This window comes from Microvirga sp. 2MCAF35, assembly GCF_052115545.1.
Classification (GTDB): domain Bacteria; phylum Pseudomonadota; class Alphaproteobacteria; order Rhizobiales; family Beijerinckiaceae; genus Microvirga.
In genome coordinates, this window is sequence record NZ_JBFRGW010000006.1 from 1 (window position 1) to 56890 (window position 56890).

53 protein-coding genes (1 of these 53 cut by a window edge) are annotated in these 56890 nt (G+C 63.7%); 27 read left to right on the forward strand and 26 right to left on the reverse strand.

Features of this window, described 5'->3' with window-relative positions:
• Positions 1-243: 243 nt before the first annotated feature.
• A complete protein-coding gene (locus AB4097_RS04345) occupies positions 244-705 on the reverse strand; it encodes a GNAT family N-acetyltransferase (RefSeq protein ID WP_442037377.1) in 462 nt (153 codons plus the stop codon).
• Entirely contained in the window at positions 702-1343 is a 642-nt protein-coding gene (locus AB4097_RS04350) for a glutathione S-transferase family protein (protein ID WP_442037378.1), read from the reverse strand. The genes AB4097_RS04345 and AB4097_RS04350 overlap by 4 nt, the downstream gene beginning before the upstream one ends.
• A 104-nt stretch (positions 1344-1447) precedes the next feature.
• Between AB4097_RS04350 and AB4097_RS04355 the strand changes: the two genes are divergently transcribed.
• Positions 1448-1858: a DUF4345 domain-containing protein gene (locus AB4097_RS04355; protein WP_442037509.1), complete on the forward strand. Its 411-nt coding sequence runs from the start codon at positions 1448-1450 to the stop codon at positions 1856-1858.
• A gap of 193 nt (positions 1859-2051) precedes the next feature.
• On the opposite strand, the gene AB4097_RS04360 is transcribed toward AB4097_RS04355, so the two are convergent.
• The 4 genes from AB4097_RS04360 to AB4097_RS04375 all read right to left on the reverse strand — a co-directional run bounded on the left by AB4097_RS04360 (position 2052) and on the right by AB4097_RS04375 (position 6542).
• A complete protein-coding gene (locus tag AB4097_RS04360) occupies positions 2052-2768 on the reverse strand; it encodes an amino acid ABC transporter ATP-binding protein (RefSeq protein ID WP_442037510.1) in 717 nt (238 codons plus the stop codon).
• A 78-nt stretch (positions 2769-2846) separates the two neighbouring features.
• Positions 2847-4166: an ABC transporter permease subunit gene (locus tag AB4097_RS04365; protein ID WP_442037379.1), complete on the reverse strand. Its 1320-nt coding sequence runs from the start codon at positions 4164-4166 to the stop codon at positions 2847-2849.
• Positions 4167-4174: 8 nt separating this feature from the next.
• Complete coding sequence (locus AB4097_RS04370) at positions 4175-5386, reverse strand: amino acid ABC transporter permease (protein ID WP_442037380.1); 1212 nt, start codon at positions 5384-5386, stop codon at positions 4175-4177.
• A 136-nt stretch (positions 5387-5522) separates the two neighbouring features.
• Entirely contained in the window at positions 5523-6542 is a 1020-nt protein-coding gene (locus tag AB4097_RS04375; protein ID WP_442037381.1) for an amino acid ABC transporter substrate-binding protein, read from the reverse strand.
• Positions 6543-6772: 230 nt separating this feature from the next.
• Here AB4097_RS04375 and metC point away from each other — a divergent pair, with 230 nt between their 5' ends.
• A complete protein-coding gene (gene metC, locus AB4097_RS04380) occupies positions 6773-7969 on the forward strand; it encodes a cystathionine beta-lyase (RefSeq protein ID WP_442037382.1) in 1197 nt (398 codons plus the stop codon).
• 20 nt (positions 7970-7989) lie between these two features.
• Here the strand turns inward: metC and AB4097_RS04385 are convergent, their stop codons facing one another.
• The 7 genes from AB4097_RS04385 to AB4097_RS04415 all read right to left on the reverse strand — a co-directional run bounded on the left by AB4097_RS04385 (position 7990) and on the right by AB4097_RS04415 (position 14954).
• Positions 7990-8355, reverse strand: coding sequence for a lipid-A-disaccharide synthase N-terminal domain-containing protein (locus tag AB4097_RS04385; RefSeq protein ID WP_442037383.1), 366 nt, complete (start codon positions 8353-8355; stop codon positions 7990-7992).
• Complete coding sequence (locus AB4097_RS04390; RefSeq protein ID WP_442037384.1) at positions 8355-9089, reverse strand: glycosyltransferase family 2 protein; 735 nt, start codon at positions 9087-9089, stop codon at positions 8355-8357. Before AB4097_RS04390 ends, AB4097_RS04385 begins: the two co-directional genes overlap by 1 nt.
• 47 nt (positions 9090-9136) lie before the next feature.
• Complete coding sequence (locus tag AB4097_RS04395) at positions 9137-10846, reverse strand: ArnT family glycosyltransferase (protein ID WP_442037385.1); 1710 nt, start codon at positions 10844-10846, stop codon at positions 9137-9139.
• Positions 10847-11016: 170 nt separating this feature from the next.
• Positions 11017-12426 carry a M10 family metallopeptidase C-terminal domain-containing protein gene (locus tag AB4097_RS04400; RefSeq protein ID WP_442037386.1) on the reverse strand — a complete coding sequence of 470 codons (1410 nt, stop codon included), beginning with the start codon at positions 12424-12426 and terminating at the stop codon, positions 11017-11019.
• A 272-nt stretch (positions 12427-12698) separates the two neighbouring features.
• The gene (locus AB4097_RS04405) at positions 12699-13130 is read right to left on the reverse strand and encodes a hypothetical protein (protein ID WP_442037387.1); all 432 of its coding nucleotides are present in this window, start codon (positions 13128-13130) and stop codon (positions 12699-12701) included.
• A gap of 126 nt (positions 13131-13256) precedes the next feature.
• Positions 13257-14024 (reverse strand): TSUP family transporter, encoded by a 768-nt coding sequence (locus tag AB4097_RS04410; RefSeq protein WP_442037388.1) that lies wholly within the window; start codon positions 14022-14024, stop codon positions 13257-13259.
• Positions 14025-14237: 213 nt separating this feature from the next.
• Positions 14238-14954 (reverse strand): sigma-70 family RNA polymerase sigma factor, encoded by a 717-nt coding sequence (locus AB4097_RS04415; protein ID WP_442037389.1) that lies wholly within the window; start codon positions 14952-14954, stop codon positions 14238-14240.
• Positions 14955-15137: 183 nt separating this feature from the next.
• Here AB4097_RS04415 and xylB point away from each other — a divergent pair, with 183 nt between their 5' ends.
• The 8 genes from xylB (at position 15138) to AB4097_RS04455 (ending at position 25189) form a co-directional block, all read left to right on the forward strand.
• Positions 15138-16607 (forward strand): xylulokinase, encoded by a 1470-nt coding sequence (xylB, locus tag AB4097_RS04420; RefSeq protein WP_442037390.1) that lies wholly within the window; start codon positions 15138-15140, stop codon positions 16605-16607.
• Between the two features lie 247 nt (positions 16608-16854).
• Positions 16855-18384 (forward strand): sugar ABC transporter ATP-binding protein, encoded by a 1530-nt coding sequence (locus tag AB4097_RS04425; RefSeq protein ID WP_442037391.1) that lies wholly within the window; start codon positions 16855-16857, stop codon positions 18382-18384.
• A complete protein-coding gene (locus AB4097_RS04430) occupies positions 18381-19412 on the forward strand; it encodes an ABC transporter permease subunit (protein WP_442037392.1) in 1032 nt (343 codons plus the stop codon). The genes AB4097_RS04425 and AB4097_RS04430 overlap by 4 nt, the downstream gene beginning before the upstream one ends.
• Before the next feature lie 130 nt (positions 19413-19542).
• Positions 19543-20478 (forward strand): ABC transporter substrate-binding protein, encoded by a 936-nt coding sequence (locus AB4097_RS04435; protein ID WP_442037393.1) that lies wholly within the window; start codon positions 19543-19545, stop codon positions 20476-20478.
• 77 nt (positions 20479-20555) lie between these two features.
• Complete coding sequence (locus tag AB4097_RS04440; protein WP_442037394.1) at positions 20556-21251, forward strand: L-ribulose-5-phosphate 4-epimerase; 696 nt, start codon at positions 20556-20558, stop codon at positions 21249-21251.
• 48 nt (positions 21252-21299) lie between these two features.
• On the forward strand, positions 21300-22901 hold the full coding sequence (locus AB4097_RS04445; RefSeq protein WP_442037395.1) for a ribulokinase: 1602 nt from the start codon (positions 21300-21302) through the stop codon (positions 22899-22901).
• Between the two features lie 63 nt (positions 22902-22964).
• Positions 22965-23915, forward strand: coding sequence for a carbohydrate kinase family protein (locus tag AB4097_RS04450; protein WP_442037396.1), 951 nt, complete (start codon positions 22965-22967; stop codon positions 23913-23915).
• A gap of 17 nt (positions 23916-23932) precedes the next feature.
• Positions 23933-25189: an AGE family epimerase/isomerase gene (locus AB4097_RS04455; RefSeq protein ID WP_442037397.1), complete on the forward strand. Its 1257-nt coding sequence runs from the start codon at positions 23933-23935 to the stop codon at positions 25187-25189.
• On the opposite strand, the gene AB4097_RS04460 is transcribed toward AB4097_RS04455, so the two are convergent.
• Complete coding sequence (locus AB4097_RS04460; protein WP_442037398.1) at positions 25180-26115, reverse strand: ribokinase; 936 nt, start codon at positions 26113-26115, stop codon at positions 25180-25182. The genes AB4097_RS04455 and AB4097_RS04460 overlap by 10 nt on opposite strands.
• A gap of 415 nt (positions 26116-26530) precedes the next feature.
• Between AB4097_RS04460 and AB4097_RS04465 the strand changes: the two genes are divergently transcribed.
• Positions 26531-27265: a PhoH family protein gene (locus AB4097_RS04465; protein ID WP_442037399.1), complete on the forward strand. Its 735-nt coding sequence runs from the start codon at positions 26531-26533 to the stop codon at positions 27263-27265.
• Between the two features lie 188 nt (positions 27266-27453).
• On the opposite strand, the gene AB4097_RS04470 is transcribed toward AB4097_RS04465, so the two are convergent.
• Together AB4097_RS04470 and AB4097_RS04475 are read right to left on the reverse strand one after the other, a co-directional pair.
• Entirely contained in the window at positions 27454-28047 is a 594-nt protein-coding gene (locus AB4097_RS04470) for a cold-shock protein (RefSeq protein ID WP_442037400.1), read from the reverse strand.
• Between the two features lie 224 nt (positions 28048-28271).
• The gene (locus tag AB4097_RS04475; protein ID WP_442037401.1) at positions 28272-29426 is read right to left on the reverse strand and encodes a zinc-binding metallopeptidase family protein; all 1155 of its coding nucleotides are present in this window, start codon (positions 29424-29426) and stop codon (positions 28272-28274) included.
• Positions 29427-29629: 203 nt separating this feature from the next.
• Here AB4097_RS04475 and AB4097_RS04480 point away from each other — a divergent pair, with 203 nt between their 5' ends.
• The 3 genes from AB4097_RS04480 (at position 29630) to AB4097_RS04490 (ending at position 31185) form a co-directional block, all read left to right on the forward strand.
• The gene (locus AB4097_RS04480) at positions 29630-29758 is read left to right on the forward strand and encodes a hypothetical protein (protein WP_442037402.1); all 129 of its coding nucleotides are present in this window, start codon (positions 29630-29632) and stop codon (positions 29756-29758) included.
• A 453-nt stretch (positions 29759-30211) separates the two neighbouring features.
• A complete protein-coding gene (locus AB4097_RS04485; RefSeq protein WP_442037403.1) occupies positions 30212-30598 on the forward strand; it encodes a response regulator in 387 nt (128 codons plus the stop codon).
• Positions 30599-30762: 164 nt separating this feature from the next.
• Positions 30763-31185 carry an SET domain-containing protein gene (locus AB4097_RS04490; RefSeq protein WP_442037404.1) on the forward strand — a complete coding sequence of 141 codons (423 nt, stop codon included), beginning with the start codon at positions 30763-30765 and terminating at the stop codon, positions 31183-31185.
• A 179-nt stretch (positions 31186-31364) separates the two neighbouring features.
• Here the strand turns inward: AB4097_RS04490 and AB4097_RS04495 are convergent, their stop codons facing one another.
• From AB4097_RS04495 to uxaC, 6 genes are all read right to left on the reverse strand, one after another.
• Positions 31365-32843 carry a mannitol dehydrogenase family protein gene (locus AB4097_RS04495; protein ID WP_442037405.1) on the reverse strand — a complete coding sequence of 493 codons (1479 nt, stop codon included), beginning with the start codon at positions 32841-32843 and terminating at the stop codon, positions 31365-31367.
• Between the two features lie 193 nt (positions 32844-33036).
• The gene (locus AB4097_RS04500) at positions 33037-33879 is read right to left on the reverse strand and encodes an ABC transporter permease (RefSeq protein WP_442037406.1); all 843 of its coding nucleotides are present in this window, start codon (positions 33877-33879) and stop codon (positions 33037-33039) included.
• Between the two features lie 5 nt (positions 33880-33884).
• A complete protein-coding gene (locus AB4097_RS04505; protein ID WP_442037407.1) occupies positions 33885-34796 on the reverse strand; it encodes an ABC transporter permease in 912 nt (303 codons plus the stop codon).
• Positions 34796-35881 carry an ABC transporter ATP-binding protein gene (locus AB4097_RS04510; protein ID WP_442037408.1) on the reverse strand — a complete coding sequence of 362 codons (1086 nt, stop codon included), beginning with the start codon at positions 35879-35881 and terminating at the stop codon, positions 34796-34798. Before AB4097_RS04510 ends, AB4097_RS04505 begins: the two co-directional genes overlap by 1 nt.
• A gap of 35 nt (positions 35882-35916) precedes the next feature.
• A complete protein-coding gene (locus AB4097_RS04515) occupies positions 35917-37104 on the reverse strand; it encodes an ABC transporter substrate-binding protein (RefSeq protein ID WP_442037409.1) in 1188 nt (395 codons plus the stop codon).
• 53 nt (positions 37105-37157) lie between these two features.
• On the reverse strand, positions 37158-38561 hold the full coding sequence (gene uxaC, locus AB4097_RS04520; protein ID WP_442037410.1) for a glucuronate isomerase: 1404 nt from the start codon (positions 38559-38561) through the stop codon (positions 37158-37160).
• Positions 38562-38685: 124 nt separating this feature from the next.
• On the opposite strand from uxaC, the gene AB4097_RS04525 reads away from it, so the two are divergent.
• On the forward strand, positions 38686-39414 hold the full coding sequence (locus AB4097_RS04525; RefSeq protein WP_442037411.1) for a GntR family transcriptional regulator: 729 nt from the start codon (positions 38686-38688) through the stop codon (positions 39412-39414).
• A 69-nt stretch (positions 39415-39483) separates the two neighbouring features.
• Positions 39484-40680, forward strand: coding sequence for a mannonate dehydratase (uxuA, locus tag AB4097_RS04530; protein WP_442037412.1), 1197 nt, complete (start codon positions 39484-39486; stop codon positions 40678-40680).
• A gap of 228 nt (positions 40681-40908) precedes the next feature.
• On the opposite strand, the gene AB4097_RS04535 is transcribed toward uxuA, so the two are convergent.
• Complete coding sequence (locus AB4097_RS04535; protein ID WP_442037413.1) at positions 40909-42057, reverse strand: amidohydrolase; 1149 nt, start codon at positions 42055-42057, stop codon at positions 40909-40911.
• Between the two features lie 486 nt (positions 42058-42543).
• Between AB4097_RS04535 and AB4097_RS04540 the strand changes: the two genes are divergently transcribed.
• The 11 genes from AB4097_RS04540 to AB4097_RS04590 all read left to right on the forward strand — a co-directional run bounded on the left by AB4097_RS04540 (position 42544) and on the right by AB4097_RS04590 (position 54093).
• The gene (locus tag AB4097_RS04540) at positions 42544-43428 is read left to right on the forward strand and encodes an SDR family oxidoreductase (protein ID WP_442037414.1); all 885 of its coding nucleotides are present in this window, start codon (positions 42544-42546) and stop codon (positions 43426-43428) included.
• Between the two features lie 317 nt (positions 43429-43745).
• A complete protein-coding gene (locus tag AB4097_RS04545; protein ID WP_442037415.1) occupies positions 43746-44513 on the forward strand; it encodes a FadR/GntR family transcriptional regulator in 768 nt (255 codons plus the stop codon).
• Entirely contained in the window at positions 44503-45564 is a 1062-nt protein-coding gene (locus tag AB4097_RS04550; RefSeq protein ID WP_442037416.1) for an ABC transporter ATP-binding protein, read from the forward strand. Before AB4097_RS04545 ends, AB4097_RS04550 begins: the two co-directional genes overlap by 11 nt.
• A 5-nt stretch (positions 45565-45569) precedes the next feature.
• Positions 45570-46661 (forward strand): ABC transporter ATP-binding protein, encoded by a 1092-nt coding sequence (locus AB4097_RS04555; RefSeq protein ID WP_442037417.1) that lies wholly within the window; start codon positions 45570-45572, stop codon positions 46659-46661.
• 41 nt (positions 46662-46702) lie between these two features.
• Complete coding sequence (locus tag AB4097_RS04560) at positions 46703-48202, forward strand: ABC transporter substrate-binding protein (protein WP_442037418.1); 1500 nt, start codon at positions 46703-46705, stop codon at positions 48200-48202.
• Positions 48203-48282: 80 nt separating this feature from the next.
• Positions 48283-49230, forward strand: a complete 948-nt coding sequence (locus AB4097_RS04565) for an ABC transporter permease (RefSeq protein ID WP_442037511.1) — start codon at positions 48283-48285, stop codon at positions 49228-49230.
• Positions 49227-50102, forward strand: coding sequence for an ABC transporter permease (locus AB4097_RS04570; RefSeq protein ID WP_442037419.1), 876 nt, complete (start codon positions 49227-49229; stop codon positions 50100-50102). The genes AB4097_RS04565 and AB4097_RS04570 overlap by 4 nt, the downstream gene beginning before the upstream one ends.
• 27 nt (positions 50103-50129) lie before the next feature.
• Positions 50130-51923 (forward strand): gamma-glutamyltransferase family protein, encoded by a 1794-nt coding sequence (locus tag AB4097_RS04575; RefSeq protein ID WP_442037420.1) that lies wholly within the window; start codon positions 50130-50132, stop codon positions 51921-51923.
• Positions 51924-51933: 10 nt separating this feature from the next.
• Complete coding sequence (locus tag AB4097_RS04580; RefSeq protein WP_442037421.1) at positions 51934-52650, forward strand: DUF1028 domain-containing protein; 717 nt, start codon at positions 51934-51936, stop codon at positions 52648-52650.
• Between the two features lie 74 nt (positions 52651-52724).
• Positions 52725-53576 (forward strand): sulfite exporter TauE/SafE family protein, encoded by an 852-nt coding sequence (locus AB4097_RS04585; RefSeq protein WP_442037422.1) that lies wholly within the window; start codon positions 52725-52727, stop codon positions 53574-53576.
• 46 nt (positions 53577-53622) lie between these two features.
• Positions 53623-54093, forward strand: coding sequence for an opioid growth factor receptor-related protein (locus tag AB4097_RS04590; protein WP_442037423.1), 471 nt, complete (start codon positions 53623-53625; stop codon positions 54091-54093).
• Positions 54094-54239: 146 nt separating this feature from the next.
• On the opposite strand, the gene AB4097_RS04595 is transcribed toward AB4097_RS04590, so the two are convergent.
• The 3 genes in view from AB4097_RS04595 to AB4097_RS04605 are tightly spaced (at most 54 nt apart) and all read right to left on the reverse strand, a layout consistent with a single transcriptional unit that may run on beyond the window.
• The gene (locus tag AB4097_RS04595) at positions 54240-55976 is read right to left on the reverse strand and encodes an ABC transporter ATP-binding protein (RefSeq protein WP_442037424.1); all 1737 of its coding nucleotides are present in this window, start codon (positions 55974-55976) and stop codon (positions 54240-54242) included.
• Positions 55977-56030: 54 nt separating this feature from the next.
• Complete coding sequence (locus AB4097_RS04600; RefSeq protein WP_442037512.1) at positions 56031-56828, reverse strand: ATP-binding cassette domain-containing protein; 798 nt, start codon at positions 56826-56828, stop codon at positions 56031-56033.
• 50 nt (positions 56829-56878) lie between these two features.
• Positions 56879-56890: the end of a TonB-dependent receptor domain-containing protein gene (locus tag AB4097_RS04605; protein ID WP_442037425.1), read on the reverse strand. Its footprint extends 288 nt past the window's final position; the window shows 12 of its 300 coding nt (coding positions 289-300); its start codon lies beyond the right edge, outside the window — the gene reads right to left on this strand; the stop codon is at positions 56879-56881.

Consider the following 56890-nt stretch of genomic DNA (forward strand, 5'->3'; position numbering starts at 1 on the left):
CCCCGGACCCCGGAAGACCACGATCACAAACCGGCCCATCGGCAGGATCCCAAGGATCCCGGCCGCGCCGGCCGCGTCAAGAGCATGAAGCCCGCCCGAACCACACGCCCGGCGGGACGGCGGATATGTCGGTTCCCAAACCGTTTGTCAACCGCCCTCGCGCCAATCCTGGCGAGATCGCCATAGAGCCCCCTGCCCGCTTTCATCGGACATCTGTCTTCAATGGGAATATGGTGGGTAGGCTCAAATCAGTTTCTTCTTGAAGCCCTCATGGCTCCGGGAGAATCCCAGCCGCTCATAGAACCGGTGCGCATCCTTGCGGGTCTTGTTTGAGGTCAGCTCCATCGCGGCCGCCCCATGAGTGCGGGCATGGTCTTCGGCGAAGGCGATCATCTGGGCCCCGATGCCGACCGAGCGACGCGTCGCCTTCACCTTCACGCTCTCCACCTTTACGCGGGTTGCGCCGCGCCCGGTGAGATTGGGAATGAAGGTGAGCTGGAACGTGCCGACGACCTCATCACCATCGAGTGCCACGAAAAGCCTGTTATCGGGGCTCTTCTGGATGGCCATGAAAGCGGCCTCATAGGCCGGCCGCGTCTCGGCCGACCAGACATCGCCGTGCGAGCCGAGTTCGTCCTCCTCGTGGAGGCGGATGATTGCTTCGAGATCGCCGGACTGGGCTTCGCGGATCGACAAGGCGCTCATGCCGCTGCCCGGGATTCCATCGGAAGCAGTTCCTGCCGGGACTTGAAACCGGGCAAAGCTTCGATGCGATCGGTCCATGCGCTCACCTGGGGATAGGCGGCGAGATCGATTCCCGCCTCGCTGGAAAAAGTCACGACCCCGTAGATGTCGATATCGGCAATGCTCACCCCCTCGCCTACGAGCCACGTGCGGCCTGCAAGGTGGTTGTCCAGAACATTCAAGGCGTTCTTGGCAGCGGCAAGGCAATCTTCCAACACTTCGGGAGGAGCCTGACGGAAGCCGATCTTGATCACGCGGGCCTTGTACAATGGTCCGGCGAGGCGATCGAAATCCCAATAGAGCCATTCGCGCACCTGCAGGCGCTCGTCGAGATTGGCGCCGCCGAACCGGCCCGTCATGTCGGCGAGATATTCCAGAATCGCCGCCGACTGACACAGCCTTCGGCCATTGTTGCGGTCGATCAGCAAGGGAACCTGACCATAGCGCTGCCTGGACAGGTGTGGAGGCTGCTTGTGCTCGCCGCCCATCAGGTTCACATGCACGTAATCGAAGGGCTCCTCCAGGAGCGACAGGGCAAGAGCGACCTTGTAGGTGGGGCCTGAGAAGGCGAACCCGTGCAATTCGAACCGCGTCGGCATGATGCATCCCCACATCAGAAAATTCTGTGGCTCGCGACCGTAATCGATTGTCTCGTGCTCGGGAAGGAGCAGAATCTCAAGCCAAGGGGGATGTCATGGCCAGGATGGAACGCGAACGGAAACTGTTGCAGCAGAGCGTGGCCGTCGTCGCCACCATCCCGGTCACCGCAGGGCTTTACGGCGTCCTGTTCGGGCAGGCGCTTACGGGCGATGCGGTGAGCATCTCGGCCGAGAGCCATTTCCGGTTCCTGTCCGGCCTGCTCCTCGGCATAGGTCTCTGCTTCTGGAGCACCCTGCCCTCCATCGAAATCAGGACGGGCCGCTTCCGGCTTCTGACCCTGCTGGTCGTCATCGGAGGCGTTGGCCGCCTGATCGGCCTCGGGCTGACCGGCCTACCCTCCCTCTTCATGGTCGGCGGACTGATCGTCGAACTCGTCATCGCGCCGGTGCTGTGCCTGTGGCAGACGCGGGTGGCCAATCGGTATGCAGAGGAATACGGCGTCGCGGAGGTTTGAGCGACAAGGGCCTGAGCAATCCTAGTGCAGCGGGCGGACCCAGAAGGCCGCGCGCGACGATGTGCTCTTCAATGAGTGGGGTATCGGACGGAATCGCATCGACCACCCCATTTTTCGCTTTGATGCCCCGTATCGGCCCCAACGAAAAGGCCCCGGACATTGCCGGAGCCTCTTGCAATCCTTGCCATTCGCCTCAGTGGAGAATCTGAGACAGGAAGAGCTTCGTGCGCTCGTGCTGCGGGTTCTTGAAGAACTCGTCGGGCGTGTTCATTTCCACGATCTGCCCGTAATCCATGAAGATCACCCGGTCGGCGACCTGGCGGGCGAAGCCCATTTCATGGGTCACGCAGAGCATGGTCATCCCCTCGTCGGCGAGGCCCACCATGGTGTCGAGCACTTCCTTCACCATTTCCGGGTCGAGCGCCGAGGTCGGCTCATCGAACAGCATGATCTTGGGGCTCATGCAGAGCGAACGGGCGATCGCCACACGCTGCTGCTGACCGCCGGACAGCTGGCCCGGATACTTGTTCGCCTGCTCGGGAATCTTAACCCGCTTCAGGTAATGCATCGCGACCTCTTCCGCCTCCTTCTTGGGCATTTTCTTCACCCAGATCGGAGCCAGCGTGCAGTTCTCGAGGATCGTCAGATGCGGGAACAGGTTGAAGTGCTGGAACACCATGCCGACATCGCGGCGCACCTCATCGATGCGCTTGAGATCGTTGGTCAGCTCCGTGCCATCGACGATAATGCGGCCCTTCTGGTGCTCCTCCAGGCGGTTGATGCAGCGGATCATCGTGGACTTGCCGGAGCCGGAGGGCCCGCAGATCACGATGCGCTCACCACGGCGCACGTTCAGGTTGATGTCACGAAGGACATGGAACTCTCCGTACCATTTGTGCACGTCGATCATCTGGACGGCGGACTCGGCCTTGGGATCGATATCGACGGAACGGGCGGTTTGGGATGACATTGTCGTAGCCATGAGTGTTTACCGTTTCTGACCAGCCGCAAGGCGCCGCTCGACTCCGAGCGAATACCGGGACATTCCAAAGCAGAAGATGAAGTAGAACAAAGCCGCAAAGGCATAGCCCGTGATGCCGATGGTGGGAGCCGCCCAGTTCGGATCGATGCGGGAGGCTTCAATGGTCTTCACGAGGTCGAAGATGCCGACGATGGCCACGAGCGAGGTGTCCTTAAACAGCCCGATGAAGGTGTTCACGATGCCCGGAATGACGATCCGCAGCGCCTGCGGCAGGATGATGAAGCTCATCATCTGCGGATAATTCAAGCCCAAGGACATCGCACCTTCATACTGGCCCTTCGGCATGGCCTGGAGACCGCCGCGCACCACCTCGGCCATATAGGCCGAAGCGAAGAGCGCCGTGCCGATGAGGGGCCGCAGGAGACGGTCGACCGTGATGTCGCCGGGAAGGAAGAGCGGCAGCATGGTGTTGGCCATGATCAGCACTGTGATCAGCGGCACACCGCGCACGAACTCGATGAAGATCACCGAGGCCATCCGGATGATGGGAAGCCTGGAGCGCCGCCCGAGGGCCAGCACGATGCCGAAGGGCAGCGACACCACAATGCCCACGGTCGCCACCAGCAGCGTCACGAGGATGCCACCCCACAGGGAGGTTGGCACATGGGCGAGGCCGAAATCGATGTCGACGAGGGCCAAGGTGATGCCGATCACCGCCACGATGCCACCGCTCATGATGAGAGCCGGACGCATGGACGTCTTCAACAGGGCGGCGAAGAAGGCGAAGAGGGCAATCACCAGCGCCCCGAAGATCGCGAAGCTGATCCAGAAACGAACACCGAAATCGGCATTGCCGCCGGTCAGGAGAACGTAGGAGACGACCGGGAAGATCCAGAAGAAATAAACAGCTCCCAAGTCCCGGCGCGGCGCCCTGAGCCACAGCAGCCAGCCGACGCCGATGGCCAGGAGAGCGAAGAAGACGTCGACGCGCCAGCGCTCGGAAATCGTGTAGGAGCCATAGATGAAGTAGTTGATCTTGTCCCAGATGAAGGCCCAGCAGGCTCCGGTCTCACTGCCGCCGGAATCGGCCCGGCAGGCGGCCCGATCGGTGCCGGTCCAGACCGCATCGATGAAGAGGAAGCGCACCAGCGGCGGGATGGTGACATACAGGAGGTAGAACACCACCAGCGTCAGCACGGTGTTGAAGGGGCCGGAAAACAGGTTCTCCCGAATCCAGGCGACGGGGCCGCGGGCCAGATTGGGCGGGGGCAGAGCCTCCACCTGCTTGGCGCGGACGAAACGGGGCATATCGACGGCGGTGCTCATGCGATCTCCTACCGTTCGACGATCGCCACGCGGCGATTGTAGATATTCATAATGAACGACGTCACGAGGCTAATCGTCAGATAGACGCCCATGGTGATGACGACGACCTCGATGGCTTGGCCCGTCTGGTTGAGCACGGTTCCCATGAAGACCTGCACCAGGTCGGGATAGCCGATGGCCACGGCCAGGGAGGAGTTCTTCGTCAGGTTGAGGTATTGGCTGGTCAGCGGCGGGATGATGACGCGCATGGCCTGAGGGATCACGACCAGGCGCAGCGTCTGTCCGGGCGTAAGCCCGAGCGAGCCCGCAGCCTCTGTCTGCCCTTTCGATACGGCGAGGATGCCGGCGCGCACGACCTCTGCGATGAAGGCCGCCGTGTAGGTCACGAGTCCAAGGAGCAGCGCCACGAATTCCGGCAGAATCTGCATGCCGCCGGTCAGGTTGAAGGTTCCCTTTCGCGGCAGCTCGAAGGTGATCGGATTCGCGCCAATGAGGGCGAGAACGATCCACGTCAGGATCGGCAGGCCGAGGACCAGAGCCAGCGTGACCTTTCCGACGGGGTACTGCCGCCCGGTCTGCTCCTGCTGCTTCCTGGCCCAGCGGCGATAGATGAACGTGCCGACGAGACCGACCACGAGAGCGGCGAGGAGAACCGAGATATTGCCGGCCCACACAGGCCTAGCCATGAAGAGGCCGCGGGAGTTCAGATAGAACCCGGCTCCCATCTCAAGGGAATTGCGCGGCTGCGGCAGGGTGCCGAGAACGGCAATATACCAGAACAGCAGCTGCACCAGCAGCGGGATGTTACGCAGGGTCTCGACATAGACCATCGCGACCTTGGCAACCATCCAGTTCTTGGACAGGCGGGCAATGCCGATCAGGAAGCCCAGGATGGTCGTGAAGAAGATGCCGATGGCGGAGACGATCAGCGTATTGAGAAGGCCGACGATGAAGGCGTCGCCGTAGGTGCTGCCGGCGGCGCTGAACTGGATCAGCGTCTGGCTGATGTCGAAGCCGGCAGTGTTGTTGAGGAACCCGAAGCCTGAGGCGATCTTGGCGCGCTGCAGGTTCTCGATGGCGTTGCTCGCGGCCACGTAGAACAGGAATACGATCGCTGCAACCACAACGACCTGGTAGAAAATTCCACGGACCTTCGGATCGTACAGGAACGATTTCGAGGGGGGCGATGTCTGACTGACAACGGTCTGCACTGAGTTCATCCTCTGACGGCTTATTATTTTATACCTGCCGTCCTTCCCTGTTCACGCGGCCAATGCTGTCATGAACGGGCGGCTTTTTGTTGTTCTATGATAGAAGGACGCCCGGATATTCCGGGCGTCCTGGTCTTGAACCGGCTTAGCGAACCGGGATGCCGTATTGCAGGCCGCCCTTGGTCCACTGGGCGTTCTGGCCGCGCTTGATCTTCAGCCTGGAGCCTTCACCGACGTTCTTCTCGAAAACCTCGCCGTAATTGCCCACCTGCTTGATGATGCGCACGGCCCAGTCGTTGGTCAGGCCAGTGGCCTCGCCGAACTTGCCTTCGGTGCCGAGGAGGCGCTTGATCTCCGGGTTGTCGGAGTTCTTCATCTGCTCGACATTGGCCTTGGTCACGCCGAGCTCTTCGGCGTTCAGCATGGCCATGTGCGTCCAGCGGACGATATCGCCCCACTGATTGTCGCCGTGGCGGACTGCCGGGCCAAGCGGCTCCTTGGAGATGATCTCGGGCAGAACGATATGATCGTCCGGAGCCGAAGCGCGCAGGCGCTCGGCATAAAGGCCGGAGGCGTCCGTGGTGAACGCATCGCAGCGGCCGGCGTCATAGGCCTTGAACGTTTCGTCCGAGGTCGCGAAAGCCACCACTTCGTACTTCATGTTGTTGGCACGGAAGTAGTCGGCGAGGTTCAGCTCGGTCGTGGTGCCCTGCTGGGTGCAGATCGAAGCGCCGTTCAGCTCCTTGGCGGAGGAGACGCCGAGCTTCTTGCGGACCATGAAGCCCTGGCCGTCGTAGTAGTTGATGGCCGGGAAGTCGAGGCCGAGCTGCGTGTCGCGCGACATGGTCGCGGTCGAGTTACGGGACAGCACGTCCACTTCGCCGGACTGGAGCGCCGTGAAGCGGTCCTTGGCGGCGAGCGGAATGAAGCGAACCTTGGTCGGATCGTCGAAGATGGCCGCGGCGATGGCGCGGCAGAGGTCGACGTCGAGGCCCGTCCAGTTGCCCTGAGCGTCCGGCTGGCCGAAACCGGCGAGGCCCGTGTTCGAGCCGCAGGTCAGGAAGCCCTTCTGCTTCACGCTGTTGAGTGTCGCCTGTGCCGAAGCGCCCGTTGCGAGCAGGCTGGCCGTCAGGCCGAAGGCAATCGATACGAGAGCCTTTTTCATGTTGGTATCTTCTCCCAATAGTTCGACATGGCTCGGCCGTTTTTGGTTATTACCCCCCAGCCGCGCCCGGATAGACCGTTCCGCGCCGCCTCGGCTGAGACGGCATCGAGATCCATCACATTCCATGATTAATCACTGGTCAAGTCTTGATGAAAGGCATTTCTTGCCTGACTTGACGGCAGAGGCTGCCCGGTCTCTGATCCAGGTCTCCTCAGCAAGCCCTTGAAGCAATGTCAAAACTCCCCCCAAAGCCCCAAAACATCTCCGAACGCACCCGCCTCGTCCATGCCGGCCGGGAGCCGTTCGAGCAGCACGGTTTCGTGAATACGCCCATCTATCGCGGCTCGACCGTCCTCTATCCGACGACGGACGATCTGTTGCACCGGCGCGGGCGCTATTCCTATGGAACGAAAGGGACTCCGACCACGAACTCCCTGGAAACGGCGTGGACGGAACTGGCGGGTGCGGCCGGTACCGTGCTCACCCCTTCGGGCCTCGCCGCCGTCACGGTTGCCCTTATGTCATGCCTGAAGGCGGGCGATCATCTTCTGATGACGGATTCGGTCTACCTTCCGACACGGCAGTTCTGTAACGGGGTCCTCAAAAATTTTGGTGTGGAAACCACCTATTACGACCCGCAGATCGGCGCCGGGATCGAGGCTTTGATCCGCCCGAACACCACGGCCGTGTTCACGGAGGCTCCCGGCTCACAGTCGCTCGAGATGCAGGACATCCCCGCCATCGCCGAGGTGGCGCACCGGCATGGGGCGGTGGTCCTCATGGACAATACCTGGGCGACGCCTCTGCTCTTCCCGCCCCATGAGCGCGGCGTGGACATGGCCATCGAGGCCGGCACGAAATACCTGAGCGGAGGATCGGACCTGCTCCTCGGCCTGGTCTCGGCCAATGAGCGTTGCTTCAAGTGTCTGCGGGAAACCTATGATTCCTTCGCGATGTGCCCTGGACCGGAAGACGTCTTCCTCGGCCTGAGAGGCCTGCGGACCATGGCCCTGCGCCTACGGGAGCACGAAAAGCAGGCTCTTGAAATGGCCCGATGGCTCGAAGCACGGCCCGAGGTCGCGCGGGTGCTGCACCCGGCCCTGGAAACCTATCCCGGTCACGAGATCTGGAAGCGCGACTTCAAGGGCTCGTCCGGCCTGTTCTCGGTCATCCTCAAGCCCTGCTCGGACCAGGCGCTCGCCGCCATGCTCGACGGGCTTTCCCTCTTCGGCATGGGCTATTCCTGGGGCGGGTTCGAAAGCCTCGTGATTCCCTTCAACTGCGCCACGTACCGTACGGCGACCCAATGGAAGCCGGGCGGCCACGCACTCCGTTTCCATATCGGGCTGGAGGATCTGGAGGATCTGAAGCGGGATCTCGATGCCGGCTTCGCGCGGCTCCGCGAGACGGATGCGAAGGCGGCCTGAAGCGAGCAGGGCTTCGGCGGCTACCCTGCCGAAGCTTCGACCTCAGAGCCGGAGACGCCCTGACCCTGGGCCTTCTTTTTGTGCTTCGCGATCAGCATCATGTTGCGGACGTAGATAAAGATCGAGAAGACCTGGGGGAGGATGATGACGATGTCGCGCCGGGCAAGGCCATAGACCATTGTCATCAAGCCACCCACGATCGACAGGATCCAGAACCCGACAGGGATAACGCTCCTTTCCGCCTTCTCGCTGGCGACCCACTGCACGAGGAAGCGCGCGCCGAAGACGAACTGGGCCAGAACGCCGAAGGCCGCCCAGAGGTCGAAGCGGGCGACGACCACATCGTAGAAGAAAAGCCCCAGATCGTGGGAAAGACGCACCAGCATTAGATGATTTCCTGAGCGGCGGGAACGCGGCGCCTGCGGCGGATCAACCACCAGACTCCGGCTAAATCAAGGATGCCGACCCATAGACGGTCGAACATGCCATAATTGGACCGGCCCGCATGCCGGGGGCGGTCGACCACGTCCACATGGGCGATCTGGAAGCCCTCACGCTTGACCAGGGCCGGCATGAAGCGGTGCAGGGCATCGAAATAAGGCAGTCGCAGATAGACATCCCGCCGGAACGCCTTGAGTCCGCAGCCCGTATCCCGCGTCCCGTCCTTCAGGATCCTTCCGCGAACCCCGTTGGCGATCCGGGACTGCCATTTCTTGTAGGCGCCGTCCTTGCGCCCCACCCGCTGCCCGGCCACGAGGGCGACCTTCGGATCGTCGAGAGCCGCCACGAGGCGGGGAATGAAAGCCGGATCGTTCTGCCCGTCCCCGTCGAGTGTGACCACGATGGGGCCGCGAGCGGCGTGAACACCGGTGCGAACGGCCGCGCTTTGGCCGCAGCTCGCCTCATGACGGACGAGGCGCAGCCACGGTCGTGTCGTGCGGGCGTTCAGAGCCTGCTCCACGGTCGTATCCGTGGAACCGTCGTCCACATAGACCACCTCGAAGGGCGCGAGCGGCACGCAGGCACGCTCGATCTCCTCGACCAGGGGGAGGATGTTGAGCGCCTCGTTCTTGACAGGCACCACGACGCTGATGCGGGGGGCCGGGGAAAGTTCAGTCATTCTTTACGGGCCATTCCTGGCCGCCTCTTCGAGAACGGGACGGCGTTTTAGAAGCCCGTCCCATAGACGGCGATATCGACCCGCCGCCCGCTGTTGATATTGAATCCCTGGATCCGGGTCGAGAGTGTGGGCTGCTGTTTCAGGCGCTCATTCTCGGTTCGGAACTCCCCCTCGTACCGCTTTTCCACGAACACGACACGGCACCCCCCTTGCGTCAGGAAAGCCGAGGCCTCTGCTCCCGAATCGATCATCTCAAGGTTCGTGCCAGTCAGGAAGACGAGGCTTGGCTCGCGATAGCCAAGGGTTCCGACTTGCGGTTCCGCACACGGCACATTGTGGGCCGCCTCGGCGAGCCGGCCCGAAACCTTGAGGGAGCGGAGATCGAGCTGGGCGAAGCCGAAAACGCCCAGGGCGAGGAAGACGGCCGACACGAAGCTCGCCCAGAGGGTCGGAACCATGCGGTCTTTCACGAAGAGCCACCAGGCCCAGATCGCGAGAAGCGAGGAAACGACGAGGAACGGAAGTGCCCGGTAAGGAATCATTCCGTCAAACGTCCATCCGGTCGCGGACAGGCCGATCGTCAGCCCCACCGGGATGAACGGGATGAGCAGGGTCGCGAACTTGGCGGCGGGCCGGTGCGGCCCGACGAAATGACGCGCGATGGCCATGACCGTGATGATTGCAACGGCCGGCAGAAGCGGCAGCGTGTAATGCGGGAGCTTGGTCGGAACCGCCTCGAACACGATCCAGGACGGGACGATCCAGGCGAGGGCGAAAGCCACCGGCTCTTCACGGCGGTGGGTCCAGGCGAAAGGCACCGCGATGGCCGCCAGAATGGCTCCGGGCCAGAACGTGGCAAAGAATGCGACCAGGTAGAAGCCGGGTGGGGCCCAATGGACCTTCTGGGCCGTACCGACCTTGCCCAGCATGTCGTGCCCGATGGCTTCCGCGTAGAAGGCGCCCCCGGTGTTGATGGCGATGGCGATGAACCAGGGCAGGACCACGGCGAGCGTGAACGCCAGCCCTTGCCAAGGCTTCAAGGTCATGAGCCAGCGGCCCGACCGCTCCTTGTAGGACAGCACGGCAGCGGCAAGACCTGCGAACATGATGACCAGCGGGCCCTTGATCAGGATCCCTAAGGCGAATCCGGTCCAGAAGAGCCATAAGGCACGTCTCGGCAGGGTCCCTGCCCCACGGCTCAGATAGGCCCTTGCCAGCCCGCCCATGGCGGCTACGGAGCAGGCCGTCAGCATGGCATCCGTCTTGGCCAGACGCGCCTCGACCATCAGGATGACGCAGGTCGCCATGAGCGCTGCGGTCAGAAACGCCCCTCGCCTCCCGAAGAAGGCCAGGGCTGCCCAATAGGTCAGCAGAACCGTGGCGATGGCACCGAACAGGGAGGGAAGCCGGTAGAGAGCGATGGTCGTCCGCGCTTCCGGTACGCCCAGCGCCTGCCCGATGAAAACGGTGGCGCTCTGCATCCAATAGATGCCGACCGGCTTCTTGTTTCTTGCCTCGTCTTGGAAGCGGATGTCGACGAAATCGCCGGTCTCCAGCATCTGCTTGGAGGCCTGGGCATACCGCGGCTCATCCCTGTCCATGGGCTGCAGAGTGGTAAAGCCAGGCAGGAAGCAGGCGAGCGACAGCAGGACGAGAACGGCGCAGAGCCGGGCATGGCTCCGCTCGACGACGCTCGTCAGCTGGGAAACGGAGAGGTGGCGCAGAGACATCCGCTGCTTGGGGACAGAACCGTCCATCAATCACTCCGGGGGCGGGCAATCCTTCGTGCCGACAGGGATTTCCCCTCAGGCACAGGTTCATCAAACCGCGTGATGTCCTCTAAACCCGGCGGGAAGTCAAATTGACGGAAGGTAGCGGCGCTCCCGGAGCATCCGAGAGGCGGGATGACCGGTGCCTAGGCGCTCCCTTAGATGATCCGGAAGTCGCCAGCGGCCATCTTCAGCCCTTTGTCCAGCTGGGCGAATTTGATCTGGCCGCCGTCTCTGGTCCCGTCAGGGTCGTAATAGAGTGCGCCGGTTTTCTTGTCGTAGATGATCCGGTCGGACGGGTCGTGGGCCCTGGAGCCGGTCCAGAATGCCGCAGATGGAAGCTTGCCGGCCCGGCCGAGGTGCGAGAATGCTGCATTCTCTAGATAAATGGTGTCGTCCGGCACCGAAAAATCCACGATATGGTCCAGGTTGACGGCTTTCCTGGGTTTCGTGTCGAAGACGAAGACATCCTTTCCCGCTCCTCCGGAGAGCACATCCCTGCCGGTTCCGCTATGGAGCGTGTCGGCTCCATCGAGGCCGCTGAGGCGGTCTGCCCCCGCCCCTCCCTTCAGCAGGTTCGCCGCTACATTACCGACGAGCACGTCGCTGCCGGTCCCGCCCACGGCATTCTCGATGAGCGACCTGGTGTCCCCATCATGCAGGAGCGCGTTGGCGATCGTGCCACGCGCCGACCTGCCGGCGCCGAGATCGGCGAGCTGCGCGGGCGAGGTCGTCGACCACTCGCCGGGCCGCAGGTCCACCCTCAGACCGGTCCTGTAGTTCGAAAAATCGAAGGTATCGTTGCCCCCTCCATCCCAGAGGGTCATGAAGATCCGGTTGGCTCCCGGAGCCCCTTGCCCCACTCCGTTGATGAAGGTCTCGCCGGTGGTCGGGCTCCAGCGATAGATCGTGTCCTCGCTGCGGGTGGAGTAATTCGCCCCGTATATCCGCTGCAATGCGGCGATGTCGTAGATCATCAGGCTCTGCCCGAAGCTCCACCCCTCGTTCTCCACATAGCGGCCGCTCGCCCCGACATAGGACCGATAGGTCGTCAGCGAATATTCCATGGAATCCCGATCCGGCGCCATGGCTCCGAAGCCGATTGCCTCATTGCCATGCTTCAGGCCGATTTGATGAAGGATCTCATGGATAAAAACGTAATACGAATAGTTTCCTGGAATCGGCTGATCGAACCACCCGCCGCTCGTCCGGAACCAGGTGTCGCCAGCCTCCGGGGCCTTCGTCGGAAGGTAGGTCCAAGCCGTGCTTGGCTCATCGGATCTTGCGAACCGCAGATCGGCTCTCTGGCTCGATGTATCCCGGATTTCGACGAAGCTCAGGTTAGTCACGTCCGAGATCATCGCGAAGACTTTGCGGACGGTTTCCCTCTGAAGGGGAGTTAATGGCTGGAAATTGTTCAGGTCCTCCCCGACACCGTATCGGTCTCCATAGACGGAGGCCATGGACGGAAAGCTATAGGTCAGATTGGGGCTGTCCCAGCGCTCTCCGGACAGAATGCCGTCGATATTCTGATCGTAAGTTCTGTCCACGGGAGCCGTTGCTGCCATCTCAATTCCCCCTGAATTGAGTAGCAGTTATCGCACCACGCACATCTCACGAATAATCAGCAAGGAGTAACCGTGTATTCATTTACGTATATCCCCGAACTGAGTATCACTCCGCTATGAAACGGCATGTCATTTAAAATGCATCATTGCATGAGGATGCAATCGCGCCCCTCTTTACTTGTCGCGAGCCGTTAGAATTGGCCGCCTCGGTGAATTATCCCTCCCATGGATCGACCCACCAAGGCTGCCCGATCGGCAGGGTTCTGCCGAAACTATCGAAACCAGCCGAAATACAGCGCCCAGAGACTAGGGGACCGGATTCCGCGCACCCGGCGCGCCGCCTCGTCAGCGCGCATGGCTTCGCCGCCATGGCAGGAGCACAGGACGATGTGGGCATCGTGCTCGGAGATCTGGAAGAAATCCACCGCATCTCCGAACGTGTCGCTTTGCAATCCCGCATGGCGGAGGACCGGATCGGAATAGGCCACCGTCAGGGCCGAGCCCTCGGCCCGAAGGGCGAGACGCTGGGCTTTGGGCTTCCACTCGATTTCGTCCAGTGTTCTGAGGATACGGTCCGGCTCCCGCTCCAGGAGTTCGACCCAGCGGTCCAGGCGTTCGCGCTTCGACAGGACCGGCGCATTGACTTTCTCAGGAATCTTCAGGTCGGCGACGCTACTGAGTTCGGACAGAGGCCTGTGTTCCATGCTCCCCTCCTTGGCAGAAGAGCGGTTTTCGAGCACCCACCAGCTACAAGCTCAACCTGAAGCCTATGGAAAAGTTCGAGGAACGGACCATTCGCGATCGCTGATATTTTGTGCATTCCAGCGTGGTCAGGGAGCCATCAGCAGATGCATGACGGCAGGCATTCCCAGAGACACGCCGGACAGAAAGAGCAGACCAAGCACGATCCAACGCATCGTGGCGGGAGAAAGCGGCGGGGGCCAGCGGCGCGCGGCATAGGTCGCTCCCATGACGACCGGTATGGCGAAAAGCCCCGTCAGGGTCGAGGCTGACGGGAGGTTGCCGGAAAAGAACACGAGACCGTTCCGGAACACCGCGTTGAGCGCGAAGACCGTCACCAGGGTTTCCCGCACCGTCACTTGGGGCATGGGCTGCCGGTAGAAATGATAGACGAGCGGCGGCCCCGCGGTCGAGAAGAGCCCGCCCATCAGACCTGCAATGCTGCCGAAGAACATGAACGAACCGTCGCTGGATCGCCTGGGGAGCGGCTCGGGCTTTCGGGCGAGCTGCAGGCTGGAGACGATGATCACGAAGCCGAGGATGAGACGCAGGACGTCGGCCCGCGTTCCGGCGAGCCATTCCAGCAGCCAGTACCCGACGAAGAGCATGGGGATGCTGGTCAGCATGACGACGCGAAACTCCCGCCACGCCACGTCGCGCCACCCCTTGTGAAGCATCTGAACGGCATTCACGAAGGTGAGCACGCTCACGAGCATCGCCGCATCGGGAAGGGACAGGAGCCCCGTGAGACCAACGCCCCCCATGGTGATCAGGCCGAAGGCGAAGCCGGTCAGGGTCTGGATGTAGGCGGCAATTCCGGTCAGCGCCAGAAACCCGATCAGCTCGACAAGCGACATGCCTCAAATTCCTTCGGGCAGTCAGCCGTCCCTTCTGGCCTCGAACGGTTTCAAGCCGCCGATAGCCGGGAGCCGCCGCCGGAGAGCGACAGGGCTCTGCAAAGGTATGCTACGCGCCTGCTCACAGATTGTTGAGGCGCAGGCTTAGAACAACGTGCGGAAAAGTGAAATGCACTTTTCCGCACGTTGCCAAGGAACACGGTGAATGGATCGTCAGGCGGTCGCCGAGTGGTCGTGATCGGCGCGGGGCGTTCCCATCAGCTCGGCGAGACGGTTCCGGGCGCGATTGACGCGACTCTTGATCGTTCCAACCTTCACGCCCAGTGCTTCCGCGGCATCCTCGTAGGACATGCCCTCGGCGCCGATGAGGATGATCGCCTCGCGCTGCTCCTGCGGCAGCTTCTCCAGCGCCGTGGAGAGATCCTGAAGGGCGAGCTTGTCTTCCTGGTCCGGGATCGCGATCATGCTCGCGGCATGGGTGCCGTCCCCGTCCTCCACCTCGCGGCTGGTCTTGCGGTGGGTGGAATAGAAGCCGTTCCGCAGGATCGTGAAGAGCCAGGCCTGCAGGTTCGTTCCGGCCTCGAACGTGTCCTGCTTGGTCAGGGCCTTGAGCACGGTATCCTGCACCAGATCCTCCGCCTGATCGACCTTGCCGGTCAGCGAGAGGGCGAAGGCACGCAGGTTCGGCAGCGCATCCATGACGCCGTTGACGAACTCCTGGTCGACCGGCTCCGTATGGGCGCGGATGACCTGGGCAACGCGATCGGCCAGACGCGCGAGATCGCGGGGCAGCTTGTCCTCAGCGGGATCGCCGTAGAGGGCACGCAATTGCTTCCCGAGATGCAGCCGCACGGCAGCGCTCAGTGCAGCCGCCGAGTGGGTGGCATCGGGGCGGGTGAACTCAGACTGGGTTTTGGAATTCTGTGGCATGCCCGACTATCTGGTGCATTCTGACACCATTTAAATATCCAAGCGACATTTCGACCATGAGTTTTTTTCATGGCCTCGCCTCTGGATTTTATCACCCGGATGCCTAAGCGGCAGGGCTGAGCTATATGCTCTGTCGAACATGCGGCCAAACCAAGGCCTATAACCATTCAAGGAGCATGCGGCGTGCCCCATTATCTCGGTATCGATGTCGGCACTTCAGCCGTGAAGGCAATCCTCGTCGACGAGCGGCAGACGGCGGTTGCGGAAGCGGATGTTCCCCTGCAGGTTTCGAGGCCACACGATCTCTGGTCCGAGCAGGATCCTGACATCTGGTGGGAGGCGGTGCAGGCGGCGCTCGATCAGCTGAGCACCCGATCCGCATCGGCGCTGGCGGACATACGCGGCATCGGTCTCTCGGGTCAGATGCACGGTGCCGTTCTTCTCGACGAGAACGACCGGCCTCTCCGCCCTGCTATTCTCTGGAACGACGGTCGGTCTTTTCGAGAGGCGCAGGAGCTCGGCGACAGATATCCGGAGCTATCCCACACCATGGGGGTCATTCCGATGCCCGGCTTCACGGCGCCGAAGCTCGTCTGGGTCGCCCGTCATGAGCCGGATATCTTTCGCGCCGTGCGCAAGGTGATGCTTCCGAAGGACTACATCCGCCTCAAACTCACCGGCGAGGTCGTGACGGAAATGTCCGATGCCGCCGGCACCTGGTGGCTGGACGAGGCCAAGCGGGATTGGTCCGACGCGGCGCTGGCAGCCACTGGCCTCAGCCGCAAGCAGATGCCGAGACTCGTCGAGGGCTCGCAGGCATCGGGAATTGTTCGGGCCGACATCGCGGAGCGGTGGGGTCTGCGCAGCGATGTGGTCGTGGCGGGCGGCGCGGGAGATGCGGCGGCCGGTGCCGTGGGTCTCGGCGCCATCGAGGATGGATCGGCGTTCATTTCGCTCGGCACGTCCGGACAGCTTTTCGTGACCACCCGGGATTTCAGCCCGGCCCCCGAGGCCGTGGTGCATTCCTTCTGCCATGCGGTGCCCGGTCGGTGGTTCCAGATGGCCGCGATGCTGAACGCGGCGAGCTGCCTGGCCTGGGGAACCCAACTCCTGAAGCGAGACATCGGTGAGCTCCTGCACGAGACCGAGGCCGCCTATCGGAAGCCGTCGTCCGTGCTTTTCCTGCCCTATCTCGCAGGAGAGCGGACCCCGCACAACGATCCCTATGCCCGCGGCGTGTTCTTCGGCCTTTCGCCACAGACGCAGCAGACGGATCTGGTGCAGGCGATCCTCGAGGGTGTGGCCTTCAGTTTCGCCGACGCAAAGCAGTGCCTCGAGCAGGCAGGCACGCCCCTCACCTACGCGGGCATGATCGGAGGCGGGTCGCGAAGCGCGTTCTGGGCCAGGATCTTCGCCAGTGTGCTGGACGTCCCGATGCTGCGCTATCAGGGCAGCGATAAGGGACCGGCTTTCGGCGCAGCCCGGCTGGCACGTCTGGCGGCGACCAGCGAGTCTGCAGAAACGGTATGCACGCCGCCCAGCATTCTCGAAACCATCGAGCCAGAGCCGCAGCTCGTCGATCTCTATCGACCGAGAATCGAGGCCTTTCGCAACCTGTATCGTGCGCTGAAGTCGGAATTCGTGCGATCCTGAAGAAAGTATAGAATAGCAACAGTATAACTAAAATCAGATAGCCCGATGCCGTGAGCAGCGACATTGCCTGCAAAATGTTGTGGGCTGTGTTCCACGGCTATAGAGGAGGGATTGAAACCCGATAGAATTGAAACATTTAGGGCAGTCACGATCCCTTCTGATCCGATCTGAAATTTGGCATGATAGAGTCTTCAGAGTTCAAGGCCGAAAACTGCCGCTACAAGAAAGCGCCTTTAGGGAAACGCCCATGACAGGATCCACTCCGATCCTCGAAATGAAAGACATCTCCAAGACGTTTCCAGGCGTCAAGGCGCTGACGAACGTCTCCCTGTCCGTTTATCCGGGCGAGATTCATGCGCTGATGGGCGAGAACGGCGCCGGCAAATCGACGCTGATGAAGATCCTCTCTGGCGCCTATCAGGCCGATCCGGGAGGCGAGATCCGCATCAACGGCCAGCCGGTCGTCATAGATGGCCCGCTGACGGCGCGGCATCACGGCATTTCGATCATCTATCAGGAGCTCTCCCTCGCCCCGAACCTGACGGTTGCCGAAAACATGCTCCTCGGACGGGAGCACAAGTCCGGGCCCATGGTCGACCGCCGCTCCATGGAGAAGGCCTGCGCGACGGTACTCGAACGGTTGGGCGTCCAGTTCAAGGCGACCACCAAGGTCAGCGAATTGTCGATGGCCGAGCGGCAGCTCGTGGAGATCGCCCGCGCGCTCATCGCGAACTCCCGCATCCTGGTCATGGACGAGCCCACGACCTCCCTCTCGTCCCGCGAAACGGAGGCGATGTTCGCGATCATCCGTCAACTGCGGGCGGAAGGGCTTGCCATCATCTATATCAGCCACCGCATGGCCGAGATCTACGAACTGGCCGAGCGCGTATCCGTGCTCCGGGACGGCTCCTATGTCGGCACCCTCGTGGGCGCCGAAATCTCAGCCGAACGGCTCGTGCAGATGATGGTCGGCCGCGACCTGTCGTCCTTCTACAAAAAGGAACACGACGCCCATCAGAGTCGCGGGCCCGTGATGTTTGCGGTGCGCAACATGGGCGACGGCGTGCGCGTGCACGATTGCTCCTTCGAGCTGCATGAAGGGGAAGTTCTCGGTATCGCCGGGCTCGTCGGCGCGGGACGGACGGAACTGGCGCGCCTCATCTACGGAGCCGATCCGCGCACCAGCGGCGAGGTCTTTCTCCAGGGCAAGCCCCTTTCGATCAGCGAGCCCGAAGATGCCATCCAGTCCGGCGTGGTTTATCTCACGGAAGACCGCAAGCATCTCGGCCTCTTCCTCGACCTCAACGTTCGGGACAATGTGAACGTGAACGTGCTGGGCCGGGATGCCCGCCCCGGCGGCGTTCTCAACCTGAAAGCTGCCAAGCAGCGCGCCGCAGCGGCGATCCGGGCTCTCGGCATCCGTGTGGCCGGCGACGTGGTGACGGTCGGCAGCCTCTCGGGCGGCAATCAGCAGAAGGTTCTTCTTTCGCGTCTGCTTGAGACGAAACCCAAGGTTCTCATCCTCGACGAACCAACCCGCGGAGTGGACATCGGGGCCAAGTCGGAAATCTACCGGCTGATCGACAGCCTCGCCCGCAACGGCGTCGGCGTCATCGTCATCTCCAGCGAGTTGCCGGAAGTCGTCGGGATCTGCGACCGTGTCCTGGTGATGCGAGAGGGACGACTTCAGGGTGAGGTCGGCGGAGCCGGCCATCCACCCATGACACAGGAAAACATCATTGCTATCGCGACAGGCGTAAGGGAAGCGGCCGAATGACATCCCCGAATGAGACCAGCGCAGGTGTGCAGGCGACCGGAGGCACAGGCGTCGATGCGGCGTCTCAAAGCCTTCAGCGACGCCTTGCCTGGCGATCCACCCTACAGGCCATCGGCATGCTGCCGGTGCTCATCATCCTCGGCATCGTGTTCGAGCTCATGTCGGGCCGGTTCCTGAGTTTCCAGAACCTCTCGATCGTGATGCAGCAGGCCTCGATCAATACCGTTCTGGCGGCGGGCATGACCTTCGTCATCCTGACCGGCGGCATCGACCTGTCGGTTGGTTCGATCCTGGCAGCCGCCGCCATGGTGGCAATCCTAGGGTCCCTGATTCCGGACTGGGGCATGCTGGGAATTCCGGCCGCGCTGCTTGCGGGATTGGGCCTCGGGCTCGTGAACGGAGCGCTCATCGCCTTCGCGAAGCTCCCGCCTTTCATCGTCACCCTAGGCTCCCTCACGGCCGTGCGCGGCCTCGCGCGGCTGCTTGGCGGGGACACGACCCAGTTCAACCCACAGCTTCCCTTCGCCTTCATCGGCAACGGCACTCTGTTGGGCCTGCCCTGGCTGGTCTGGATCGCGTTCGCCGTGGTGATCATATCCTGGTTCATCCTGCGAAGAACGGTGCTGGGCGTCCATATCTATGCCGTCGGCGGCAACCCGGATGCAGCACGGCTCACCGGCATCAAGGTCTGGGCCGTCCTGCTGTTCGTCTATGCCTTCTCGGGATTGGCGGCAGGTCTCGGTGGCGTCATGTCGGCAGCGCGCCTGTTCGCCGCGAATGGGTTGCAGCTCGGACAATCCTACGAGCTCGACGCCATCGCGGCCGTCATCCTCGGCGGCACCAGCTTCGTCGGCGGCATCGGGTCGATCTGGGGCACGCTCATCGGCGCGCTCATCATCGCCATCCTGACGAACGGCCTCATCCTGGTCGGCGTCTCCGACATCTGGCAGTTCATCATCAAGGGGCTCGTGATCATCGGGGCCGTGGCGCTTGACCGCTACCGCCTCAAGGGTTCGGCGCGCACCTGAGATCAAGAGATACCAGCGCCCGGCCTGGGCGCTCGTATAACCGCCCTCCCGGACAGCAAGCACAGGCTCCGGGAGGCCTGGAGCACAAAGACACCTGCAAAGACACTTGCAAGGATACTTGGAGGAACCAATGGCACTTTCCCGTCTTACGCTGAGCCTTGCCGTCGCTGCCGTTCTGGCGGCTCCGGCCTATGCCAAGGACGTCAAGAACGTCGGCATCTCGGTCGGCCTGCTCGGCAACCCGTTCTTCGTCGCGACCATCAAGGGCATCGAGGCCAAGGCGAAGGAGATCACCCCCGGCGCTAGGATCACATCCGTGTCGGCGGATTACGATCTGAACAAGCAATTCACCCAGATGGACAACTTCACGGCGGCCGGAACGGACATCGTGATGATCAACGCGGTCGATCCGAAGGCGATCGAGCCCTCCGTGAAGCGCGCTCAGGCGGGCGGCATGGTCGTGGCCGCTTTCGACGTGGCCGCCGCGGGCGCCGACGTGACGGTGATGACGGACAACGTCAAAGCCGGCGAACTCGCCTGCCAGTACATCGCCGATAACATCAAGGGCAAGGGCGACGTCCTCATTGTGAACGGCCCGCAAGTCTCGTCTATCACCGATCGCGTGAATGGCTGCAAGAACGTCTTCGCGAAGTACCCGGACATCAAGATCCTCTCGGACAACCAGGATGCCAAGGGATCCCGTGAAGGCGGCTTCGCCGTCGGCCAGAGCCTGCTGACCCGCTTCCCGAAGATCGATGCCGTGTTCGCGATCAACGACCCCACCGCCATCGGCATCAACCTGGCCGCCAAACAGCTGAACCGTAACGAGTTCATCATCACGGCTGTCGACGGCGCCCCGGATATCGAGACGGAGCTGAAATCCGGCAATTCCCTGATCAAGGCCTCGGCCTCTCAGGATCCGTACGTCATGGCCGCTCAGTCCTATGAACTCGCCGTCGGCATCGTGAACGGCAAGAAGCCCGAGAAGAACGTGATCCTGCTCGAGCCGAAGCTGATCACCGCGGACAATATCAAGGACTACAAGGGCTGGCAGTCTGTCCGCTGATTTCGTTTGACATTCGGCGGCCATGGCGCGAGCTGTGGCCGCCGTTTCCGTTCATGGGCCTTGTAAGGAGGCATCCGATGTTGAAGCAGCTGCGCGAGCAGGTTCTGGAAGCCAATCTGGAAGTGGTTCGCCGCGGGCTTGTCCTCTACACCTTCGGCAATGTCAGCGGCATCAGCCGCGAGGACAACCTCGTCGTCATCAAGCCGAGCGGCGTTCCGTACGAGCGCATGAAGGCCGACGACCTCGTCGTTACGGATTTCGAAGGCAAGGTCGTCTGGGGCGAGCTGCGCCCCTCCTCCGATCTCGACACCCATATCCATCTCTACAAGGCCTTCCCGGAGATCGGTGGCGTCGTGCACACCCATTCGGAACATGCCGTGGCTTGGGCTCAGGCCTGCCGTTCGATTCCGGCCCTCGGCACCACTCACGCCGACTATTTCTACGGTCCGGTTCCGGTCACCCGCGAGCTCACCGAGGACGAGATCAAGAACGATTATGTCCGTGCGACCGGCGTCGCCATCGCGGAGACCTTCGGCAATCGCGATCCCATGGAAGTGCCGGCAGCACTGGTTGCAGGACATGGCCCCTTCGCTTGGGGCAGGACACCCGACGATGCCGTGCACAACGCCGTCGTTCTGGAGGCGGTCGCCCGCATGGCGATGTACACATTCTCGCTGCAGCCGAACGCACGGGGCGTCTCCCAGGCGCTGCTCGACCGGCATTATTTCCGCAAGCATGGCGCAACGGCGACCTATGGCCAGTCCGAGAAATAGCCTCCCGCTTCCTTCTGAACCGCATATGCCCCGTTTTGGGAGATACAGATGGCCGTTGTAGCAGGTGTCGATTTTGGCACTCTGAGCGTAAGGGTCACCCTCGTCGATGATCGCAAGGGGCCGCTGGGCCTTGCCAAGGCGGAATACCCGCTTCACCGGAAACGGGAGAACCCCGCCTACGCGACACAGGCGCATGCCGATCACATGGATGCGCTGACGCGCGCCATGCGCGATGCTTTGGACGCGGCAGGCGTGAAGGGCGAGGATGTGGCGGCGCTCGCCATCGACACCACGGGCTCCAGCGTCGTGATGGTCGGCGAAGGCCTTGAACCCCTCGACGAATATTACCTCTGGTGCGACCACCGGGCGAAATCGGAAGCCGAGGAAATCACTCGGATTGCGCATCGGGAAGGTCTCGAAGCCATTCAATGGTGCGGCGGCGTCTATTCGCACGAATGGGGTTTTTCCAAGCTGCTGCACTGGCTGCGCAACAATCCCGACAAACGCGACCGGCTGGTGACGGCCCTCGAACATTGCGACATGGTGGCAGCCACGCTCACCGGAGTCAGGGATCCCCGCCAGCTCAAGCGCAGCATCTGCGGCATGGGCCACAAATGGATGTGGAACCCCCGTTGGGGCGGCCTGCCCCCGCAGGAATTCCTCTCCAAGGTCGATCCACTGTTCGACGGCATCCGCGAGAAGCTCGCGGGCGAGTACGTCACCTCCGATGTCGTCGCGGGCCATCTCACGTCCTGTTGGGCGGAGCGGCTCGGCCTGAAGGCCGGCATTCCGATCCCGGTCGGCGCCCTCGACGCTCATTGGGATGCCATCGGCGCCGGTTGCCGGGTCGGAGACGTGGTGAACGTGGTCGGCACCTCCACCTGCATCATCGCCATTGCCGAGGATACCAGCCTGATCCAGGGCGTTTGCGGTGTCGTGCCCGGCAGCGTCGACCCAGGGCTCGTCGGGATCGAGGCCGGCCTGTCGGCGACAGGCGACATCTTCGAGGCGATCGCCCGGCGCGCCAATACCACCGTTCAGGAGCTCTCCAAGGGCCTTGAACAATACCGCGCGGGCCAGACCGGCCTCATGCGCCTCACCTGGGACAACGGTGACCGCACGGTTCTCGTCAACGCCGATCTCGGTGGCATCACGCTCGGCTGGAACCTGCTGCACACGGCCCAGGACGAGTTGTTCGCAGCGATCGAAGGCACCGCCTTCCACACCCGCATCATTCTCGAGCGCATGGCCGAGGGCGGCGTACCGGTCGAGCGGGTCATCAATGCGGGCGGCATCCCTCAGCACAATGCCGTCCTGAACCAGGTCTATGCCGATGTGCTGGGCCGTCCGGTGCTTGTTCCCAACGGCATCCCGACAGGCCTCGGCTCCAGCATCTTCGCGAGCCTCGCCGCCGGATCGCATCCCGATCTCGACAGTGCCCGGGCGGCGATCTGCCTGCCTTTCCGGACCTTCGAACCGAACCCGAAGGCGCATGCCATCTATGAGCAGCTCTTCGCCCATTACAGAACGCTCTATTTCGGCTTCGGGGGTGTCTCTGGACCCGTTGCCCTGGATCATATATTGCGCGACCTCAAACGGATCGCGGCTCTCCCCTCGGAGCCGGTTCCGCCCGATGCGATGCCTGCGTGACGTCGAGTGGACTGAGCCGGTTGGGTTTGTGAGTTTCATCGAGGTTTAGTCGGGAGGCTTTTGATGATCCTTGTTTGTGGCGAAGCCCTGATCGACCTCTTTATCGGAGCACCCAGCCCGACGGGCTTTCCCGCGGAAGCCGTTGCTGGTGGATCACCCTTCAATGTTGCGATCGGAATCGGCCGGCTGGGACGTCCCTCGGCCTTCCTCTCCACCCTGTCGGAGGACGTGTTCGGCACGTTCCTGGCGGAGAAGCTCGCCGAATCCGGCGTGAGCTCCGCCTATCTCCAGCGTTGCCCGAACTACACGACCCTCAGCGTGGTCGCGACGAACCCTTCGGGCCAGCCGCAATATTCCTTCTATGCCCCGAACTCTGCCGACCGTGCGCTTGCACCCGAGGCGCTCCCCGAACAATTGCCGCCTGACGTCAACGCCATCGCGGCCGGATCCTATGCCCTCGGTGTGGAGCCCATCGCCAGCGCTATCGAGACCCTGCTTCGCCGCGAGGCCGGATCACGTGTGGTTTCCCTCGATCCTAACGTCCGGCCGCGGGTCGTCGGCGATCTGAAAGCCTACCGCGACCGCTTCGAGAGCCTGCTTGCCTATGCGGATATCGTGAAAGCAAGCGACGAGGACGTGGAGCTTCTCTACGCCACCCACGACCTTGCCTCAGCGGCTCGCGCCTGGCTGGCGCTCGGGACCAAGCTCGTCATCATCACCCGTGGCGAGAAAGGTCCTCTTGCGGCCTTCGGCGACCGAATCGTGGAGCGCCCGGCTCCGAAGATCGAGGTGGTCGATACGGTCGGTGCCGGCGACACGTTTCATGCCGGCCTTCTGTCCTGGCTCGATGCCAATAACCTGCTCACGCCGGGAGGAATCACCGGATTGACCTTGGAGCAGGTCACGAAAGCCCTCGATTTCGCAGTCGCAGCAGCCGCCATCGTCTGCACCCGCCGCGGCGCCAATCCGCCCTCATGGTCCGAGGTCGAACAATTCATGGCGTCACGCGCCTGATCGCAATGGAACCTGTCATGACGATGTCCCAGCCCGTTTTCCCTCCGCTCGGCCCGCATTGGCGTTCGAACCGCTTCCACAGGAAATGGCTGCTGGAGCAGGCTAACAATCTCTTCGACTTTTTCCAGTCCGGCATCATCAACCCGGCTGGCGGCTTCTTCGATCTCGACGATGCAGGCCAGCCCATCGTGACCGCCAATCCCGTGCGGCAGATCCACAACACCACCCGCATGGTGCATTGCTTCGCCATCGGCACCCTGCTCGGCCGCCCTGGCAGCGATGCTATCGTCGACCATGGCATGAACTACCTCTGGAATGCCCATCGGGATGCCCAGCACGGCGGCTATGTCTGGTCGCTGGACAACGATGGCCCCAAGGACGACACCAAGCAGGCCTATGGGCACGCCTTCGTCCTGCTCGCCGCCTCCAGCGCCAAGGTGGTCGGGCACCCGCTCGCCGACCGCCTGATCCAGGACATCACGCAGGTTCTGGAGGAGCGTTTCTGGGAAGAGACGCATGGAGCGGTGACGGAGGAGTTCTCCCGCGACTGGCAACCCTTGAGCCAGTATCGCGGCCAGAACTCCAACATGCACCTGACAGAAGCGCTGATGGCCGCCTTCGAGGCCACGGGCGACCACGCCTATCTCGACAAGGCTGAGCGGATCGCAAGCCTGATCATCGGGCGCCATGCCGCCTCCCTCGGCTACCGCGTGGCGGAGCACTTCCACGCGGATTGGAGCCTCGACAAGGAATATCGCGGTTACGACGTGTTCCGCCCCTACGGCACCACGCCGGGCCATTGGCTGGAATGGACGCGCCTCGTGCTTCAGCTTTGGTCCCTCGGCGGCAAGCGCCATGCCTGGATGCCGGAGGCCGCTCGTGAACTCTTTCGCCAATCCATCGAACTCGGATGGGACAAGGACGAAGGCGGCTTCTTCTATGCCCTGGACTGGGAGGACAAGCCGCGACTGCCGCAGAAGCTCTGGTGGCCCTGCGCTGAGGCTATCGGTGCGGCGGCTTTCCTCGGCGATCACAGCCCGAGCGATTACCACGAGCAATGGTACCGTACCCTCTGGGGCTTTGCCGACCAGCACCTGATCGACCACAGGCAAGGCGGATGGCGCCCGGAGCTGACGGAAGACCTGAAGCCGGGGACGACCCTCTTCACCGGCAAGCCCGACCTCTACCACGCCCTGCAGGCCTGCCTGATCCCGCTCTTCCCCGCGACCGGCAGCCTGACGAAGGTCATCCCGGAGGCTGTTTCTCAGGCCTGAGTCAGGTGCTGCTCCAGGGATTTCCTCTCGGGCATGCCCGCCTGCGCGCCTGCCGTAAGGCAGGACAGGGAGGCGGCTGCGCAGGCCCGTTCCATGGCCCGTCCGATCTCAAGCCCTTCGGCAAGCCCATTGGCCAGGACACCGACGAAGGTATCTCCTGCGCCCGTCGTATCGACCGGCGTAATCGGGCGCGCCGTCGCATGCGTCCGGGCGCTATCCGGTGTGATGGCATAAGCACCGCGCGATCCCGCCGTGACGATGCAGGTTGGGCCGAATGACTGGGAAATGGCAGATCCGGCCTTGAGATAGTCGTCGCCCGAAGGCTCTCCGACCATATCGGCGATGGCAAGCGCCTCGTGCTCGTTGACGACGAGCACATCGGTTACGGCCAGGAGTTCGGCCACGGCCGATCGTTCCTTGACGGCCGGTACCGGGGCGAAATTCCACACCACCTTGACGCCCGCCCGACGCGCCCGTGCGGCGACCTCCAGCGAATCCGCAATGGACACCTCCATCTGAAGCACCAGAACGGTTGCAGCGGTGAGGAGATTCTTGGGCAGGTCGGCCGCACGCAGCGCCATGTTGGCCCCGCTAGCGACCGTGATGGCGTTCTCTCCGGTCTCGTCGACGGTGATGAAGGCGCAGCCGGTGGGCTCGTCCGTCATGCGAATGGCGCCGACATCCACCCCGTTCTCTTCAAGATTCTTGAGGCAGGCCTTACCGAACGGGTCATTGCCGATTGCCCCGACCATGGCGACCCGCAGCGGACCGCCGTGGCTGACCCGCGCGGCTGCGACGGCCTGATTAGCGCCCTTGCCGCCGAAGAAACTGTCGGCCCGGCGGGACAGGACCGTCTCGCCCGGGCGGGCAATCCGCTGAACCCTTGCCACGAGGTCCATGTTGATGGAGCCGAAGATGACGATCATGCCGTACTGCCCTTTTTCAAGGCGCCATGCTTACCATCCGGCAGCTGCTATTGGCGAGGCCCCGAAGGATCGACGTCCCTTGGAGACCACTTGCCACGCCATCCACAGCTATTTCTCCCCTCCGTTTCACAGAGGGATTATGCCTGGGAACCAAGCAGGCTGCCTCAACATTTGACTCGCAGGTAGGCGTAGCAGCGGTAAACTGTCATCAGAATCAAAGATAGTTTGCCACTGGCAGATTGAAGAACAGGCTTTGATGGGCAGGCAGGTTGATCCTCACCGTCCGGATCGCGGAAATCCACCGCCAGCAACGACTCGCCCTCGCAAACAACCTTCTCTTGCAAGTTCCCCCAGACGCCTCTGCGCGGCGCCTGGATAGGTCTCTGTGCGCAGTTTCAAAACCCGGAGTTGGTCATTGAGCAAGCATCATGAGAAGCAGAGACGCAAGACCCGCCGCTCCCATGAAACAGCGCAGGTCTTCGACCTCACCGGATCCAAGTTCCAGGCCGAGCGCAGCCTCCCCCCCATCAAACCGCTCAATGCAACGCAGGACGATTATCTCGACGCTCTGAAGAACAGCGCCCAGGTCGTGGTTCTAGGACCCGCAGGCACCGGAAAAACCTGGATTGCTGCAACCCATGCGGCGGATCTATTCCGCCAGCGCCGTATCCGCAAGATCATTCTCACGCGCCCGAATGTCCCCAGCGGCCGCTCGCTCGGGTTCTTCCCCGGCAGCCTCGAGGAGAAGTTCGGCCCCTGGGCTGCTCCCGTCATCGAGGCCCTCAAGGAGCGGATCGGCGCGGCCGCCTACGAAATCGCGGTCAAGAACGGCGATATCGAGATGGTGCCGTTCGAGGTCATGCGCGGACGTTCCTGGCGCGACGCCTTCATCCTCCTGGACGAAGCACAGAATGCCACTCCTGCGGAGATGAAGACCTTTCTCACCCGCATCGGAGAGGATTGCACGGTCGTGATCAACGGGGATGTGAGCCAGTGCGACCTGCGCGAGACCTCCGGCCTGCGCACGGTCATTCACCTGATCAAGTCGCAGATGCTCCCGGTTCCGATCATCGAGTTCACGCTCAACGAAATCGTCCGGTCCGGTGTCTGCGAGATGTGGGTCCGGGCCTTCGAAGAGGTCCATTGCTAGGGCATCGGAGCCATCTTGAGGACCGCTCCGACGATCAACCCTTGAAGAACGGCCCCAAAGTGTCATCCACTTGGGGCCGTTTTCATGTCTACAGATGGTGCTCCACCTGACGCACAAAAACCCGGGCTGGCCCTCCCCGCTAGAGGAAGGCCAGCCCGGGTTAATTCATACCGGAAAGGCTCGATGCCTTAAGCGAGCTCGATGGCGCCGACTTCGGGGCCCTTGCGACCTTCGACGATGGCGACGCGGACGGCTTGGCCCTGCTCGAGCTGGCTGAGGCCTGCGCGCTCGACGACGGAGATGTGCAGGAACAGGTCTTTGCTCTCACCCTCGACGGACACGAAGCCGTAGCCCTTCACGGAATCGAACCACTTGACGGTGGCCGGCACTTCCGGAGGACCGCTGACCGGACGGGCGCTGGGGCCGCCGCTCGGACGACCGAACCCACCACCGCCACCGGACTGGCCGGGACCACCCGAACGCATCGGCCGAGGACCGCGAGCGGCACGGGGCGGCTCGGGTTCGGCCGTGCTGGCGTCGACGCTGACGATTTCCTGGACCTGCGGTCCCTTCTGGCCCGCGCCGACCTTGATGACCAGGGTCGTGCCCGATTCGAGAGCTGAATAGCCCGCCGCCTCGACCTGTCGGACGTGCAGGAAGGCCTCGCCCGATCCGTCGGTCATTTCGACAAATCCGAAGCCCTTCTCAGGATTGAACCACTTCACCCGCGCTTCGGTCTCTGGTCCCGAGGCGGGAGCGCCATAAGATGTCTGCTGCCGCACGGGCCGTTCATAAGATGTTGGTGGAGCGAAATCGCCCCAGTGATCTTCGGGTTGACCGCCAAATTGACGTCGGCGATCACGGTGATCATTTCCCCGGCCCATCAGGACTGCCTTCTAAAGTCTCAAGTTTCGTAAACGCTATAGGCGTAACGCCCTCAACCATTGAGGGCAAGACGATAACTACTCATACCTAGACATTTCACGCAAGGTCCCAAAAGGGCGTGTCATGCGGATTGTGGCGTTCCAACCCGAGAATTCAGCCCTCCGGTCACCGCCTCGAGGACATGATGACCGTCCGAACCTGCCTCCCGGCTCCCGTTCCAGCCGTGGATCCGTTCGTGGATGAAGGCCAGCTTGGCAATCACCGCGGGTGCCAGGACGAAAGGATAAAGATCCGGCTGCCCCATGCTTCGGTTCAGGGAATTGACGGCAAATGTCAGGGGCAGCCAGGCCGTGACCAGCCGGTTCAAATCGGCCTCCCGATGAGGATCGAAGTCGATCTCCGCCGCGAGTTCGCGGCCCCGACCGATCCTGGGCCTCACCTTCAGGCCGAAGGCATTGGCCGTTTCCAGGGTGTCGACGATATGAAGATAATGAGCCCAGGTCTCAGCAAAATCCTCCCATGGATGCGAGGCCGCGTAGGAGCTGACGAAGGCCTCCTGCCAGTTTTCCTTGGGGCCGCGGACATAATGAGCCTTCAGGGCCTCTCCGTAATCCTGCCGCTCGTCTCCGAAGATCCGGCGGAAGCCCTCGAGGCTCGGATCATTGCGGACCAGCACATTCCAGAAGTAATGGCCGACCTCGTGCCGGAAGTGTCCGAGGAGGGTCCGGTAAGGCTCGCCCATGCTGTGGCGCCTCCTTTCCCGCTCCGCGTTGTCGGCTTCGGCGATGTTGATGGTGATTAGGCCGTTGTCATGCCCGGTCAGAATCGAGGGTCCATCCGGGGAATTTTCTGCAGGATCGGCCAGAAAATCGAAGGCCAGCCCCTGCGGGTCCTCGGCCCGCGTCGTCAGCGGCAATTCGAGCTTCAGCAAGGTATAGAAGAGACGCCGTTTGGCAGTCTCCAGGCTCCGCCATCGGCCGAGGTTCTGCGGACTGGAGAGATCCGGCACCGTGCGGTTATGCCGGCAGGCCCGGCAATAAGGGTTAGGGTCCTCCGCCGGAATCAGCCAGTTGCAGGCATCGTGCTGGGCATTGGCGCAGAAACGAAAGGATTTTCCGGGTTGGCCCACGGCCGACCAGCCACCCTCCTCCACAGGCTCCAGGGCGGCAATTTCCTGGGTCGAGGCGATGAAGCCGAGCCGCCGGCCACAGCTCTCGCAGCGGCTGTTCTCGAAGTAGAGCGGCTGGCCGCAGGCTTGGCATTCGAAAAGCTTCATGGACCGATCCCGCGCCGTTTCAGCCCATCCGAGCATGGCCGCATCACAAACGGCAACGGTCTGTGAAGCCATTGGTTCGCAAGGCTTTGCGCCGTCGCCAGCCTGTTTCTGCCCATAATTTAGGCTTCGCGCACAGCGCCTCTCGTTTCTTCATGAATTGACAACGGATTCGTGATCCGGGCTCCCCATGAGGAGGATAACTCATGCGCCATATCGCCAAGCAGGCGACGCAGGACGGCACTTTCACGGTTTATCTCGGCGACCGTCCGGTCGCCTGGGGACTGACAAGCCGCGCTGCGGATGCCCTGATCCAGAGGCTGCTCCGGCACTGACGTCCGGTCCCTGATACATCGGTACATGGTGTCTGCCACGATGCCTTCCATATGAGGCAATCGCATGGAAGACGGCTGGAACCCGGTGCCGATAGCCTTGGAAGAGGGTCGAATGATCCTGCCACCAACGGTTTCTGAACCACCAGCCGGCGCATCTCGCACGGCTGACGTCACTGTACCGTGAGGCAGGACGCGATTCGGAGCAGGTCATGCACTCTGATCGGCCTACGGGCCGTGCTGGTTGCGCGCGTAGAAATTGCACGCTTGACAAACTATAGGCGCACCGCACCGGGACTCTTTACTTCGGCCGGCCTCCGGCATTACGATCCTTCTCTAAGTCATAATAACCTAAGATAGTGATGGTGGGTCGAACCATCGACTATAGTTGTTGCAGCTGATTCGTTTAAGGACGTCGCAAGGCGCGGCGCAGATGCAATCCAGCTTGGAGGGGCTATGTTCGAGGGTCGCAGGAAGCGGGTCCTGATCGTCGAGGACGAGGCGATGATCTCGATGCTGATCGAGGACATGGTTCTCGATTTCGGATGCGAGACCGTAGGCCCGGCCGCACGGCTCGATCATGCCCTGACCCTGGCGCTCCAGGCCGACATCGATATCGGCATCCTCGACATCAACGTGGACGGATCGGTGGTGTTCCCGGTGGCCGATGTCCTGCGTTTTCGCGGCATCCCGTTCATCTTCTCGACAGGCTACGATTTCCGCTCGCTTCCCGAGCGGTTCCGCGACTCTCCGACATTGTCGAAGCCGTTCTCGTACGACAATTTCGCCGACACCCTGCGCCGCGCACTGGCCTCGGCCTCGGATTCTTCGGAAGTCGTATAGAGGGCGCTGCACTGCGGCACCGCGCGGCGACGACCGGGTGCACACTCGATGCAAAAAACTTCCGCTGGATCTGGAGAAGTTTCCGCACGGACCCAGTTTAAACGTTCCGGATTTGTCGCTAATGCCTGTCCGGATAGTCGCGTGCCTCGGAGTTTCCGCCTCAGATGAAAATGCAGCCTGCAGAAGGACCGTTTCGCATCGGGCGATCCGAAACCGGCCTCGGACTCTTTGCGACCGATGTGATCGAGAAGGGCACCTTCATCATCGAGTATGTCGGGCCGAAGATCACGAACGAGGAAGTCCAGCGCCGGCGCAACACGCGCTACCTGTTCGAGATCAGCGACCGCTGGACCATCGACGGCTCGCCGCGCTGGAACACCGCCCGCTACATCAATCACGGTTGCCGGCCGAACGCCGAGGCCACGGTGTCGCGCGGCAGGATCCGCATCAAGGCGATCAAGCGCATCAAGCCCGGCGACGAGATCACCTACAATTACGGCAAGAACTACTTCGAAACCTTCATCAAGCCGATGGGCTGCCGGTGCAGATCGTGCGAGCGGAAGCGGGCGAAGCTGGCGGGCGGGTAAGGATCGTACCGTCGGTTGGAGTGACGGTTCCTTGTTCCGTTAAGGGCGCCGCCCGGGTTGACACCCTCTCACGTCATGGCCGGCCCTGTGCCGGCCATCCCGATTGGATGAGCGCGCCGCCTCTCGCATCGAGATCACCGGCACAAGGCCGGTGATGACTTGGCGGATATCAGTACCAGCTACTCGGGCTTGAACTCCGCAACCGTCCGTCTGGCGCCCTTCTCGTATAGACGCGCCAGATGCGCCGTCACTGTTTCCGTAAAGCGCGGGTCGTTCGGCAGGTCGTCGCCGAAGATCTCGCGCACACCGAACAGCGCATTCGCCAGGCTCTCGACCCTACCTCCTGCCTGGTCGGCCAGCTCTCGCAGCCGCGCCGCCATGGGATCGCGCACGTCGATGGCTGCGCCCTTCTCGTCGTTTCCCGTCACATAGCGCATCCAGGCTGCGACCCCGAGGGACAGACGCGCGATGGAGGCGCCGTCGCGCAAGCGGTCGCGCAATGTGCCGAGAAGGCGTTGGGGCAGCTTCTGCGACCCGTCCATGGCGATCTGCCAGGTGCGGTGCTTCAGGGCCGGGTTCTTGAAGCGCTCGATCAGCGCGCGCTTGTAGGAGGCAAGATCGGCTCCGGGCGGCATGTGGAGCGTCGGAGTGACCTCCTCGTCCATGAGCCCTTCGATCAGTCGCACGAAGGCCGGATCGGCCATGGTGTCGGCCACCGTCTCGTAGCCCGCGAGATAGCCGAGATAGGCCAGGGTCGAGTGGCTTCCGTTGAGCAGTCTGAGCTTCATGTGCTCGTAGGGCTCCACGTCGGCGACGAACTCGGCTCCCGCCTTCTCCCAGGCCGGCCGGCCCTGCGGGAAACGATCCTCGATGACCCATTGGGTGAAGGGCTCGGTCACCACGGGCCAGGCGTCCTCCACGCGCAGAGCCTCGGCGATGCGCTGCCGGTCCTGGTCGCTGGTCGCGGGCACGATCCGGTCGACCATGGTCGAAGGGCATGACACCTCGTTTGCCACGAAGCGGCCGAATTCCGGATCGACCAGCTCGGCGAAGCGCGTGAGAACCCGCTTCACCGTGCGCCCGTTCGACGGAAGGTTGTCGCAGGTGAGGACCGTGAAGGGCAGCACGCCCGCGCGGCGCCGACGGCGCAGGGCCTCGACGATGAAGCCCGGAGCGGACCGGGGTGTCTTCAGATAGGCAAGATCGTGCACGATGTCGGGATGGTTCTCGTTCAGGGTGCCGGTTGCCGGATCGTGGCAATAGCCCTTCTCGGTCACCGTCAGCGTGACGATGCGCGTTCGCGGATCGGCCATCGCGTCGAGGAGTTCGTCCGTGGCGCGCGGGGCGACGATGACCCGGCCGATGGAGCCGATGATGCGCAGCGCCTCGCCCGCCTGCGAGCGCACGGAGAGCGTATAGAGCCCGTCTTGAGGAGCCAGCGCGTCGAAGGTGTCGGGGCTGCGCAGGCTCGCCGCCACGATGCCCCATTGGGGATCGAGCGCGAGCACGTCGTCGGTGTAGACCGCCTGATGCGCCCGGTGAAAAGCCCCGACGCCGAGATGCACGATCCCGGTTTTCACCGTCCGCCGGTCGTAAGCCGGGCGCCGGATGCTCTCCGGCAGGTCGGCAAGGGAGTCGTCGTTCAAGCGGTCTGACATCGTGTCCTCAAGGTCCGGCCTGAAAAATGATTACGGGTGCTCACATCCGTTGTCATCACCGGCCTTGTGCCGGTGATCCCGATTGATCGAGGCACAGCGCTTTTACGTATCGGGATGGCCGGCACAAGGCCGGCCATGACATGGGAGCAATGGAGCTTACGCTTCAAGGCGCCCCCGCCCAATGAACCGAGCCTCAATGCGCCGGCTGCTGCTTCGCCCGGGTGACGATCTGCGTCGGGTTGACGAAGCGAAGGGCGATGATGAGCCAGACCAGGGTCGTGACCATGTAGATCACCGCCATGGCGTCGATGGACTGCACGGCACGCACGCCCGCCGCGAAGACCGCGTAATAGAGCGCCACCACGAGGGTCTGGCTCGTCGGGCCCGCTACCAGGAAGGTCAGCTCGAACATGGCAATGGTGCGCACGAGCACCAGCAGCAGGGCCGCGAGGATGCCGGGCAGGAGCAGCGGCAGGAGCACGTGGATGAAGAGCTTGAACGTGTTGGCGCCGAACACCCGGGCCGCTGCCTCGATCTTCGGGTCGATCTGCTCGATGAAGGGGATCATGACGAGGATCACGAAGGGAACGGTCGGCACGAGATTGGCCGCCACCACGCCCCAGAACGTGCCCGCGAGGCCGGTCTGGTAGAGCACGGTCGCCAGCGGGATGCCGAAGGTGATCGGTGGGATCATCAGCGGCAGCAGGAAGAGCAGGATGAGAAGCCGCTTCCCCGCGAAGTCGCGGCGGGCGAGCGCATAGGCGGCCGTCACGCCGAGCGCGCCCGACACGAACACCACGGCGGCAATCACCTGGAACGTGACCACCAGCACGTCCCAGAGCTGGAACTCGCTCCAGGCAGAGGAATACCAGCGCGTGGTGAAGCCCACCGGCAGCCACGTGCCGAGCCAGCGGGTGGCGAAGGAACTCGTCACCACAGTGGCGATCATGGCGAACAGGTTGATGACGAAGAAGCCGACGAGGAACCAGATGGCCGCCGCCCAAAGCTTGGAGCCGAGTGTCGTGTCGCGGATCATCGGCTTTACCCTTTCGCGCCGGAAGCGGGGCCACGGTAGAACAGGCCGCGCGAGGCGAGCACCGCCACCACGATGGCCAGCTGCACGAAGCCCATGATCATGGCGATGGAAGAGGCCATGGAGTAGTCGTATTCCTCGAAGGCCGCCGTCGCCGCGGCAATCGAGATCACGCGGGTGATGCCCGCAGGCTCGCCCAGCAGCACCGCCGAGGGAAACACCGAGAAAGCTTGCACGAAGGACAGGCAGAAGGTGATGGCGAAGCCGGGCATGAGCAGCGGCAGATAGACGTGGCGGAAGCGCTGCCACGCGCTGGCGCCGAGCGTCGCGGCCGCCTGCTCGAGCGCCGGGTCGATACCCGTGACGTAGGAGAGCGTCAGCAGGAAGGTGAACGGGAAGCCCGTGATCACCAGCGAGGCGAAGACGCCCCAGTAATTGTGCACGAGCTTCAAGGGCTGCGAGATCAGCCCGAAGGTCATGAGTGTGCGGTTGAACCAGCCCTGCGGCCCGAGATAGTTCAAGAGGCCCTCGGCCACGAGAACCGTGCCCAGCGTGATCGGCAGGACGAGGATCGTGGTGAGCAGGCGCTGGCGCCGCATCAGGCGCACGCGGAAGGCGATCGGCACCGCCAGCAGCAGGTTGAGGAGCGTCACGGGGATCGCGAGGCGGAGCGTGTTGCCGATCGTGTCGTAGAGAAATGGATCGGAGAAGAAGCGCTTGTAGTTGGCCAGCCAATCGCCGCCCGCCTTCGGCTCGAAGGACAGGATGAACCCGAAGGCGAACGGATAAACGAAAAGCAGCAGGCTGAAGATCGCCGCCGGGATGACAAGCAGGGTGACCGCATCGAAGCCTCGTGCCTCGAGACGCTGACGCAGGCTCGGACCTTGCGCGACGGGAACGGCTTGGGTCACGGCGTCCATCAATGCCTCCCCTGGATCGACTCCGCGAAGACGAGGACGCGCTGGTCGTCCGCCCGCAGATGCACGTTCGATCCGGGCTCGACCGGCTGATGCGACCGGAACACGAAATCGAGCCCACCGGCCGAATGGGCCGTGCCGACGAATTCGCGGCCGCGATACTCGATGGTATCGACATTGGCCGCAATCGCATTCGGCCCCGCCTCGCCGACCATGAGGTCGTCCGGGCGGATCGCCGCGTAAGCCGCAGAGCCTGCGGCGAGTGTCTCGCGGGCGACGCCGCTGATCCGCGCGCCTTCCACGTCGAGCAAGGCGCGCCCGCCGTCGGTTCCGACCACCTTGCCCTTCAGCTTGTTGCGGAAGCCCATGAAATCGGCGACGTCCAGATGAGACGGCGCCTCGTAGAGTTCCTTCGGCGTCCCGACCTGCCGCACGACGCCGTCGCGCAGGACCACGATGCGGTCGGCGAGCGACAGGGCCTCGTCCTGATCGTGGGTGACGTAGATGGTCGTGGCGCCGAGTTCGTTGTGGATGCGGCGGATCTCCGCGCGCATTTCGAGGCGCAGCTTCGCATCGAGGTTCGACAGGGGCTCGTCCATCAATACCAGAGGCGGCTCGATGACGATGGCGCGAGCAATCGCCACGCGCTGCTGCTGGCCGCCGGAGAGCTGGCCCGGCAGCTTGTTCTCCTGGCCCTGCAGGCGCACGAGGCTCAGGGCCTCGTCGACCTTGCGGTCGATCTCGGCCTTGAGCTTGCCGCGCATCTTGAGCCCGAAACCGATGTTCTGGCGCACGTTGAGATGGGGAAAGAGCGCGTAGTTCTGGAACACCATGCCGAACCCACGCTCCTCGGGACGCAGCGTGTCGACCCGGCTCTTGTCGAGCCAGATCGCTCCGCCGGTCACAGGCAGAAGACCCGCGATGCAGTTCAACGTCGTCGATTTCCCGCAGCCGGATGGCCCGAGCAGCGCGATGAACTCGCGCCGCCGGATCGTGAGGGAAATGTCGCGCAGAGCGTTGAGCGCCCCGAAGTCGCGGCTCACATGATCGAGCCGCACTTCGTCGAACTGGGAAAGGGCAATGGTCATCGCGGGTCCTTGTTTGTCGTCTTACTTGCGCGGTCTTACTTGCGCTTGCCGCCGCCGACCTGCTCGTCCCACATGCGGAAGGCGACGACCATCTGGTCGGGCTGGAGCGGCAGTTCGATGGGGTTCTCGGCGATCCACTTCTCGTATTCGGGACGGCCGAATTCCTTGATGGCGGCCTGGCTCTCCGGGGGCGCCATGTCGAGGGTCACGCCCTTCACGGCAGGACCTGGATAGAAGTATCCCTCGTCGTAGGTGTAGGCCTGCTGCTCCTTGGTGAGCAGGAAGCTCATGAGATCGAGGAGAACCGCGAGCTTCTCGTTCGGAAGCCCCTTGGGCACGCACATGTAGTGAGCGTCCGCCACCCAGTGGAAGCCCTTGAGCGCCGCCACCTTCGCCTCCTTCGGCACGACGCCGAGAACGCGCGGATTGATGTCCCAGCCGGTGGTCGACACGGTCATGTCGCGCGAGCCTTCGCCGAGTTCCTTCATCACCGCGCCGGTGCCGGACGGATAGTACTCGACGTTCTGTCCGAGTTCCTTCAGATACGCCCAGGTCTTGTCCCAGCCCTTGGCCGGATCCTGCGGGTTGCTGTCGCCGAGGATGTAGGGCAGGCCCATGATGAAGGTGCGGCCCGGACCGGAATTCGCCGGGCGCGCATAGAGGAAGCGCCCCGGATTGGCCTTGGTGTAGGCCATGAGCTCCTCCGCCGTGGTCGGCACGTTCTTGACCTTGTCGGGCATGTACTCGAGGAGCGGGCCCGATGGGTAATAGGTCACGACGACGCCCTGCCCTTTCGCCAGCCCCTGCATCTTGGCGGCGGGCGGCAGATAGATATCGTCGAGCTTCGGCAGGGAATTCGCATGGCCCGGGATCAGGTCGACCCAGAGCTTCTGCTCGATGCCGGCCGAGAGCGCGTCGGTGCCGGTGAGCACGAGGTCGATGTCGACCCGGCCCGCATCCTGCTGCGCCTTGATCTTGCCCGCGAGCTCCGGCGCCGTCGCCTTGGTGAAGGAGATGCGCGAAACGAGGTTGGGTTTCGCCTTGCGGTAATTCTCGATCGCCTTCTGGGTCAGCGCCAAGTTGCCGGCGACGTCGATGATGTTGAGGGTAACCGGGCTCGTGGGCAGGGTCGCTTGCGCGAAGGCCTTGCCGCCGAGGGTTGCAACGCCGGCGGCGCCGGCGACACCGCCGACGAAAGTCCGCCTGGTGATCAGGTTCGTCATGTCTTCCTCCCGTTCTGTGCGACATGGCTCATCATGGCCGGCCATGTCCCGTGTCACAGCTTGTAGGCCTCTTTCGCGAGGCGATAGGCGAGATCGTAGGCTATCTCGTGCGCCTCGTCCTCGTCGAGGCGATGGGTCGTCACGAGATTGGCGAGAGAGGCGCAGTCCACCCGGCGGGCGACATCATGCCGGGCCGGGATAGACAGATAGGCGCGCGTGTCGTCGTTGAAGCCGACCGTGTTGTAGAAGCCCGCCGTCTCCGTGGTGAGTTCGCGGAACCGGCGCATGCCCTCCGGCGCGTCGAAGAACCACCAGGCGGGACCGAGCTTCAACGCCGGGTAATGGCCTGCGAGCGGCGCGAGTTCGCGCGAATAGCTCGTCTCGTCGAGGGTGAAGAGGATGAACGTGAAGTTCGGCTCGTTGCCGAAGCGGTCGAGCAGCGGCTTGAGCGCACGGACGTAATCGGTCTGCAGCGGAATGTCGGCGCCCATGTCGCGGCCGAAGCGGCGGTAGAGCGCGTCGTTGTGGTTGCGGAAGGAGCCCGGATGGAGTTGCATCACCATCCCGTCCTCGACGCTCATCGCCGCCATCTCGGTCAGCATCTGGGCGCGGAACATCTCCGCATCCTCGGGCGTCGCGGCGCCCGTCGAGACGCGGCGGAACAGGGCCTCCGCATCCGCAGGCGACAGATTGGCCGTGCGTGCGGTCGGGTGGCCGTGATCGGTCGAGGTGGCGCCGTACTCGCGGAAGAAGGCGCGGCGGGTGCGGTGCGCATCCAGATAACCGCTCCAGGTCGACGTATCGTGCCCGGTGATCTCGCCGAAGCGTGCGAGATTCTGCCGGAAGCGCTCGAATTCCGGATCGACGACCGGGTCGGGGCGATAGGCCGTCACCACCCTGCCCTTCCAGCCCGATTGCCGGATGGTCTCGTGATGCTTCAGTGGGTCGAGCGGACTTTCCGTCGTGGCGATGGCCTCGATGCGGAAGCGCTCGAAGAGTGCGCGGGGGCGGAACTCCGGAGTGCGCAGCGCCGCGTCGATGCGGTCGTAATAGGCATCGGCGTTCGCAGCCGAGAGCCGCTCCGTGAACCCGAACAGGGTCGAGAAGGTGTGGTCGAGCCAGAGGCGCGTGGGGGTGCCGCGGAAGAGATGGTAATACGACGCGAAGCGGCGCCAGATCGCCCGTGGATCACGCTCCACGGCGCTGCCGTCCTTCGCCGGAATGCCGAGATCCTCCAGCTTCACGCCTTGGCTGTAGAGCATGCGGAAGATGTAGTGGTCGGGAATGACGAAGAGCGTCGCCGGATCCGGGAACGGCTCGTTCTCCGCGAACCAACGCGGATCCGTATGGCCGTGCGGCGAGATGATGGGCAGGTCCCGCACGTGCTCATAAAGCCTGCGCGCCACATCGCGGGCGGCGGGCTCAGCAGGAAACAGCCGGTCCGGGTGGATCAGCATGGCGTACTCCCTCAGGCGCCGCCCTGGCCGTTTTTGCGGGCCGGTCGCGAGCGCCTCATGGAGCAAACCTTAAGCCCATCCACGATCCTTTGCAATGGTCTACTAGTATGGTAGTGTGCCACTTATGACCAATAGACCTGCCCTCGCGAAGCTCGATATCAGCCGTGAACCCATGGCCCGACAGGTCGCGCGCGCCCTTCGCCAGGCCATCGTCAGCATGAAGATCGCGCCCGGCGAAATGCTGTCCGAGCAGGATCTGGCCCAGCGATTCGGGGTCAGCCGCTCGCCGGTGCGCGAGGCTCTGATCAAGTTGAGCGAGGCCGGTCTCGTGCGGGTCCTGCCGCAGCGGGGCACGCAGGTGGTCAAGATCTCGCGCGCTGCCGTCGAGGATGCGCGCTTCATCCGCGTTGCGGTCGAATGCGCCGTCGTGCGCGAGGCGGCGCTGAAGGCCACGCCCGTCCTGCTGGCGGAGCTGAACGCCAGCCTGACCCGGCAGCGCCGCGCCCAGCGCGCCACCTCATCGGACGACTTCATGGCCCTCGACGAGGAGTTCCATCGCCTTCTCGCGGAAGCGGCCGGACGACCCGCCGCGTGGCGCATGATCGAAGACGTCAAGCCGCAGATGGACCGTGTGCGCTATCTCGACGTGAAGCAGGCAACGCCGCGCCATCTCATCGTCGCGCAGCATGCGGAGATCGTCGACGCCATCAAGGCGTCCGATCCCGTGGCGGCCGAGAAGGCCATGCATCAGCACCTGAGCGAGATTCTCCGTTCCCTGCCCGAGCTTGCCGCGAAGCACCCGGACCTGTTCGAGCCCGAGGCCGCTGCCCTGCCGGAGGTGCTCAGCGCGTGATCTCCACGACAGAAAAATTCGGAATTTCCGCCGACGCCTCCGTTCGGCCCCACCTTTAAAGAGGTAATCATGGAACAGACCTGGCGTTGGTTCGGCCCCGAGGATGTCGTTCAGCTTTCGCATATCCGCCAGACGGGCGCGACGGGCATCGTCACCGCCCTGCACCAGATTTCCTATGGCGTGATCTGGAGCGTCGAGGAGATCGAGAAGCGCAAAGCCATGATCGCCGCCGATCCTTCGTTGGGGTTGCGGTGGAGCGTGGTCGAGAGCCTGCCGATCCATGAGCGCATCAAGATCGGCGAAGGCGACCTGACGAGCCTGTTCGACAATTATCGCCAGTCCATGCGCAACCTTGCGCAATGCGGCGTCACGACGATCTGCTACAATTTCATGCCGGTGGTCGACTGGACCCGGACGGAACTCGCCTATCCTCTCCCGGGCGGCGCCACGGCCCTGCGCTTCAATATCCATGAATTCGCGGCCTTCGACTGCTTCATGCTGGAACGTCCCGGCGCCGAGGCGGATTACGCGCCCGATGTGCTGAAGCGTGCGAAGGACTGGCATGTTCGCTCGTCCGAAGGCGACCGGCGCAAGCTTCTCTCCAACATCATGGCGGGCCTGCCGGGCGCTTATGACCGCTACGACGTTCCGGGCCTGCGCGTCATGCTCGACCGCTACAAAGATATCGACGCCGGCGCCTTACGCGAAAACCTCGCCCGGTTCCTGCGCGAGGTGATCCCGACGGCCGAGGAGGTCGGCATCCGGATGTGCATCCACCCCGATGATCCGCCGCGCCCGCTCATGGGCCTGCCGCGCATCGTGTCCAACGCAGACGACATCGCGTTCATTCTCGATGCGGTCGATTCGCCCGCCAACGGCCTTACCCTGTGCAGCGGCTCGCTCGGCGCCAATCCCGTCAATGACGTTCCGGCCATCGCGAAACGCTTCTCGAACCGCATCTGGTTCGCCCATCTGCGCAACGTCGCCAAGGAACCGGACGGCACCTTCATGGAAGCCGACCACCTCGGCGGCGACACGGACATGGTAGCCCTGGTGACGGTGCTGCTCGAGGAGCAGAAGCGCCGGAAGGATGCGGGCGACAAGCACTGGCGTATCCCGATGCGGCCGGACCACGGGCACGAGCTTCTCGACGACGTCGGCAAACCCACGCATCCCGGCTACCCCGCCATCGGCCGCATGAGAGGCCTCGCCGAGCTGCGCGGCGTCATGCAGGCCGTTTCGTCGCTGCGGGGACTGCCGCTTTAGGGCGTCGCACGGTTTTCCACTACGTCATGGCCGGCCTTGTGCCGGCCATCCCGATGCTGTGGAGCGCTGCGCCTTCCCGATCGGGATCACCGGCACAAGGCCGGTGATGACGTTCAGGATGTCATTCCCGGCTGGAGCGTAAGCGGAGGGGAAGGGAATCCACGTTCAAGCGCAACACCATGGATCCCCTTCCCGCACTTCGCGCGCCGAGGATGACACCGCAGGACTCTACCCCAGCAAGTTCCGCAATGTCCGCATGAACACGCGGACGCCGATGCCGATCAGGTCATCCGGAAAATCGTAGTCGGGATTGTGCAGGCTCGGATGGTTCTCTCCGGCCCCGAGGAAGAACATGGCGGCGGGAGCCTTCTGGCCGAAGCGACCGAAATCCTCCGAGGGCCGCATGGGCAGGTCCCCCTTGTCATGCGGCACGCCCTCCTCGTCGAGGGCGCGGCGAAGGTGGGCGACCGCCTCCGGGGCGTTCTCGCAATGAGCGAAGATGTCGTCATAGGAGATTTCGACGCTCAGCCCCTTCTCCCGCGCGGCGCTCAGGACCAGATGCTCGGCGCTGACGCAGAGATCCTCCATGCCGGCATCGGTCAAGGTGCGCAGGGTCGCCCAGATTTCGGCACGGGCCGGAGCCACTCCGAAGGTGGCTTCGCCGATCTTCACATGGGTGATCGTCACCATGGAGAAGCCCTCGTCCATGGGGCCACCACGGCCCAAAGCCGTCAAGGCGGGCGCCAATTCGGCCACGACGGGAACGGGCGAAACGCCCGTCTCCGGCATCGATGCGTGAGCGGTCTTGCCGTTCAGGACGACGCGCATGCCCCTGGATGCGCAACTGACCGGCCCCTCGGTCAGCGCCGCATGGCCAAACGGCATCCCCGGGAGGTTGTGGAGAGCGAAGGCGAAATCCGGGCTGATCCCGCGGAATCGCGGATCGGTTACGACGGCGGCAGCCCCCGAACCATCCTCCTCCGCCGGCTGGAACATCAGGATGACGCGCCCGCGCTGCGGGCGCTGACGGCTGAGCGCACGGGCCAGACCAGCCAGGATTGCCATATGCCCGTCATGGCCGCAGAGATGGGCCTTGCCGGGCGTCGCGGAGCGATGTGGAAGATCGGAGATTTCCTCAATGGGCAGCCCGTCGAGCTCCGCCCGGACCATGACGGTCGGTCCGGGCTGCTTGCCTTCATAGACGGCTGCAATCCCGTACCCGCCGAGGCCCGTCATGATCTGGTCCGGACGTGTTGAAGTCAGGAAGGCATGAACGTTTCGCGCCGTCTCCGCCTCCTGCCTGGAGAGTTCGGGCGCCCGGTGGAGCTTGTGCCGAAACGCCACCAGATCGACCACGTCCTCGTTGGTCAACACCATGGATTGCCTCCACGCCGGAATCCGCTGGGAGCAGAAAGCTCAACCGATGACAGCCCGGCCTATTTCGGCCTGACGTTATGGACCCGAGGACAGGCCTTGATCAAGTCGTCGAAAGAAGCAGGCGAATGGGCGACGAGAGTGATAGTGTCATTCCCGGCCGAAGCGCAGCGGAGGGGAAGGGAATCCATAGCTCCACGCTCGATCGTGGATCCCCTTCCCTCGCTTCGCTCGCCGGGGATGACACCCGCCACGTCATGGCCGGGCCGGTCCCGGCCATCCCGATATTTGAAAGCGCGGCGTTCTTCCAACCGAGATCACCGGCACAAGGCCGGTGATGACGTGGCAGCACGAGAGTCAACGGAATAGGTCGGATGGCGTGCTTCGACATTCACCATCTCTCCGTACACGCGAGAAAACCGGCTCCCCTTTCCCGCGCGATGCGCTAGGGTCCCCGACGCTCCTGCAAAAGTCGGTTGTCCTTTTCACATGAACCTGTTCGTCTTCGGCCTCGGCTATTCCGCCCACCAGTTCCTCAACCTCCATCGCGAGCGTTTCAAGGAAATCGGCGGCACGGTGCGCTCGCTCGAGAAGGCCCGGGCGATAGAAGCGGAAGGTCTTCAGGCCTATGTGTTCGATGGTGCGGGCTACGATCCCCGCATACGCGACCAGATCGCCCGTGCGGACGCGATTCTCGTTTCCGTCCCTCCCTCAGGCGAGACCGATCCGGTGCTCGAGCATTTTTCTCAAGCCATCGCGTCGGCGCCCAACCTGCGCTGGGTCGGGTACCTGTCGACCGTGGGCGTCTACGGCAACGCGGACGGCGGCTGGGTCGACGAGACGACACCGCCCAATCCGGCGACGACCCGCTCGCGCCAGCGCATCGCGGCCGAACGGGAATGGCTCGCGCTCGGCGAGAGTGCTCCCTTCTCCGTGCAGATCTTCAGGCTGGCGGGAATCTACGGCCCCGGCCGCAATGCCCTGGTGAAGGTCGCGGACGGAACGGCCAAGCGCATCGTCAAGCCGGGCCAGGTGTTCAACCGGATCCACACGGCCGACATCGCGCAGGTTCTCATGGCATCCATGGAGCGCCCCAGCCGGAACGCGATCTACAATGTCGCGGATGACGAACCAGGCCCGCCGCAGGATGTCATTGCCTATGCGGCCGAGCTGCTCGGCCGCGCGCCTCCCCCGGAGGTGCCCTTCGAGGACGCCGATCAGACGCCGATGGCGCGCGCCTTCTATGCGGACAACAAGCGCGTGCGGAACGCGCGCATCAAGACCGAACTCGGCGTGGCGCTTCGCTACCCGACCTATCGCGAGGGCCTGCGGGCGCTTTTCGAATCCGGCGATGGAATCGTGGCGGTGCCCTGACACCCGTTTTGCGATCCGGCCCGGCCGTTTCGGCCCGGCTCAGGCAGCTCGATGCCGCCGATCAGCACGCTGGATCGTTAGACTTTCGTTGCGTAAACTTTAGGCAGGTTTCAACGATCCGCCAGAGGGCGGCGGCCCCTTTCCAGTCCCTCCTGATCACCGAACCGGCACCCTGTGAGCATGGAACCATCACCGAACCAGTTGCAAATTGGTTCGGCATTGGGTTAGCCTTATTTCGTTGTCGCCCACAATGACGAAACATTAGATCGCATCTTGTGGACCAGCAGCAAGATTGGTTCAACTGCAGCCGGATCTCCATGTCCAAGCCCGATCCATTGCTCGATAGTTCGAACTTCGCCCTCGGGCGACTTCGGGCCCTGCTGGAAGGAGGCTCCTTCGAGGAGGAGCAGCGGCTCCCGTCGGAGCGAGTTCTCGCAGCGCAGATCGGCATCGGCCGACGCGCCCTGCGGCGTGCGCTCGAAGTGCTGGAAGCCGAAGGGCGGATCTGGCGCCATCAGGGCAAAGGGACCTTTCTCGGCCCCCGCCCACCGGAGCAGCCGTCCGATCTCGAAGAGCTGTCCCGGCGAACCAATCCGCTCGAGGTCATGGACGTGCGCCTGGAGATCGAACCGGCCCTGGCCCGTCTCGCGGCCCTGCGCGCCTCGAACGCCGATATCGAACGGCTCCTGCATCTGGCGGACAAGACCGCCTCGATGTCCGATGCGGATGGCCGCGAGCTCTGGGACAGCGCCCTGCACCGGGCCATCGCGGAGGTCGCGGGCAATTCGCTGCTCCTGGCGATCTTCGACATGGTCGACCGGATCCGCCAGGACGCCACATGGCGCCTTCTGCGCGAGCGGGCCCGCTCGGGAGCCCGGCAGCAGGTCTATGTGGACCAGCACCGACGCGTGATCGCGGCCATCGCCCAGCGCGAGGCCCATGCGGCGGAACAGGCCATGCGCGAGCATCTCGAATTGGTGCGCGACGGGCTGTTGAAGGTCATGACGAGGCCCCTGCCCGACGGCACGGATCCACAGCAAGCAATATCCGAAAATACCGAGGATCGGCGTCTCCATGGGACTTGAGGCAACGCAGCAATCGAGGACGCACATCCAGGGTCCAGGCGCGGTCGGTCTGGCGGCGGAGCCGCCGCTGCTCGACGTCCGGGGGCTTTCGGTCCGTTTCGACGGCGCGCCTAAGGGCGTGAACGTCGTCGACGACGTGTCCTTCTCCGTGCGCAAGGGCAAGACCCTGTGCATCGTCGGCGAATCCGGCTGCGGCAAGAGCGTGACGTCGCTTGCCCTCATGGGTCTCCTGCCGACACCGCCGGCCCGGATCGTCGCCGGCTCGGCCATGTTCGACGGCCGGGATCTGCTGACGCTCACGGAGCGCGAGCGGGCCGACCTGCGCGGCGACCGGATGGCGATGATCTTCCAGGAGCCGATGACGTCGCTCAATCCGGCCTTCACCATCGGCGACCAGATCGCGGAAGGCATCGTCCGACACCGCAAGGTGTCCAATGCCGAAGCCTGGGAGCGGGCGCTCGACATGCTCAAGAAGGTGCGCATTCCCGCGCCCGAGAAGCGCCTGCGGGCCTATCCGCACGAAATGTCGGGCGGCATGCGCCAACGCGTGATGATCGCCATGGCGCTTGCCAACGATCCGCAGCTCCTGATCGCCGACGAACCTACCACCGCGCTCGACGTGACGATACAGGCGCAGATCCTCACGCTCATCCGCCGCCTGCAGGAGGAGACCGGCACGGCCATGATCCTCATCACTCACGATCTCGGCGTGGTGGCGGAAGTCGCCGACGAGGTCGCCGTGATGTATGCGGGACGCGTGGTCGAGAGCGGGCCCGTCGAGGCGATCTTCGATGACCCGCAGCACCCCTATACAATCGGCCTCATGGGCTCCGTTCCGTCGCTCGGAAAGCGCCAGGGACGCCTCGCTACGATCCGCGGCACCGTTCCGCCCGCCGAGCTGATGCCCAAGGGTTGCCGCTTTACGCCGCGCTGCCCGTTCTCGGACGGCCACTGCGCCAACGATCCGCCGCCGCTCACCGAGATCAAGCCCGGCCACCGCGCGCGCTGCTGGTATGCCCCTCTCGAACTTCATCGTGGGGTCCCCCTATGAGCATGATGCCCGCAGACGACATCGTGCTCGAAGGAATCGGCCTGAAGAAGCATTTCGGTGGCGGCGGCCTTTTGTCGAAGCCGACAATCGTGCGCGCCGTGGACGGCGTGTCCCTCGGCATCCGGCGCGGAGAGACCTTCGCCGTCGTGGGCGAATCCGGCTGCGGCAAGTCCACCCTGGGCCGCCTCCTGCTGCGCCTGATCGAGCCGACCGAGGGCGACGTGCGCTACGAGGGCCGCTCGATCGTGAAGCTCGACAAGGGCGAGCTGCGCAAGCTGCGGCGCGAATTGCAGATCATCTTCCAGGACCCGTTCGCCTCGCTCAACCCGCGCATGAACGTGGGCGACATCATCGCCGAGCCCATCTGGCTGCACAATCTGGCGAGCGGGCGCGAGAAGCGCGAGCGCGTCGCGGACCTCATGCGCACGGTCGGCCTGCTGCCGACCCATGCGGACCGCTACCCGCACGAGTTTTCCGGCGGCCAGCGCCAGCGCATCGGAATCGCCCGGGCGCTCGCGGGCGATCCCAAGTTGATCGTCGGCGACGAGCCGGTCTCGGCGCTCGACGTGTCGATCCAGGCGCAGATCATCAACCTGCTCGAGGACCTGAAGAACCGCTTCGGGCTGACCCTCGTGATCGTGGCGCACGACCTCGCCGTCATCCGCCACATGAGTGATCGGGTCGCCGTGATGTATCTCGGCGAGATCGTGGAACTGTCGGACACGGACGCCCTCTTCGACAACCCGCTGCATCCCTATACCCAGGCGCTGCTCGCCGCGATCCCAGTCCCGAGCCCGACGAACCGCCAGCCGAAGGCGCTGCTCCAGGGCGACGTGCCGAGCCCGGCCGCTCCTCCCTCGGGCTGCCGCTTCCATACCCGCTGTCCCCATGCCCGCGCGCTCTGCAAGGAGCAGCACCCGGCCCTCGAAGCGGCGCCGGACGGCCGGCAGGTGGCCTGCCACTTCTGGCGCGAAATCCAGGGAGCGGGCGCCGGCTCGATCAGCGCGCCGCCCCCGAGCGCGGCGCTCGCGAAGCGCCTGGCGCTCTACCGTACTTGGCGCGAACGGCAGGATAAGCCCGTCGCGACGAGCCCTTGAACTGAGAAGACGACAACCAGAGAACGATTGGAGGACATGGAATGAAGAAGAGACTTCTCCTTGCTTTGGCCGCGGGGCTCCTGGCGAGCACCGCAGCTTCCGCGCAGACCCTGCGCATCGGCCTGAACGAAGATCCCGATGTGCTCGATCCTCACCGCGCGCGCACCTTCGTCGGGCGCATCGTGTTCACGTCGCTGTGCAACAAGCTGGTCGACATCACGCCCGACCTGAAGTTCACGCCCGAGCTCGCCACCGAGTGGAGCTGGGGCGACGACGGCAAGTCGCTGACCTTCAAGCTGCGTCCGGGTGTCAAGTTCCATGACGGCGAGCCCCTGAACGCCGCCGCCGTGAAGGCCAATATCGACCGTGCCCGCACCCTGCCGGATAGCTTGCGCAAGAGCGAGCTGACCTCGGTGGACAATGTGGAGGTGGTCGACGACCTCACCGTGAAGGTCAACCTCTCCCGCGCCGACGCGACCCTGCTCTCCCAGCTCTCCGACCGCGCCGGCATGATCATGTCGCCGAAGGCGCTCGGCAATGCCGATTTTGGCCAGAAGCCGGTCTGCTCGGGTCCCTACAAGTTCGTCGAACGCGTGCAGAACGACCGCATCGTGCTCGAAAAATTCGCCGATTACTGGGACGCGAAGAACTACAACTTCGAGCGCATCGTGTTCCAGCCCATCCCGGATACGACCGTGCGCCTCGCCAACCTGCGCTCCGGCAATCTCGACCTTCTCGAGCGTCTGGCGCCGAGCGACGTTCCGGCCGTGAAGAGCGATTCCAATCTGGTCTTCGCTCCGGTCTCCGGCATCGGCTACCAGGGCCTGACGATCAACACCAACAACGGCGAGCGCTCCAAGACCCCGCTCGGTCAGGACAAGCGCGTCCGGCAGGCCCTCGAGCTGTCCATCGACCGCAACGTCATCAACGAAGTGGTCGGGGCGGGCATCTATCCGCCGGCGGGCCAGCCTTTCCCGGAAGCGAGCCCCTACAACAACCCGAAGTTCAAGGCCAACGAGCGTGACGTCGCGAAGGCCAAGCAGCTCCTGAAGGAAGCCGGCGTCGACCGCGTGAAGCTCGAACTGACTTTCGGCACGGGCACGACCGCGCAGCAGATCGCCGAGATCATCCAGGCCATGGCGGCCGAAGCCGGCTTCGACATCTCGCTACGTCCGACCGAGTTCGCCGCCATGCAGAAGGAAGCCCAGGCGGGCAACTTCGACGTGAACGTGATCGGCTGGTCCGGCCGCGTCGATCCCGACGGCAACATCCACCCCTTCGTGTCCTGCAAGGGCGCGCTCAATGACGGCCGCTACTGCAACGAACAGGTCGACAAGCTCCTGAACGACGCCCGCGTCACGAACGATGAGGCCAAGCGCAAGCAGCTCTACGATGCGGCTCAGGAGATCCTGAAGCAGGATCTGCCGATCATCTACACCTACTACCAACCCTGGCCCTTCGTTCACACGAAGAAGGTCCAGAACTTCAAGCCCTATCCGGACGGCATGATCCGCCTGAAAGGCGTGAAGTTCGCCTCTTAAGACGTTTTAATAAAATCGGCGTGCCCGGTTCCATGACCGGGCACGCCCCTGCCCTTCCTCGATACGGGTTCCACGAGCGGATGCTGCGCTACATCGGACGACGAATACTGATTGCCATCCCGACACTGATCATCGTGTCGCTCCTGGTCTTCGCCCTGCAGAAGCTTCTGCCCGGCGATCCTGTTCTCACCATGGCGGGCGAGGAACGCGACCCGCAGGTGCTCGCCTTCCTGCGCGAAAAGTACCGCCTGGACGATCCCATCCCGGTTCAGTACTTCGCCTGGATCGGATCGGCCCTGACCGGCAATCTCGGGATTTCGCTTCGCACCGACATTCCGGTGCTCGACCTGATCCTCAGCAAACTGCCCGTAACCCTCGAACTCGCCATCATGGCGATGATCGTCGCGCTCGCCATCGGCATTCCGGCCGGCATCATATCGGCCGTCAAGAAGGGGACGGCGGTCGACTACACGGCCAACGTCATCGCGTTGTCGGGCCTGTCCATTCCCAATTTCTGGCTCGGCATCATGCTCATCATGCTGATCTCGGTGCGCTGGAAGCTCCTGCCCGCCTCCGGCTATGTGCCGCCGACCGAGGACCTGTGGCTCAACATCAAGACCATGCTCATGCCGGCCTTCGTGCTCGGCACCGGCCTCGCAGCGAGCCTGATGCGTCATACCCGCAGCGCCATGCTCGGCGTCATGCGCTCCGACTACATCCGCACCGCCCGCGCCAAGGGCCTGCTGTCCAGGAAGGTCATCCTGAAACACGCCCTGCGCAACGCGCTCGTGCCCATCGTGACCCTGTCCACCCTGCTCTTCGGCGAGCTTCTCGCCGGCGCCGTGCTCACGGAGCAGATCTTCACCATCCCGGGCTTCGGCAAGCTCATCGTCGATGCTGTGTTCAACCGTGACTACGCGGTGGTGCAGGGCGTCGTCCTCTGCACGGCGGTCGGCTTCATCTTCATGAACCTGCTGGCCGATGTCCTTTACGTTCTCGTCAATCCTCGCCTGAGGCACGCCGCATGACCGCCACAGCCGTTATCGCCGATGAGGTCGCGCTGCCGAAAAAGCGCAGCCGCGTCCTCGCCAAGTTCCTGAGGAACAAGAGCGCCGTTCTCGGCGGCGCCATCGTGCTGTTCTTCGTTCTCGTCGCCCTCATCGGCCCCTATTTCGCCCCCTTCGATCCGGTCAAGCCGAGCTTCACGAGCATCCGCAAGGCGCCCTCGGCCCTGTTCTGGTTCGGCACCGACGAACTCGGCCGCGATCTTCTGTCCCGCATGCTCTGGGGCGCCCGCGCGTCCATCATGGCCGGCGTGGTGTCGGTCACCATCGCCATCGTGCTCGGCGTGCCGTTCGGCCTCATCTCGGGCTATTTCGGCGGCTGGGTCGACGCCGCGATCTCCCGCGCCACCGATGCCATGCTGGCAATCCCCTTCCTGATCTTCGCCATTGCGCTGGCCGCATTCCTCGGCCCGAGCCTCACCAACGCGATGATCGCCATCGGTCTTTCAGCCATGCCGATCTTCATCCGCCTCACCCGTGGACAGGTGCTCACCGTCAAGGCGGAGGATTATGTCGAAGGCGCGCGCGCCATCGGGCTGCCCGATTTCTGGATCCTGGTGCGTTACGTGTTCCCGAACGTGCTGCCGCCGATCCTGGTCCAGGGCACGCTCACCATCGCGACCGCGATCATCGCGGAAGCAAGCCTCTCGTTCCTCGGGCTCGGCCAGCAACCCCCGAACCCCTCCTGGGGCTCCATGCTCAACACCGCCAAGAACTTCATGGATCAGGCTCCCTGGATGTCGATCTTCCCGGGCTCCGCGATCTTCCTGATCGTCCTCGGCTTCAACCTCCTCGGCGATGGCCTGCGCGACGCGCTCGACCCCCGCGAACAGTAATCACGACGCAACTTCGGATAAGACATCATGTTTACGACACGGCCAGAAATCCTCGGCACCTTCGGCATCGTCACCTCGACCCATTGGCTCGCGTCCGCCGCGGGCATGTCCATGCTCGAAAAGGGCGGCAACGCCTTCGACGCCTGCGTCGCCTCCGCGTTCGTGCTGCAGGTCGTCGAACCACATCTGGTGGGACCGTCGGGAGAAGTGCCGGCGGTGTTCTACTCGGCGAAGACCAAGAAGGTGGAAGTGCTCTGCGGTCAGGGAACGGCCCCGGCAGGTGCCACCATCGCGCATTACAAGAACGAGGGCCTCAAGCTCATCCCGGGCAACGGCCTCCTCGCCACGGTGGTGCCCGGCGCCTTCGATGCCTGGATGCTGCTTCTGCGCGATCATGGCCTGCTGTCGCTCAGGGACGTGCTGGAGCCCGCGATCTACTACGCCGAACAGGGACATCCCCTGCTGCCGCGCGTGTCCGACACCATCAAGGGCCTGAAGGAGTTCTTCGAGACGGAATGGCCCACGACGGCGGCCGTCTTCCTGCCCGGCGGCGAGGTCCCCAAGCCGCGCCAACTCTTCCGCAACCCACAGCTCGCGGACACCTGGAAGCGCATCCTCCGCGAGGGCGAGGCCAAGGGCAGCGACCGCGAGGCTCAGATCGAAGCGGCGCGCAACGCCTTCTACAAGGGCTTCGTGGCCGAGGCCATCGACGCCTTTGTGCGCAAGACGGAGGTCATGGATCAGAGCGGCTCGCACCATCGCGGCGTGCTGACTGGCGAGGACATGGCGAACTGGTCCGCGAGCTACGACGCGCCGCAGACCTACGATTACCATAACTACCGGGTGAACAAGATCCGGCCCTGGGGCCAGGGCCCGGTCTTCCTCCAGACGCTGGCGCTGCTGAAGGGCTTCGACATCGCCGCTATGGGTCCGACCAGCGCCGAGTTCATCCACACGGTCACCGAAGCCAAGAAGCTCGCCTTCGCCGACCGCGAGGCCTATTACGGCGATCCCGATTTCGTGGATGTGCCGATCGAGACGCTGCTATCGGATGCCTATAACGACAAGCGTCGCAAGCTCATCACCGACAAGGCCTCGTTCGAGCTGCGTCCCGGCCGCATCGAGGGCTACGAGACCCAGGTGGAGCGCACCCTCGAGGCGTTGCGTAATCTCTCGACGACGAACCGCGAAGTGACGGGCGGCGAACCGACGCTTCAATCCATGCGTTCGGCCCGTCGCGGCGACACGGTGCATATCGACGTGGTGGACCGCTTCGGCAACATGATCGCCGCCATGCCGTCCGGCGGCTGGCTGCAATCTTCGCCGGTCATTCCGGAACTCGGATTCATGCTCAACTCGCGCGCCCAGATGTTCTGGCTCGAGGAAGGCCTGCCGGCGAGCCTGGCGCCCGGCAAGCGCCCGCGCACCACGCTCACTCCGACTCTCGCGGAAAAGGACGGCGAACCCTACATGGTCTTCGGCTCTCCCGGCGGCGACCAGCAGGAGCAGTGGCAGCTCCTCCTCTTCCTGCGCCATGCCCATCACGGCCTGAACCTGCAGGAAGCCATCGACCTGCCGATGTCGCACACGGCGCATTTCCCCTCGTCGTTCTATCCGCGCGAGCAGAAGCCCGGCCACCTCATGGCCGAGGAGACCTACGGCGCGGAGGTGCTCGATGATCTGCGTGCGCGCGGCCACGAGGTCGAGGTCGCTCCCGCCTGGACCGTCGGCCGCCTCGTGGCGGCGAGCCGCGACAAGGACGGCCTGCTGCACGGCGCCGCCACGCCGCGCCTCATGCAGGCGTATGCGGTCGGCCGCTGAGGGGTATCGCATGACCTGGTCGATCATCGCCAAGGATCCCGAGACCGGCGCCTTTGGCGTCGCGGTCACCACCAAGTTCTTCGCCGTGGGGGCGCTCTGCCCCCATGGTGCGGCACGGATCGGTGCGCTCGCCACGCAGGCTCTCGTCAATCCCCTTTACGGCACGGACGGCATCCGCCTCCTGGCCGAGGGACGAAGCGCCGAGGAGATCGTCGCGATCCTCACGGCCCAGGATCCTGGCCGTGGATCGCGCCAGCTCCATGTGATCGACCGGGACGGCCGCACCGCCGCCCATACGGGTGGAGACTGCATCGACTGGTGCGGGCATCTGACCGATGAAGCCGTCTCGGTCGCCGGCAACATGCTGGCCGGGCCGACCGTCGTCGAAGCAACGCTCGAAACCTACAAGCGCCGCATAGACCTGCCCTTCGCGGATCGCCTCATGACGGCTCTCGATGCAGGCCAAGCCGAAGGCGGCGACAAGCGCGGCAAGCAATCCGCCGCCATCAAGATCTGGCATGACGAGCCCTATCCCATGCTCGACCTGCGCGTGGACGATCACCCGGAGCCGTTGGAGGAGCTGCGCCGGCTCTACGGCGTCGCCCATGAGCGCTTCCTCGCCTTCATGGACGCCATGGCGACCCGCGCCAATCCCGGCGGCATCACGGACCGGTCCTGGATCGACCAGAGGGCGCGCGAATATCAGGAGCGGCGAACCTCAAGATAGCCCCTCCCATAGTGCAACTTGCCGACAGAACAAAAAAATCCTACGGCATCTGCCTCCCTCCGATGGACTTTCCGATGTTTGGCATTCCCTTGTTCGATCTGGCGTGGCTCGTGGTCGCGCTCCTGGCGGCCGGTGCGATCACCGGCCTGCTCGCCGGCGTCTTCGGCGTCGGCGGCGGCGCCGTCGCCGTGCCGATCCTCTACGAGCTCTTCCGCATCCTGGAGGTGCCCGAAGAAGTGCGCATGCCGCTCTGCGTCGGCACCTCGCTTGCCATCATCATCCCGACCTCGCTGCGCTCCTTCTCGGCCCACAAGGCCAAGGGGGCCGTCGACATGAGCATCCTGCGGGTGTGGGCAGTGCCGGTGGTTCTCGGCGTCATCGTCGGGAGCATCATCGCCCGCTATGCCCCGGCTGATCTCTTCAAGACCGTTTTCGTGGTGGTCGCGGGCATCTCCGCCGTCCGTCTCCTTTTCGGCAAGGACACTTGGCGCTTCGGCCTCGACATGCCGGCAAAGCCCATCATGGTAGCCTATGGCTGGCTCATCGGCATCCTCTCGGCCCTCATGGGCATCGGCGGGGGTCAGCTCTCCAACCTGTTCATGACCTTCTACAACCGCCCGATCCATCAGGCGGTGGCGACTTCGTCGGGCCTCGGCATCCTGATCTCGATCCCCGGCGCCATCGGGTACATCTATGCCGGCTGGCCGCACATGGCCGATTACCCGAACGTGATTGCCTTCCAGCCGCCACTTGCGCTGGGCTACGTCTCGCTTCTCGGCCTCCTGCTGTTCATCCCCACCAGCACATGGATGGCGCCGGTCGGCGCGCGTCTGGCGCATCGGCTTTCGAAGCGCCGGCTGGAAGTGGCCTTCGGCATCTTCCTCCTGCTCGTCTGCGCCCGCTTCTTCGTCAGTCTCCTGGCCTGAGATCGTTCGAGGCTCTAAGCTGTGTCTCTCAACCGGAGGCACAGCCATGGCGTTATCCACAACAGGACCTCTCCATGCCTTTCTCGCCGGAACCGGACGCGACGGTCGGGGACGCATCGCTGCCGATGTGCTGGGCTTTTCCGACGAACGGCTGGAAGAGGTGCATGATTACATCCAGTGGCTGTTCCCGCTTCCGACCCGCAGCGCCGCGCAGCCCGGAGCCCCGGTCCTGACGCAGGCCGAAATCGACGCAATCCGGACAGACCCGGCCGCCCTGGAAACTCTCGGCAAGGCGACCGAGCGGATGCTCCAATTTTACCGCGACACGCGCTGGTGGCTCACCGGTTACGATCACAACCACCTGCGCATCACCAGGATCATCCACAGCCTCAGGATCCTGACCGGACCGGACGAGGCGCGACGCTTCCATGAGGCGATCCTTGCCTTGAACGAGGCATCAGGATCGCCCGTCAATGCCCGCAGCCGCACGTACTGGTCGGACGCGGCAGGCGCTTGATATCGGTGTCTGAATCGTAAAGTGCTTGGGGCTCTCCTTCCCCTTGTGGGGAGGAGTTGGAGGTGCCGGCGCCATTCGCGGATAGGCTATCGCTCACACCCTACCCTAGCCCTCCCCACAAGGGGGAGGGAAACACCCGCACCACCTTATAAGCCAGCCTCTGAGGCGAACTGCGCCTCGCTCAGCCGCCGGTAGATGCCATCGCGGGCGAGAAGCTCCTTGTGGCTGCCCTGCTCGGCAATGATGCCATGGTCGATGACGGCGATCCGGTCGGCGTTCACGATTGTGGCGAGGCGATGGGCGATCACCAGCGTCGTGCGCCCCTGCGACAACTCGGCGAGGGCCTGTTGGATCGCCCGCTCGGTTTCCGTATCGAGGGCCGACGTCGCTTCGTCGAGGATGAGGATCGGCGGGTTCTTGAGGAAGATGCGCGCAATGGCGAGGCGCTGCTTCTGCCCCCCGGAGAGCTTGACGCCCCGCTCTCCAATGACCGTGTCGAGACCGGCTGGAAGCGAGGCGATCACCTCGTCGAGCCGGGCCCTGCGGGCTGCCTCCAGAATCTCGGCGTCGCTCGCCTCGAGCCGGCCATAAGCGATGTTCTCGCGGATCGTGCCGGCGAACAGGAACACGTCCTGCTGCACGATGCCGATCTGGCCGCGCAGGGAGCGGAGCGTCATGTCGCGGATATCGATCCCGTCGATGACGATGGAGCCGCTGTCGACCTCGTAGAACCGGGGCAGCAGGGAGCAGATGGTGGTCTTGCCCGCGCCCGAAGGACCGACGAAGGCGATGGTCTCGCCGGCGCGGATCGTCAGGTCTAGCCCCTTGAGAATCGGGCGCTCCGAGGCGTAGCCGAACTGCACGTTGCAATACGCGATGTCGCCCCTGAGCTTGCCCACGTCGCGCGCGCCGGGACGGTCGGCAATGTCGGGGCGCGTATCGAGGAACGCCATGTAGCGTCTGAAACCGGCGATTCCCTTCGGATAGGTCTCGATGACCGAGTTGATCTTCTCGATGGGCCGGAAGAACACGCCGACGAGGAGCAGGAACCCGACGAATCCACCTGCGCTGAGTTCGCCTTTGAGCACCAGATAGCTGCCGGCGACCATGACCACCATCTGGATCAGGCGCATGCTCAGGTAGCTGAGCGAGGTCGAGGCCGCCATGATGCGGTACGCTTCCAGTTTCGTCTTGCGATAACCCTGGTTGTCGGCGGCGAACAGGCGCCGCTCGTGATCCTCGTTGGCAAAGGCCTGGACGACGCGGATGCCGCCGACGTTCTCCTCGATGCGCGCGTTGAAATCGCCGACCTTCCCATAAAGGGCCTGCCAGTTGCGCGTCATGCGACCGCCATAGCGGGTCGTCAGCCAGGCGGTGAGCGGCACCACGAGGGCTGTGATCACGGCAAGCTGCACATTGACGGTGAACATCAGGATGAAGGCTCCGACGAGCGTCATCACGGCAATGAACAGATCCTCTGGCCCGTGATGGGCGACCTCCCCAATCTCCTCCAGATCCTTCGTGAGGCGCGCCACGAGATGTCCGGTCTTCTGGTTGTCGAAGAAGCCGAAGGAGAGTTTCTGGAGATGGTCGAAAGCCTTGCGCCGCATCTCCGTCTCGATGTTGATGCCGAGCATGTGCCCCCAATAGGTCACCGTGGCCATCAGGCCCGCGTTGAGAATGTAGATCGCGAGCAGAAGCGCCGAGGCCAGCGTGATGAATCCCCACTGGCCGGTCGGAAGCAGGGTGTCGATGAACAGCTTGACGGCAATCGGAAAGCCGAGTTCGAGCAGGCCGGAAGCGACCGCGCAGGAGAAATCGAGCACGAAGAGGCCGCGATGCGGCCGGTAATAGGCGAAGAAGCGTTTGAGCAGAGGGCGCATGGAGGAGAGGTACTTCCGGCTGCCGTCGAGGGCAAGCCGGACAAGTGACAGGGATCAACGGACGAAGCTGACGGGCTGTCCGGTGACGGGATGGGCGATGACGTCCATGGCAATGCCGTAGATGGCCTGGAGCCGGGGCGGCGTCATGATCTCCTCGGGCGTGCCGCGAGCGATCAGCCGCCCCGCCTGGAGGGCCAGGATCTCGTCGCAGAACCGAGCTGCCATGTTGACGTCGTGCAGGACCACGACCACGCCGATTCCGCGCTCGCGGGAAAGACGTTGGACGAGCGCCAGCACCTCCATCTGATGGGTGACGTCGAGCACTGAAATCGGCTCGTCGAGGAGCAGGAACTGCGCATTCTGCGCCACCAGCATCGCGAGCCAGACCCGCTGGCACTCGCCGCCGGAGAGCGTCTCAACGACCCGGTCGGCGAAAGGCTCCACGTCGGCGAGAGCCATGGCTTCCCTCACCTTTTCACCGTCGACCGTCTCGAAGCAACCCAACGGGCCATGCCAGGGATAGCGGCCGAGCGCCACAAGCTCCTTGACGAGCATGCCGGATGCGGGCGGCGGCGGCTGCGGCAGATAGGCGACCCGCCTCGCGAAATGCCGCTCGCTCCAGTCCGACAGGACCTTTCTCTCGAACTTGACCGTGCCGCTGGTCGCCGGCAGCTGGCGGGCCAGCAGCTTGATCAGCGTGGACTTTCCCGAACCGTTGTGACAGATGAGCCCGATCACGCGCCGACCCGGCAGGTTCAGGCTGAGCGGATGCAGCAAGGTCCGCTCCGGGATCGTGAAGCTGAGCTCGGTCAGTTCGAACAAGGGAGTCTCGGACAAGGAACCGGCGGCCATGGACTTCGGCACAGGCGTGAGGGCGCCGCCGCGAAATAGCGCCCCGGGCGTCACCATTTGTA

Coding starts and splice junctions, on each gene's coding strand:
- AB4097_RS04345 (WP_442037377.1), bottom strand. CDS start 705: ATGAGCGCCTTGTCGATCCGCGAAGCCCAGTCCGGCGATCTCGAAGCA.
- AB4097_RS04350 (WP_442037378.1), bottom strand. CDS start 1,343: ATGCCGACGCGGTTCGAATTGCACGGGTTCGCCTTCTCAGGCCCCACC.
- AB4097_RS04355 (WP_442037509.1), top strand. CDS start 1,448: ATGGAACGCGAACGGAAACTGTTGCAGCAGAGCGTGGCCGTCGTCGCC.
- AB4097_RS04360 (WP_442037510.1), bottom strand. CDS start 2,768: ATGATCGACGTGCACAAATGGTACGGAGAGTTCCATGTCCTTCGTGAC.
- AB4097_RS04365 (WP_442037379.1), bottom strand. CDS start 4,166: ATGAGCACCGCCGTCGATATGCCCCGTTTCGTCCGCGCCAAGCAGGTG.
- AB4097_RS04370 (WP_442037380.1), bottom strand. CDS start 5,386: ATGAACTCAGTGCAGACCGTTGTCAGTCAGACATCGCCCCCCTCGAAA.
- AB4097_RS04375 (WP_442037381.1), bottom strand. CDS start 6,542: ATGAAAAAGGCTCTCGTATCGATTGCCTTCGGCCTGACGGCCAGCCTG.
- metC (WP_442037382.1), top strand. CDS start 6,773: ATGTCAAAACTCCCCCCAAAGCCCCAAAACATCTCCGAACGCACCCGC.
- AB4097_RS04385 (WP_442037383.1), bottom strand. CDS start 8,355: ATGCTGGTGCGTCTTTCCCACGATCTGGGGCTTTTCTTCTACGATGTG.
- AB4097_RS04390 (WP_442037384.1), bottom strand. CDS start 9,089: ATGACTGAACTTTCCCCGGCCCCCCGCATCAGCGTCGTGGTGCCTGTC.
- AB4097_RS04395 (WP_442037385.1), bottom strand. CDS start 10,846: ATGGACGGTTCTGTCCCCAAGCAGCGGATGTCTCTGCGCCACCTCTCC.
- AB4097_RS04400 (WP_442037386.1), bottom strand. CDS start 12,426: ATGGCAGCAACGGCTCCCGTGGACAGAACTTACGATCAGAATATCGAC.
- AB4097_RS04405 (WP_442037387.1), bottom strand. CDS start 13,130: ATGGAACACAGGCCTCTGTCCGAACTCAGTAGCGTCGCCGACCTGAAG.
- AB4097_RS04410 (WP_442037388.1), bottom strand. CDS start 14,024: ATGTCGCTTGTCGAGCTGATCGGGTTTCTGGCGCTGACCGGAATTGCC.
- AB4097_RS04415 (WP_442037389.1), bottom strand. CDS start 14,954: ATGCCACAGAATTCCAAAACCCAGTCTGAGTTCACCCGCCCCGATGCC.
- AB4097_RS04425 (WP_442037391.1), top strand. CDS start 16,855: ATGACAGGATCCACTCCGATCCTCGAAATGAAAGACATCTCCAAGACG.
- AB4097_RS04430 (WP_442037392.1), top strand. CDS start 18,381: ATGACATCCCCGAATGAGACCAGCGCAGGTGTGCAGGCGACCGGAGGC.
- AB4097_RS04435 (WP_442037393.1), top strand. CDS start 19,543: ATGGCACTTTCCCGTCTTACGCTGAGCCTTGCCGTCGCTGCCGTTCTG.
- AB4097_RS04440 (WP_442037394.1), top strand. CDS start 20,556: ATGTTGAAGCAGCTGCGCGAGCAGGTTCTGGAAGCCAATCTGGAAGTG.
- AB4097_RS04445 (WP_442037395.1), top strand. CDS start 21,300: ATGGCCGTTGTAGCAGGTGTCGATTTTGGCACTCTGAGCGTAAGGGTC.
- AB4097_RS04450 (WP_442037396.1), top strand. CDS start 22,965: ATGATCCTTGTTTGTGGCGAAGCCCTGATCGACCTCTTTATCGGAGCA.
- AB4097_RS04455 (WP_442037397.1), top strand. CDS start 23,933: ATGACGATGTCCCAGCCCGTTTTCCCTCCGCTCGGCCCGCATTGGCGT.
- AB4097_RS04460 (WP_442037398.1), bottom strand. CDS start 26,115: ATGATCGTCATCTTCGGCTCCATCAACATGGACCTCGTGGCAAGGGTT.
- AB4097_RS04475 (WP_442037401.1), bottom strand. CDS start 29,426: ATGAAGCTTTTCGAATGCCAAGCCTGCGGCCAGCCGCTCTACTTCGAG.
- AB4097_RS04480 (WP_442037402.1), top strand. CDS start 29,630: ATGCGCCATATCGCCAAGCAGGCGACGCAGGACGGCACTTTCACGGTT.
- AB4097_RS04485 (WP_442037403.1), top strand. CDS start 30,212: ATGTTCGAGGGTCGCAGGAAGCGGGTCCTGATCGTCGAGGACGAGGCG.
- AB4097_RS04490 (WP_442037404.1), top strand. CDS start 30,763: ATGAAAATGCAGCCTGCAGAAGGACCGTTTCGCATCGGGCGATCCGAA.
- AB4097_RS04495 (WP_442037405.1), bottom strand. CDS start 32,843: ATGTCAGACCGCTTGAACGACGACTCCCTTGCCGACCTGCCGGAGAGC.
- AB4097_RS04500 (WP_442037406.1), bottom strand. CDS start 33,879: ATGATCCGCGACACGACACTCGGCTCCAAGCTTTGGGCGGCGGCCATC.
- AB4097_RS04505 (WP_442037407.1), bottom strand. CDS start 34,796: ATGGACGCCGTGACCCAAGCCGTTCCCGTCGCGCAAGGTCCGAGCCTG.
- AB4097_RS04510 (WP_442037408.1), bottom strand. CDS start 35,881: ATGACCATTGCCCTTTCCCAGTTCGACGAAGTGCGGCTCGATCATGTG.
- AB4097_RS04515 (WP_442037409.1), bottom strand. CDS start 37,104: ATGACGAACCTGATCACCAGGCGGACTTTCGTCGGCGGTGTCGCCGGC.
- uxaC (WP_442037410.1), bottom strand. CDS start 38,561: ATGCTGATCCACCCGGACCGGCTGTTTCCTGCTGAGCCCGCCGCCCGC.
- AB4097_RS04525 (WP_442037411.1), top strand. CDS start 38,686: ATGACCAATAGACCTGCCCTCGCGAAGCTCGATATCAGCCGTGAACCC.
- uxuA (WP_442037412.1), top strand. CDS start 39,484: ATGGAACAGACCTGGCGTTGGTTCGGCCCCGAGGATGTCGTTCAGCTT.
- AB4097_RS04535 (WP_442037413.1), bottom strand. CDS start 42,057: ATGGTGTTGACCAACGAGGACGTGGTCGATCTGGTGGCGTTTCGGCAC.
- AB4097_RS04540 (WP_442037414.1), top strand. CDS start 42,544: ATGAACCTGTTCGTCTTCGGCCTCGGCTATTCCGCCCACCAGTTCCTC.
- AB4097_RS04545 (WP_442037415.1), top strand. CDS start 43,746: ATGTCCAAGCCCGATCCATTGCTCGATAGTTCGAACTTCGCCCTCGGG.
- AB4097_RS04550 (WP_442037416.1), top strand. CDS start 44,503: ATGGGACTTGAGGCAACGCAGCAATCGAGGACGCACATCCAGGGTCCA.
- AB4097_RS04555 (WP_442037417.1), top strand. CDS start 45,570: ATGCCCGCAGACGACATCGTGCTCGAAGGAATCGGCCTGAAGAAGCAT.
- AB4097_RS04560 (WP_442037418.1), top strand. CDS start 46,703: ATGAAGAAGAGACTTCTCCTTGCTTTGGCCGCGGGGCTCCTGGCGAGC.
- AB4097_RS04565 (WP_442037511.1), top strand. CDS start 48,283: ATGCTGCGCTACATCGGACGACGAATACTGATTGCCATCCCGACACTG.
- AB4097_RS04570 (WP_442037419.1), top strand. CDS start 49,227: ATGACCGCCACAGCCGTTATCGCCGATGAGGTCGCGCTGCCGAAAAAG.
- AB4097_RS04575 (WP_442037420.1), top strand. CDS start 50,130: ATGTTTACGACACGGCCAGAAATCCTCGGCACCTTCGGCATCGTCACC.
- AB4097_RS04580 (WP_442037421.1), top strand. CDS start 51,934: ATGACCTGGTCGATCATCGCCAAGGATCCCGAGACCGGCGCCTTTGGC.
- AB4097_RS04585 (WP_442037422.1), top strand. CDS start 52,725: ATGTTTGGCATTCCCTTGTTCGATCTGGCGTGGCTCGTGGTCGCGCTC.
- AB4097_RS04590 (WP_442037423.1), top strand. CDS start 53,623: ATGGCGTTATCCACAACAGGACCTCTCCATGCCTTTCTCGCCGGAACC.
- AB4097_RS04595 (WP_442037424.1), bottom strand. CDS start 55,976: ATGCGCCCTCTGCTCAAACGCTTCTTCGCCTATTACCGGCCGCATCGC.
- AB4097_RS04600 (WP_442037512.1), bottom strand. CDS start 56,828: ATGGCCGCCGGTTCCTTGTCCGAGACTCCCTTGTTCGAACTGACCGAG.